The sequence below is a fragment of the Actinokineospora globicatena genome (assembly GCF_024171945.1).
In the GTDB taxonomy this organism is placed as follows: domain Bacteria; phylum Actinomycetota; class Actinomycetes; order Mycobacteriales; family Pseudonocardiaceae; genus Actinokineospora; species Actinokineospora globicatena.
Map to the genome: position 1 here is coordinate 691,479 of NZ_JAMTCR010000006.1, position 57,671 is coordinate 749,149.

At 70.5% G+C, this 57,671-nt stretch carries 48 protein-coding genes and 1 pseudogene (2 of these 49 cut by a window edge); 27 read left to right on the forward strand and 22 right to left on the reverse strand.

The features are described 5' to 3' along the window. Together LV79_RS30630 and LV79_RS34255 are read right to left on the reverse strand one after the other, a co-directional pair. Positions 1 to 1,666 carry the 5' portion of a diguanylate cyclase gene (locus LV79_RS30630; protein WP_253841765.1) on the reverse strand. 428 nt of this gene lie to the left of the window's left edge, so the window shows 1,666 of its 2,094 coding nt (coding positions 1–1,666); its start codon is at positions 1,664 to 1,666; its stop codon lies beyond the left edge, outside the window. Between the two features lie 215 nt (positions 1,667 to 1,881). Further along, positions 1,882 to 3,072: a glycoside hydrolase family 19 protein gene (locus LV79_RS34255; RefSeq protein ID WP_285470692.1), complete on the reverse strand. Its 1,191-nt coding sequence runs from the start codon at positions 3,070 to 3,072 to the stop codon at positions 1,882 to 1,884. A gap of 313 nt (positions 3,073 to 3,385) precedes the next feature. Between LV79_RS34255 and LV79_RS30645 the strand changes: the two genes are divergently transcribed. The 3 genes from LV79_RS30645 to LV79_RS30655 all read left to right on the forward strand — a co-directional run bounded on the left by LV79_RS30645 (position 3,386) and on the right by LV79_RS30655 (position 5,961). Beyond that, positions 3,386 to 4,054, forward strand: a complete 669-nt coding sequence (locus LV79_RS30645; RefSeq protein WP_253841766.1) for a thiaminase II/PqqC family protein — start codon at positions 3,386 to 3,388, stop codon at positions 4,052 to 4,054. 277 nt (positions 4,055 to 4,331) lie between these two features. Continuing rightward, positions 4,332 to 5,375 (forward strand): methyltransferase domain-containing protein, encoded by a 1,044-nt coding sequence (locus LV79_RS30650; protein WP_253841767.1) that lies wholly within the window; start codon positions 4,332 to 4,334, stop codon positions 5,373 to 5,375. 163 nt (positions 5,376 to 5,538) lie between these two features. Further along, positions 5,539 to 5,961, forward strand: coding sequence for a histone-like nucleoid-structuring protein Lsr2 (locus LV79_RS30655; RefSeq protein WP_253841768.1), 423 nt, complete (start codon positions 5,539 to 5,541; stop codon positions 5,959 to 5,961). A gap of 37 nt (positions 5,962 to 5,998) precedes the next feature. Here LV79_RS30655 and LV79_RS30660 read toward each other — a convergent pair. After that, a pseudogene (locus LV79_RS30660) lies at positions 5,999 to 7,181 on the reverse strand (RNA polymerase sigma factor). Between the two features lie 2 nt (positions 7,182 to 7,183). After that, positions 7,184 to 7,570, reverse strand: coding sequence for a YciI family protein (locus LV79_RS30665; protein ID WP_253841769.1), 387 nt, complete (start codon positions 7,568 to 7,570; stop codon positions 7,184 to 7,186). Between the two features lie 228 nt (positions 7,571 to 7,798). Between LV79_RS30665 and LV79_RS30670 the strand changes: the two genes are divergently transcribed. From LV79_RS30670 to LV79_RS30710, 9 genes are all read left to right on the forward strand, one after another. Next, positions 7,799 to 9,100, forward strand: a complete 1,302-nt coding sequence (locus tag LV79_RS30670; RefSeq protein ID WP_253841770.1) for a GlnX family signal transduction membrane protein — start codon at positions 7,799 to 7,801, stop codon at positions 9,098 to 9,100. After that, positions 9,097 to 10,128, forward strand: a complete 1,032-nt coding sequence (locus LV79_RS30675; protein ID WP_253841771.1) for a transporter substrate-binding domain-containing protein — start codon at positions 9,097 to 9,099, stop codon at positions 10,126 to 10,128. The genes LV79_RS30670 and LV79_RS30675 overlap by 4 nt, the downstream gene beginning before the upstream one ends. A gap of 424 nt (positions 10,129 to 10,552) precedes the next feature. Next, positions 10,553 to 11,248: a hypothetical protein gene (locus LV79_RS30680; RefSeq protein ID WP_253841773.1), complete on the forward strand. Its 696-nt coding sequence runs from the start codon at positions 10,553 to 10,555 to the stop codon at positions 11,246 to 11,248. Positions 11,249 to 11,511: 263 nt separating this feature from the next. After that, complete coding sequence (locus LV79_RS30685) at positions 11,512 to 13,533, forward strand: serine/threonine-protein kinase (RefSeq protein WP_253841774.1); 2,022 nt, start codon at positions 11,512 to 11,514, stop codon at positions 13,531 to 13,533. Between the two features lie 4 nt (positions 13,534 to 13,537). Then, a complete protein-coding gene (locus LV79_RS30690; protein ID WP_253841775.1) occupies positions 13,538 to 14,434 on the forward strand; it encodes a PP2C family protein-serine/threonine phosphatase in 897 nt (298 codons plus the stop codon). Next, positions 14,431 to 15,711 carry a vWA domain-containing protein gene (locus tag LV79_RS30695; protein ID WP_253841776.1) on the forward strand — a complete coding sequence of 427 codons (1,281 nt, stop codon included), beginning with the start codon at positions 14,431 to 14,433 and terminating at the stop codon, positions 15,709 to 15,711. Before LV79_RS30690 ends, LV79_RS30695 begins: the two co-directional genes overlap by 4 nt. Before the next feature lie 5 nt (positions 15,712 to 15,716). After that, positions 15,717 to 16,340, forward strand: a complete 624-nt coding sequence (locus LV79_RS30700) for an FHA domain-containing protein (RefSeq protein WP_253841777.1) — start codon at positions 15,717 to 15,719, stop codon at positions 16,338 to 16,340. Positions 16,341 to 16,347: 7 nt separating this feature from the next. Then, positions 16,348 to 19,173 carry an NACHT domain-containing protein gene (locus tag LV79_RS30705; protein ID WP_253841778.1) on the forward strand — a complete coding sequence of 942 codons (2,826 nt, stop codon included), beginning with the start codon at positions 16,348 to 16,350 and terminating at the stop codon, positions 19,171 to 19,173. A gap of 47 nt (positions 19,174 to 19,220) precedes the next feature. After that, positions 19,221 to 20,060, forward strand: a complete 840-nt coding sequence (locus LV79_RS30710; protein ID WP_253841779.1) for a spermidine synthase — start codon at positions 19,221 to 19,223, stop codon at positions 20,058 to 20,060. Here LV79_RS30710 and LV79_RS30715 read toward each other — a convergent pair. The 4 genes from LV79_RS30715 to efeU form a co-directional block, all read right to left on the reverse strand. After that, positions 20,057 to 20,632: an NADPH-dependent FMN reductase gene (locus LV79_RS30715; protein WP_253841780.1), complete on the reverse strand. Its 576-nt coding sequence runs from the start codon at positions 20,630 to 20,632 to the stop codon at positions 20,057 to 20,059. The genes LV79_RS30710 and LV79_RS30715 overlap by 4 nt on opposite strands. Before the next feature lie 67 nt (positions 20,633 to 20,699). Then, the gene (gene efeB, locus LV79_RS30720; RefSeq protein WP_253841781.1) at positions 20,700 to 21,977 is read right to left on the reverse strand and encodes an iron uptake transporter deferrochelatase/peroxidase subunit; all 1,278 of its coding nucleotides are present in this window, start codon (positions 21,975 to 21,977) and stop codon (positions 20,700 to 20,702) included. Next, positions 21,974 to 23,113 carry an iron uptake system protein EfeO gene (gene efeO, locus LV79_RS30725; RefSeq protein ID WP_253841782.1) on the reverse strand — a complete coding sequence of 380 codons (1,140 nt, stop codon included), beginning with the start codon at positions 23,111 to 23,113 and terminating at the stop codon, positions 21,974 to 21,976. Before efeO ends, efeB begins: the two co-directional genes overlap by 4 nt. Beyond that, a complete protein-coding gene (gene efeU / locus LV79_RS30730; protein ID WP_253841783.1) occupies positions 23,110 to 23,955 on the reverse strand; it encodes an iron uptake transporter permease EfeU in 846 nt (281 codons plus the stop codon). Before efeU ends, efeO begins: the two co-directional genes overlap by 4 nt. 200 nt (positions 23,956 to 24,155) lie before the next feature. On the opposite strand from efeU, the gene LV79_RS30735 reads away from it, so the two are divergent. After that, the gene (locus tag LV79_RS30735; protein WP_253841784.1) at positions 24,156 to 25,700 is read left to right on the forward strand and encodes a serine/threonine-protein kinase; all 1,545 of its coding nucleotides are present in this window, start codon (positions 24,156 to 24,158) and stop codon (positions 25,698 to 25,700) included. Here LV79_RS30735 and LV79_RS30740 read toward each other — a convergent pair. From LV79_RS30740 to LV79_RS30775, 8 genes are all read right to left on the reverse strand, one after another. After that, entirely contained in the window at positions 25,697 to 26,677 is a 981-nt protein-coding gene (locus LV79_RS30740; protein WP_308208974.1) for a phosphotransferase family protein, read from the reverse strand. The two genes, LV79_RS30735 and LV79_RS30740, sit on opposite strands and share 4 nt — an antisense overlap. Before the next feature lie 138 nt (positions 26,678 to 26,815). Continuing rightward, positions 26,816 to 27,981, reverse strand: a protein-coding gene (locus LV79_RS30745) for an IS3 family transposase (protein WP_253841892.1) whose coding sequence is annotated in 2 segments (ribosomal slippage) — positions 26,816 to 27,732 and positions 27,732 to 27,981 — 1,167 coding nt in all. Because the reading frame shifts where the segments join, the coding sequence is not laid out codon by codon here. A 605-nt stretch (positions 27,982 to 28,586) separates the two neighbouring features. Beyond that, the gene (locus LV79_RS30750) at positions 28,587 to 29,147 is read right to left on the reverse strand and encodes a histidine phosphatase family protein (protein WP_253841785.1); all 561 of its coding nucleotides are present in this window, start codon (positions 29,145 to 29,147) and stop codon (positions 28,587 to 28,589) included. 21 nt (positions 29,148 to 29,168) lie between these two features. Further along, the gene (locus LV79_RS30755) at positions 29,169 to 29,480 is read right to left on the reverse strand and encodes an STAS domain-containing protein (RefSeq protein WP_253841786.1); all 312 of its coding nucleotides are present in this window, start codon (positions 29,478 to 29,480) and stop codon (positions 29,169 to 29,171) included. Positions 29,481 to 29,549: 69 nt separating this feature from the next. After that, the gene (locus tag LV79_RS30760; RefSeq protein WP_253841787.1) at positions 29,550 to 32,576 is read right to left on the reverse strand and encodes an alpha-amylase family glycosyl hydrolase; all 3,027 of its coding nucleotides are present in this window, start codon (positions 32,574 to 32,576) and stop codon (positions 29,550 to 29,552) included. Between the two features lie 216 nt (positions 32,577 to 32,792). Next, the gene (locus LV79_RS30765; protein ID WP_253841788.1) at positions 32,793 to 33,395 is read right to left on the reverse strand and encodes a hypothetical protein; all 603 of its coding nucleotides are present in this window, start codon (positions 33,393 to 33,395) and stop codon (positions 32,793 to 32,795) included. An 18-nt stretch (positions 33,396 to 33,413) separates the two neighbouring features. After that, complete coding sequence (locus tag LV79_RS30770; protein ID WP_253841789.1) at positions 33,414 to 33,764, reverse strand: fluoride efflux transporter FluC; 351 nt, start codon at positions 33,762 to 33,764, stop codon at positions 33,414 to 33,416. Continuing rightward, complete coding sequence (locus LV79_RS30775) at positions 33,761 to 34,135, reverse strand: fluoride efflux transporter FluC (protein ID WP_253841790.1); 375 nt, start codon at positions 34,133 to 34,135, stop codon at positions 33,761 to 33,763. The genes LV79_RS30770 and LV79_RS30775 overlap by 4 nt, the downstream gene beginning before the upstream one ends. Positions 34,136 to 34,605: 470 nt before the next feature. On the opposite strand from LV79_RS30775, the gene ngcE reads away from it, so the two are divergent. From ngcE to LV79_RS30800, 5 genes are read left to right on the forward strand one after another with little or no spacing between them, the layout of a single operon-like run. Continuing rightward, positions 34,606 to 36,030 (forward strand): N-acetylglucosamine/diacetylchitobiose ABC transporter substrate-binding protein, encoded by a 1,425-nt coding sequence (gene ngcE, locus LV79_RS30780; protein WP_253841791.1) that lies wholly within the window; start codon positions 34,606 to 34,608, stop codon positions 36,028 to 36,030. After that, the gene (locus LV79_RS30785) at positions 36,027 to 36,929 is read left to right on the forward strand and encodes a carbohydrate ABC transporter permease (RefSeq protein WP_253841792.1); all 903 of its coding nucleotides are present in this window, start codon (positions 36,027 to 36,029) and stop codon (positions 36,927 to 36,929) included. The genes ngcE and LV79_RS30785 overlap by 4 nt, the downstream gene beginning before the upstream one ends. After that, a complete protein-coding gene (locus tag LV79_RS30790) occupies positions 36,929 to 37,831 on the forward strand; it encodes a carbohydrate ABC transporter permease (protein ID WP_253841793.1) in 903 nt (300 codons plus the stop codon). The genes LV79_RS30785 and LV79_RS30790 overlap by 1 nt, the downstream gene beginning before the upstream one ends. After that, positions 37,828 to 39,084 (forward strand): 6-phospho-beta-glucosidase, encoded by a 1,257-nt coding sequence (locus LV79_RS30795; protein WP_253841794.1) that lies wholly within the window; start codon positions 37,828 to 37,830, stop codon positions 39,082 to 39,084. The genes LV79_RS30790 and LV79_RS30795 overlap by 4 nt, the downstream gene beginning before the upstream one ends. After that, positions 39,081 to 40,043 (forward strand): N-acetylglucosamine kinase, encoded by a 963-nt coding sequence (locus LV79_RS30800; protein WP_253841795.1) that lies wholly within the window; start codon positions 39,081 to 39,083, stop codon positions 40,041 to 40,043. Before LV79_RS30795 ends, LV79_RS30800 begins: the two co-directional genes overlap by 4 nt. Before the next feature lie 634 nt (positions 40,044 to 40,677). Here the strand turns inward: LV79_RS30800 and LV79_RS30805 are convergent. Further along, complete coding sequence (locus LV79_RS30805; protein ID WP_253841796.1) at positions 40,678 to 41,775, reverse strand: ABC transporter ATP-binding protein; 1,098 nt, start codon at positions 41,773 to 41,775, stop codon at positions 40,678 to 40,680. Between the two features lie 276 nt (positions 41,776 to 42,051). Here LV79_RS30805 and LV79_RS30810 point away from each other — a divergent pair, with 276 nt between their 5' ends. The 5 genes from LV79_RS30810 to LV79_RS30830 all read left to right on the forward strand — a co-directional run bounded on the left by LV79_RS30810 (position 42,052) and on the right by LV79_RS30830 (position 47,592). After that, entirely contained in the window at positions 42,052 to 43,341 is a 1,290-nt protein-coding gene (locus LV79_RS30810) for an ABC transporter substrate-binding protein (RefSeq protein ID WP_253841797.1), read from the forward strand. Between the two features lie 76 nt (positions 43,342 to 43,417). Beyond that, positions 43,418 to 44,359 carry a carbohydrate ABC transporter permease gene (locus tag LV79_RS30815; protein ID WP_253841798.1) on the forward strand — a complete coding sequence of 314 codons (942 nt, stop codon included), beginning with the start codon at positions 43,418 to 43,420 and terminating at the stop codon, positions 44,357 to 44,359. Beyond that, the gene (locus LV79_RS30820; RefSeq protein ID WP_253841799.1) at positions 44,356 to 45,174 is read left to right on the forward strand and encodes a carbohydrate ABC transporter permease; all 819 of its coding nucleotides are present in this window, start codon (positions 44,356 to 44,358) and stop codon (positions 45,172 to 45,174) included. Before LV79_RS30815 ends, LV79_RS30820 begins: the two co-directional genes overlap by 4 nt. A gap of 275 nt (positions 45,175 to 45,449) precedes the next feature. After that, positions 45,450 to 45,881: a MarR family winged helix-turn-helix transcriptional regulator gene (locus LV79_RS30825; RefSeq protein WP_253841893.1), complete on the forward strand. Its 432-nt coding sequence runs from the start codon at positions 45,450 to 45,452 to the stop codon at positions 45,879 to 45,881. A gap of 46 nt (positions 45,882 to 45,927) precedes the next feature. Beyond that, on the forward strand, positions 45,928 to 47,592 hold the full coding sequence (locus LV79_RS30830; protein ID WP_253841800.1) for a glutamate--tRNA ligase: 1,665 nt from the start codon (positions 45,928 to 45,930) through the stop codon (positions 47,590 to 47,592). Positions 47,593 to 47,774: 182 nt separating this feature from the next. Here LV79_RS30830 and LV79_RS30835 read toward each other — a convergent pair whose 3' ends face one another. Continuing rightward, positions 47,775 to 49,364, reverse strand: a complete 1,590-nt coding sequence (locus LV79_RS30835; RefSeq protein WP_253841801.1) for a glycoside hydrolase family 13 protein — start codon at positions 49,362 to 49,364, stop codon at positions 47,775 to 47,777. A gap of 411 nt (positions 49,365 to 49,775) precedes the next feature. On the opposite strand from LV79_RS30835, the gene LV79_RS30840 reads away from it, so the two are divergent. After that, positions 49,776 to 50,033, forward strand: coding sequence for a hypothetical protein (locus tag LV79_RS30840; protein WP_253841802.1), 258 nt, complete (start codon positions 49,776 to 49,778; stop codon positions 50,031 to 50,033). A gap of 202 nt (positions 50,034 to 50,235) precedes the next feature. On the opposite strand, the gene LV79_RS30845 is transcribed toward LV79_RS30840, so the two are convergent. Then, entirely contained in the window at positions 50,236 to 50,718 is a 483-nt protein-coding gene (locus LV79_RS30845; RefSeq protein ID WP_253841803.1) for an anthrone oxygenase family protein, read from the reverse strand. Positions 50,719 to 51,168: 450 nt separating this feature from the next. Continuing rightward, positions 51,169 to 52,569, reverse strand: a complete 1,401-nt coding sequence (locus LV79_RS30850) for a M14 family zinc carboxypeptidase (protein ID WP_253841804.1) — start codon at positions 52,567 to 52,569, stop codon at positions 51,169 to 51,171. Between the two features lie 404 nt (positions 52,570 to 52,973). Here LV79_RS30850 and LV79_RS30855 point away from each other — a divergent pair, with 404 nt between their 5' ends. Beyond that, positions 52,974 to 55,385, forward strand: a complete 2,412-nt coding sequence (locus tag LV79_RS30855; protein WP_253841805.1) for a chitinase C-terminal domain-containing protein — start codon at positions 52,974 to 52,976, stop codon at positions 55,383 to 55,385. A 151-nt stretch (positions 55,386 to 55,536) separates the two neighbouring features. Here LV79_RS30855 and LV79_RS30860 read toward each other — a convergent pair whose 3' ends face one another. Continuing rightward, positions 55,537 to 56,124, reverse strand: coding sequence for an NADPH-dependent F420 reductase (locus tag LV79_RS30860; protein ID WP_253841806.1), 588 nt, complete (start codon positions 56,122 to 56,124; stop codon positions 55,537 to 55,539). A 64-nt stretch (positions 56,125 to 56,188) separates the two neighbouring features. On the opposite strand from LV79_RS30860, the gene LV79_RS30865 reads away from it, so the two are divergent. Then, positions 56,189 to 56,518: a winged helix-turn-helix transcriptional regulator gene (locus tag LV79_RS30865; RefSeq protein ID WP_253841807.1), complete on the forward strand. Its 330-nt coding sequence runs from the start codon at positions 56,189 to 56,191 to the stop codon at positions 56,516 to 56,518. 234 nt (positions 56,519 to 56,752) lie between these two features. Continuing rightward, the gene (locus tag LV79_RS30870; RefSeq protein ID WP_253841808.1) at positions 56,753 to 57,307 is read left to right on the forward strand and encodes a snapalysin family zinc-dependent metalloprotease; all 555 of its coding nucleotides are present in this window, start codon (positions 56,753 to 56,755) and stop codon (positions 57,305 to 57,307) included. Positions 57,308 to 57,525: 218 nt separating this feature from the next. Here LV79_RS30870 and trxA read toward each other — a convergent pair whose 3' ends face one another. Then, positions 57,526 to 57,671, reverse strand: partial view of a thioredoxin gene (gene trxA / locus LV79_RS30875; protein WP_253841809.1) — the final stretch only. The gene runs 169 nt beyond the window's last position; only the last 146 of its 315 coding nucleotides appear in the window; its start codon lies beyond the right edge, outside the window; its stop codon occupies positions 57,526 to 57,528.

Here is a 57,671-nt window from a genome sequence, read left to right on the forward strand (position 1 = left end):
GCGGGACGGTGATCTTGCCGATGTCGTGCAGCCGCCCGGCCAGCTGCGCGATCCCGGCCGACGCGTCGTCGAGGCCGGACTCGACCGCGAGCAGCCGCGCCAACCTGGCCACCGCGCGGCTGCGCTGCCTGCCCGCCAACAGCGCGTCGACCTCGTCGGCGACCAGGTGCAGGTAGTCCAACCCGCCGCCGGTGCTGTCGGCGCGGCTGGGGGCGCGGCCGAACACGACCTGGTCGCGGCCCGCCGCCTTCGCCGCGTAGAGCGCGCGGTCCGCGATGGACACCAGGTCGTCCGGAGTGGTTCCGTGGGTGGGGAACACGGCCGTGCCGACCGAGACGGTCACCAGGATCTGCCGCTGCGCCGAGACCGGGATGGCGGTCCCCGACACCTCGTTCCGCAACCGCTCGGCGATGATCGGCAGCGTCTCGGCGGTGGCGCCGGGCAGGATCAGCGCGAACTCCTCGCCGCCGTAGCGGGCCAGCACCTCACCGGCGCGCACGGTGCCGCGCAGCCTGGCCGAGAGCTCCACCAGCACCTGGTCGCCTGCCGGGTGCCCGTCGCGGTCGTTGATGGTCTTGAAGTGGTCCACGTCGGCGATGAGCACCGCGACCGAGCCGCCGGTGCGCCGCGCCCTGGCGATCTCCAGCGGCAGCTGCGCCTCGAAGAACCGGCGGGTGTGCAGGCCAGTGAGCGCGTCGGTGATGGCCAGCCTGCGCTGGTCGGACACCAGCGCGGCGAGCCGGGCGATGGTGAGCGCGAACAGCAGCGCGCAGGTCCCGGCGACGACCGGCACGTCGCGCACGAGCCCACTGGCCCACTGCACGAACAGCACGGTCGGGGCGATCAGCGCCGCGGCGGAGAGCCCCGCGATGCGGAACGGGCTCAGCGGCGCGTCGGGCACCGGCGAGGGCTCGGCCATCGACCGCATCGTCGGGTGCAGCGCGCTGGCGCCCAGTGCCAGGTTGCCGGTCAGCCAGATCGCGTCCAGGAAGTTGCCCGCCTGGAAGGTGCCGTTGAGCTGCTGCACCACGTAGATCGTGTCCGCGGTCATGATCGCGGCGAGCCAGCCGATGAACAGCAGGAACGCGGGCGGGCGGGCACCGGGGCCCAGCAGCAGTCCCAACGCGACGGTCAGCAGCGCCAGGTCCATCACCGGGTAGCCCAGCGACACGACCTCCACCAGCAGCGGCGCGCCGAGCCTGGTCTGCGGGCCGATCACGTAGAGCCAGGACAGCATCGCCGCGACCACGGCCAGCGTGCCGGCGTCCAGCAGCCCGGCCAGCCCCCTGCCCGGGGTGCGGCGGCGGATCAGCAGCACGATGCCCGCCACCGCCAGCGGGTAGTGCGCCAGGTAGAACGGGTCGGCCAGCGACGGGTACGCGGTGATGTCCAGGGCGTAGTGCAGCAGGTAGAAGATGGCGTCGGCCAGCGCATACACCAGTTGGCTCGCCGCGATCAGCAGCCACGGCAGCATGGGTCTCGGCCGGTGCCAGGCCAACCCGACGATGACCGCGACGGCGGCCGAGGCGCTGACGAGGCAGTACAGCACGACCCGCAGCGGGAAGCCGCCCGCGGTGACCGGGGCGAGGTAGTAGAGCACGACCAGCACCGCGCCCGCCGCGAGGTAGAGCACCCACGGCCAGCGGGCCGCCGCGCCGGGCCTCACCTGCCTGACCCCCGCACCGGGTGCCCCGCCGCGGCGCGCGGCCCCCGGGCTGCGCGCCGAGAACGGACGGATGCGGCGTTGTCGACCACTCGGACAGAGTGGCATAGCGGGATTCCGCCCCGCGACACGACTCGACCGGTGATCGTCACGTTAGGCCGAACGTGTCGCCGGGGCCGGGGCAGGCGGCCCGCGTCCGACCCCGGCGACACGGTGGGTCAGCAGCTCAGGTTCGAGCCGGGGGTGGTGCCCAACAACTGGGTGAACCGCTGGTAGGCGTTGATCCGGCTCTGCACCTGCGCCGGGTTGCCGCCGTTGCACTCCAGGGCGCCGTTGATGCTGCGGATCGTCTCGCCGAACCCGCGCCCGTTGACGATGGCCTCGTGCGGGGTCATCGTGCCGGGGCCCTTCTGGGTGTTCCAGTACCAGAGCGCGGTCTTCCAGGCGACCGCCGGATCGCGCTCCACCAGGAACGGGTTGCCGAGCAGGTCGATGCCCAGCGCGTCACCGGCGGCCTTGTAGTTGAAGTTCCAACTGAGCTGGATCGGGCCGCGGCCGTAGTACGCCGCCTGACCGGCCGGGCAGCCGTAGGGCTGGGTGGCGTCGCAGTAGTGCGGGTAGTTCGCCTCGTTGATCTCCTTGATGTAGACCAACCCGCCGGTCTCGTGGTTGACGTTGGCCAGGAACGCCGCCGCCTCCTGGCGCTTGGTGGTGTCCGTGCCGGTGTTGGCGAACCCGGGGTAGGCGGCCAGCGCGTCGGTGAGGCCCTTGTAGGTGTAGAAGGTGTTCCGGCTCGGGAACATCTGGTTGAACTGGGCCTCGGACACCACGAAGTTGCCCGCGGGGGTGGACGTCGTGGTCGGGTTCGACGTCGTGGTGGGGTTGGTGCTGGTGGGGTTGGACGTCGTCGGGTTGGTGCCGCAGGTGAACGGGTCCCAGTACCAAGTGCTCACCACCGGGCTGTAGCCGGGGTTGTCGTGCTCGGCGATGTAGAACTTGCCGTCGGTGAACCGGACGACGTCACCGGTCTTGTACTGCTTGCCCTGGACCCAGTCCGGGTGCAGGCAGCCGTCCGGCCCGGTCGTCGGCGTGGTGGGGCGCGTGGTCGTGGTGGTGGTGGGCTTGGTCGTCGTCGTGGTCGGCCGGGTGGTGGTGGTCGGCGTGGTGCCGCCGCAGGCGCCCTGGTCGGCCCACACCTGGGCGGTGCCGGGGGTCTCGCCCTGGGTCCACCACTTCGCGGCGTAGTTGCGGCCGTTGTAGGCGGCGGTCTTGCCGCCGGTGTAGACAGTCGCGCTGCTCCACGCGGGCGCGCAGTCGGCGGCGGACGCGGTGACGGTCGGCACGAGGAACGCCACCCCGCCCACCGTCGCCGCGGCGATCAACGCCGCGATGATGCGGTTTCTCGACACGTGATCACTCCTTTGGGGCCCACCGGGGACGGGGTGGGCGTGCAGGGGACGGCCGGTGTCCACCGGGACGCGGATCCTGGCCGATTTTCAGCTAAGCCGATGGGCCAACCGGCGTCAAGGTCTAGACCATTGTTCTGGTCGTCCAGCCAATCCCGCTCTGGTCGTCCAGCCGATCCCGTCTTGGTCGTCCAGCTGATCCGCGCCCGGTGGTCCGCCTCGGTCGGCGTCCGCTGTGGAACCCGGCGCGGCGCGCGGGCGGCTGAAGATGATCTAGGGTGGGACCGGGTCGGGCAGGCGCGCAGGGAGGTCCGCTATGGGTGAGACGGGCAAGGAACTGTTGGAGCGGGTGCAGCGGGAGCTGTTGCCGGGCGAGCACGACAACCGGCTCGTCCCCGCGGTCGCCGCCGGGACCGCGCCGCTGGCCGCGCTCGCCGCGCTGGCCGCCGAGCAGCACCGGATCATCCCGAGCGACTGGCGCACCTTCCTCACCCTCGCCGCGCAGGCCGTCGACCCGGCCGCGCGCGAGGTGCTGAGCACGCTGGCCGGTGGCGAGGGGCTGGCGCTGGCCAAGCTCGGCGACTTCGCCCGCGCCTGCGGTCTCGACGACGACGCGATCCGCGACTACCAGCCGACACCTGGCTGCCAGGCGTACCCGGCCTACCTCGCCTGGCTCGCGCTCAACGGCAACCCGCGCGACGCGCTGCTGGCCATCCTGGCCAACTTCGCGGCGTGGGGCGGCTACTGCGCCACCATCTCGGCGGGTCTGCGCGAGCACTACGGCTTCGACGAGACCGGCACGGGCTTCTTCGACTTCTTCGCCACCCCGGTGCCGGAACTCGAGGAGCTCTACGCGGTGGCCATCCAGCAGGCCCTCGACGGCGGGTGGACCCCGGAGCGCGCCATCGGGTACGGGCGCCTGCTGCAGGGCTACGAGCTGATGTTCTGGAACACCCTTGCCGACATCCCGGGCGGTACGGCCTAACGCCGACCGCACAAGAACCAGCGAACGGCCCCCCATCCGCGGGGGCCGTTCGCCGTTGGCGCGTTTCCCCTGGCCACTGACGGATTCCGTCCGTTTCCCGCGCCGCCGCCGACATTCGTCCCAAGCCCCGCCGCCGATCGGTCGGTGACGGTCGGGGGCCCGGTGCTCCCATCGGGTGGTGGGTGCTCCGGCGGTGACACGCCGCCGACACGTACGCGATACGGATGCCAGGCGTGTCGTCGATCCGGTCGGCCGTGTCGAAGGGGGAACGATTTCCGTGCGTGTCAGTGTGCTCGACTTCCTGGTGTGCCCGTCGTGCTCGGGCAAGCTGCGCCTGGGCGGCACCACCGCCGACGCCGCCGAGGTGACCACCGGCGAACTGCTCTGCGTCGACTGCGGCCTGGACTACCCGGTCGCCGACGGGGTGCCCCGGTTGGTCTCCGCCCGTGAGCGCGACAGCCACGTCGCGGCCAGCTTCGGCTTCGAGTGGCAGACCTTCCACGACGGCGGGTTCGAGTCCGACACCGTCTTCGGCCGCACCATCGACGAGGACGTGGCCCAGTTCCACGACGTGTTCGACATCAAGGCCGCCGAGTCGGGCGAGGCCGGGCGGCGCGACCCGCTCGACGGCCTCGTGGTGGCCGACATCGGCTGCGGCAGCGGCAAGCTCACCGTGGAGCTCGCCCGCCGCCACCCCGGCGCGACCTTCCTGGCCGTCGACGTGAACCCGGCCATCACCGAGGTGGCCAAGGCGGCCGCGGACCTGCCGAACCTGCACGTGGTCCAGGGCAGCGTGTTCGCCCTGCCGGTGCGCGAGCAGAGCGTCGACCGGTTGTGGTGCAACGGTGTCATCCACCACACCGGCGCGACCGAGATCGCCTTCACCGGGCTGACCCGGTTGGTGGCCCAGGACGGCGAGCTGTTCGTCTGGGTCTACCAGCGCAAGGTGAGCCCGTTGGTGCTGGTGCGCGACCTGCTGCGCCCGCTCGGTCTGCACACCTGGTCGCACCGCACCGTCTACCGGATCTGCCGCGCGCTGTCGCTGCCGACCCTGATCGCGGTCCGGTTGCTCAACACGATCGCGGGACTGCCGGTCCTGCGGTCGCTGGTCGAGCGCAGCACCCACGCGCGCATCCTCACCCGGCGCAGGAATTACGACGAACTCGCGCTCACCTGGTTCGACGTGCTGTCCCCGCGCTACCGCGACACCTACACCGTGGAGCAGGTGGAGTCCTGGTACACCCACAGCGGCTTCGAGCCGGTGCGCCGCTACTGGTGGCCGGTCGGCGTCACCGGCAAGCGCACGAAGCCGCTGCGCTGAGGCCGTTCCCGACTCGTCCCCGGTGTCCGCCGCCGTGCTCTCGCGTCTACTTCGGAGTGCCCGGTGTGGACGGCGGTGGGCGGGTCGGTCCGCGCGCGGTGCTTCGGGCTGCTAACTTCCACAGCAACCCCCAGCGAACCAGTTTGCGCGATGAGGTGCCCGCATGGCTCAGAAGACCATCGTCCAGCTCTACGACGACCTCGACGGATCGAGCAGTGACGACATCCGTTCGGTCGAGTTCAGCCTGGACGGCGTGAACTACGAGATCGACCTGACCGAGGCCAACGCCGAGCGCCTGCGCGGCGAGTTGGCCGACTACGTGGCCGCGGCGCGGCGCACGGGTGGTCGCGTCAAGCGCGCCGCCGCCCCGGGCAAGCCCGCGGGCGAGGGGCGCAGCAAGGAGGAGACCAAGGCGCTGCGGGACTGGGCGCGGCGCAACGGCCACGAGATCTCCGAGCGCGGCCGCATCCCCTCCGCGGTCGTCGAGGCCTACGAGGCCGCGCACGCCGAGCCGGAGCCCGAGGCGCCGCCCGCCGCGAAGCCCCGCAGCCGGGCCAAGGCCCGCAAGGCCGCGTTCTCCGGCTGATCAGCGCACGGCCCAGCACGGTCGGCCCGGGTGGCGTTCACCGCACCCGGGCCGCTCTGCTGAGCAGGTACTCCCGTTCCGGCGCGCTGGTCGTCTGCCGTGCGGCGGTCAGGTACTGCTCCCGCGCGGTAGCGGGCTCGCCCGCCAACTCCCACAGGTGCGCGCGAACCGCGGCGAGCCGGTGGTTGGTCGCGAGGCGCTCGGCGATGCCATCGGTGACCGCCAGACCCGCCAGCGGGCCGTGCACCATCGCGGTGGCCACGGCGCGGTTGAGCGTCACGACCGGGTTGTCGGTCACCTGCTCCAACAAATGGTAAAGCGCGAGGATCTGCGTCCAATCGGTGTTCTCGGCGCTAGAGGCTTCAGCGTGAACGGCCGCGATCGCCGCTTGGAGCGCATAGGGTCCGAATACCCGTCCACGGGTCAGTGCTGTTTCCGCTAACGCCGTCCCCCGCGCTATTCGCTCCCGGTCCCACAGCCCGCGGTCCTGTTCGGCCAAGGGCACGAGTGCCCCTTCGGGTGACATCCGAGCGGTGGCCCTGGCGTCGGTGAGCAGCATCAGCGCCAGCAGCCCCGCCACCTCCGCGTCGTCGGGGCGCGCCCGGTGCACGTGCTCGGTGAGCCGGATCGCCTCGGCCGCCAGGTCCGCGCGTCCGGTGTGGCCCTCGGTGAACACCAGGTACAGCACCTGCAGCACGGCCGCGAGCGAGCCGGGCTCGGCGAACCCGGTCCCGGAGTCCAGGACCCGGCGCTTGGCCCGGGTGATCCGCTTGGCCATCGTCGGCTCGGGCACCAGGAACGCGCGGGCGATCTCGGCGGTGGTCAGGCCAGCCACCGCGCGCAGGGTCAACGGCACCTGGGCGTCCTGCGACAGCGCGGGGTGGCAGCACAGGAACAGCAGCGCCAGGGTGTCGTCGTGGTCGGGGACGACCGGGCCGCCGTCCACCACACCGCCGTCCTGCGCGCGTGTCGACTCGGCCGCGACCACCTCCTCGCGGCGCCTGCGGGCCGACTCGGCGCGCAGGCCGTCGATCAGCCTGCGCGCCGCGACCCGGACCAACCACGCCTTGGGGTCCGCCGGTGTGCCTTCCACCGGCCACTGGGCGTGCGCGGCGATGAGCCTCCTGCACGGCGTCCTCGGCGGCGTCGAAGTGCCCGTACCGGCGCACCACCGCGCCGAGCACCTGCGGCACCAGCGCCCGCACGAGGTCCGTGCGCACCGCTACAGCTCGCCGTTCTGGTTCATCAGCGGCCGCACCTCCACGGTGTCCCCGGTGGCCGCGACGACCCGTGCGGCGATCTCAGTGGCCCGTTCGGGGGTCGCGCAGTCGACGATGCCGTAGCTGACCAGCACGTCCTTCGACTCGGCGAACGGGCCGTCGGTGGCGACCGGCGCCCCGGCCGACGGGCGCACGGTGCGGCTGTGCGTCGGGTCGGCCAGGCCCTCGGTGGCGACGAACTCGCCCGAGGCCACCAGCTCCTGGCCGAGTTCGGCGAAGAACGCGCAGGCGGCGGCCACCTCGGCGGGCATCTGCCCGGTGGTCGTCCACTCCCGCGTGGCGGCCGCCCAGGCCTCGTGGTTGGTGTAGGCCAGCAGCATGTACTTCATGGTCGTGCTCCTCGGTCGCTCCGCCCGCCGCGCCGGTCGCGGTCGGTCACCCGGGACGTCGTAGCCGGGTCCACGCGATGGACACCGGATCCGAGGCTAGCGGGATCCCGCCGTCCGGCGGCCAAGCGTCCGATCGGGTGGCCCCGGTTGTGCTGCGATAACGGCGCCGCAGTGCGCGAGCGATTACGCGGAGGTAGCACCGGGGGCGACCGAGGGGGGCTGGCTGGGGTGTCAGGGCGGGCGGCCGTCGCCGCGCACTTCCGGCGGACCGAGGGGAAGCTGACCCTCATCGCGGGCGTCGTGCTCGCCGCCGCCGTGGTCGCGGGCCTGGTCGGGGTGCTGAGCATCGGGCAGCGCGCCGACCTGCTGACGGACCTGGCCGAGCGGCGCGGCTCGGTGAACGCCGCGGCCGGAGAGGTCTACCGCGCGCTCGCCGACGCTGACGCCACCTCGTTCTCCGTCGTGCTGGTCAACGGCGAGAAGGTCGCCGCGCAGCAGCAGGCGTTCCGCGATGACGTCGTCGCCGCGTCCGCCGCGCTCGATTACGCCACCAAGGCCGTCCCCGAGGTAACGCCAACTGACCGAGTTAACGAACTGACCAGCCAGGCCAGACGGGCCTACCTGGCGACTGGTGGGCTTACGACGTCCGAACGCCTGGCAGTGCTGTCTTCCCTGCTACCCGTCTACACCGGTCTGGTTGAGGCCGGTTGGGTCTACAGCAGCAGAGTGGACCCGGTCGGCACCTCTTATCTCAACGAGGCGTCTCTGCTGCTGAGAGACACCATGCTCGAACTGGCCAAGGACCTCCGTGACGCGAGTCCACCGGCTGGGGTGGACTCGTTCCCCTGGTTCGCGCTCGCGGTAGGTCTATCGATGGTCCTGCTCCTCGTGGCCGTCCAGCGCTACCTCGCCCGCCGCACCCGCAGGCGGTTCAACATCGGGCTGGTCCTGGCGACCGCGCTCACCCTCGTCGCCTTCGGGTGGTTGACCACCGCCTCGCTCGTCGCCGCGGGCAACGCCGCCGCCAGCGCCCGGCTCTCGGCGACCCGGCTGGTCCCGCTGACCGAGATCCGCGCCGAGGCGCGCAACCTCGACGGCGCCCAGGCCCGCGCGTTGATCTTCCCGCTCGTCGGCGACCTGGACGAGCTGACCTCGCGCGTGACCCGGATCCAGGACAAGCTCGCCGACGTGCGGGCGGGCCAGGACGACGCCGTCCCGCTCGACACCCTCGGTCAGCACGCGCTCGACGGCGCCGTGGTCCTCGTCGAGCAGTGGCCGGCCGCGATCAGCCGGGACTACTCCGCCAGCCGCCCCCGCTACGACGAGGTCGCCGCCACCATCACCGCCAACGAGGAGCTCAAGGACGAGTTGGACGGGGTGATCGCCACCGCGGGCCGCGCGGTCGACCAGTCCATCGTGGACGCCAGGTCGGCCCTGTCCGGCACCGACGTCGGGGTGGCCGTGCTGATGGCCGTTGCCGGTGCCGCCGCCGTCGCCGGGCTGTGGCCCCGGATCGCGGAGTACCGATGACCAAACCACCCGTGGCCCCTCGCGCCCGGCTCCTCGCGCTCGCGCTCGTGCTCGCGCTGGCCACCGCCGCCTGCGCGCCGGTGCCGCGCGATCCCGTGCCGAGACCGAGCGCGCCGCAGCCGCAGCCGCCCGCGGTGAGCGCCCCAGCCGCGAACCAGCGGAACGCGGCCTGCCAGGGCACCACGGCGTCCCTGAGGCCGGACGGCACGGAACTGGTCCGGCTGCCGCGCGGCGGGGTGATCGACGCCATCCGGCAGCGGGGGCTGCGGGTCGGCGTCAGCCAGACCGCGGCCAAGCTCAGCTCCCGCAACCTGCGCACGGGCGTGGTGGAGGGCCTGGAGGCGGACCTGGCGCTGGAGATCGCCAGGGCGATCTTCCCCGACCGCGACCCGGCCGAGGTGCCCAAGCTCATCGAGTACGTCGCGATGCCGACCAGGGACCGCTTCCTGGCCCTGGAGACCGACCAGAACGGCCGGTTCCCGCCCGCCACCAACGTGGCCAAGGTCCACCTGATCATCGCCGACGCCAGCGTGACCTGCGAGCGGGTCGACACCTTCGGCGTGCGGTTCTCCGTGCCGTACCTGGAGACCAGGCAGGCCCTGCTGACCTACCGCGGCACCGACGGGGTGTGGGACCCGCGCACCGGCGTGCAGGGCCGGACCGTCTGCTCCGGCGCGGGCACGGTCAACCTGGCCAGGATCACCGAGCGCGGCGGCATCGCGGTGCCGGTCGTGGACACCACGGACTGCCTGGTGCAGTTGCAGCGCCACCAGGTCGACGCGGTCTCCACCGACGACGTGATCCTGGAGGGGTTCCACGACCAGGACCCCAACACCGAGATCCACCCGTTCCCGCCCGACACCACCGACTTCGCCGCCGTGGCCGTGTCCCACCGCGACGACGACCTGGTGCGGCTGGTCAACGCCGTGCTGGAGCGGATGCGCGGCGAGCGGATGCGGGCGCTGTACGCCAAGTGGTTCGGCGACCGCCCGATGGTGATGCCGCCCGCCGACTACGAGGGTGGGTGACCTGATGGCCGAGCACTTACCAGATCCGAACCGGTCGCGGGCGGTCGTGATCGGCGTTGGTGGCTACACGACGCTGTCACCGCTGCCGAGCGCCACCGCCTCACTGGACAACCTGTGCGCGGTCTTGACCTCTCCCGATGGAGTTGGTCTGACGCATTGCACTGTCTTAGCGGACCCGGCTTCCGCGGCCGATGTCGTACGCGCGCTCGACCAAGCCGCGTCCGAAGCCGAAGATCTCTTGCTGGTGTACTGCGCGGGCCGTGTCTTGTCGGAAGAGGATGGTGCGCCGCATCTAGCCACTACCGCAACCGATAGCCGTTACCTCGCCACGACCGCACTACCGCTCGCCGAGATACGCCGGATCCTGCGGCGCAGTCAGGCTTCCCGACGCGTTGTCCTTCTCGACTGCGCTCCCGGACACGCGGTGGGCGACAGCCTCGACGTCGAGGGCGTGTTTGTGCTGTGCGCGCCGGATCACACACCGGCCCTGTTGGCGGCCTTGCGCGACGGGATAGCGGGGGAGGGGGCGGTGTTGACCCTGTCCGCGCTCGCCATGGCGACGGGCGCGAGTCGCGTGCACGACGGTGGCCTCGGCGCCGAAGTGATCTCGCTGAACCCGGTCGACCGGGTCCAGGCGGTGCTCGCGCGGCTCGCCGACACCGAGCACCTGCTGGGCCTGCTGGCCGCCGAGCACACCAAGACACTGGGCGGGCTCGCTGAGGTGCGCACCAAGATCTCCTCGGCCGACCGGCTGGGCGCCGACGTGTTCGACGCTCCGGCGGCCGCGGTGCGCGACTTGCGCGACGCGGCGGCTGTCGGGCACTGGTCGGTGGTGGCCGAGCGTGTCGACGCGGTGGACGCGATGATCAACGCCGCCTCCGAGTCGCTCGCCGTGACCAGGGCCCGGGCTACCGGCCTGCTGGAGCGCCGCGACGAACTGCGGGGGCGGCTCGGGGTGTACCTGGCGATGGCGGTCCGGGTCGGGCTGGCCGAGGACCCGGAACTGGCGGCCGCGCACCGCGACGCCCACCGGCTGCTGTGGACCGCGCCCTGTGACCTCGCGGAGGCCACCGTCGCGGTGACGACCTATCAGAACGCGGTCATACGGAGGCGCGGATGACGGCACGAACCCCCTGTGTTCGGCCGGGTTGCGGCGGCTCTTACCTGGACGACGGCTCTTGCGACGAGTGCGGCTTCCTCGGACCTAGCGGCTCCTTGGCAGCGTCAGCTCCCGCAGGACCGCCACCGACGCTGATGTCGGGTAAGCGTTTGCGGCCTGCCTTACGCGGAGAGGACACGGGTAGGGGAAACACCGGCAGGAGTACCGGAAGGGGGATCACGGCGCGTGGGGAGAGCGGTCGCGGTATGACTACCGGCGGCCGCATGCCGAGGCGGCCGGGCGGTAACCCGTTCGACGACGTCCCACTGCCGTCGTTCCCGATGCCCGACCCGGCCGACGCCGTGCTGCCCGACCCCAAGGTCCCCTACACCAGGCGCGTCTGCCCGGCCTGCGAGCAGCTCGTCGGCCAGCCGCGCGGCGACCGCCCCGGGGTGGACGAGGGGTTCTGCCCGCGCGACCGCACGCCGTTCTCCTACGTGCCGAACCTGGCCAAGGGCAGCCGGATCGAGCGCTACGAGGTGCTGGGTTGCCTCGCCTACGGCGGTCTCGGGTGGATCTACCTGGCCCGCGACCTGCACCTGGCCGAGGGCACCGCCGAGCGCTGGGTCGTCCTCAAGGGACTGATCAACTCGCACGACCAGGCCGCGGTCGCCGCCGCCGCGCGCGAGCTGCGGTTCCTGATCTCGGTGGACCACCCGAACATCGTGCAGATCAACGACTTCGTCGAGCACACCGACCAGCGCACCGGCGTGGTGGCGGGCTACATCGTCATGGAGTACCTGCCCGGCCGCACCCTGTTCGAGGTGCTGCAGCGCAGCCGCGACGACAACGGCGACCGCACGCCGCTGCCCGTGCGCGTGGTGCTCCGCTACGCCGACGAACTCTTGGCCGCTCTCGGCTACCTGCACCACAGGGGTCTTGTGTACTGCGACCTGAAGCCGCACAACGCCATGCAGGTCGAGCAGCGCGTGAAGCTCATCGACCTTGGAGCCGCCATCCTCGCCGATAGCGACAACGACGCCTACGGCACTGTCGGGTTCATGTCGCCCGAGGTGGAGAACGGCACCGATAGACCTACCGCGCACTCCGACCTCTACACATTGGGTCGCAGCATGGCCGTGTTGAGCTTCCCCTTCCCGGAGTTCAGCACCACCCACGTCCACGACTTGCCCGACGATCTCCCCTTCGACGGGGCCTACGAGTCCTTCGGGCGGCTCTTGCGCCGGGCAGCGCACCCCGATCCCGCGCACCGGTTCTCCACGGCCGAGGAGATGCGCGAACAGGTGCTCGGCGTCTTGGCCGAGGTCCGCGCCTACGAGTTGGACGAGTCGCGCGGGACGGTGTCGACCCTCTTCACCAGAGAGCGCAAGGTGTTCGGCACCGGCGCGGGGGTCGTGTCGGTCGACAAGGTCCCCTCCGTGACGTGGACCGAGGTGCCGGTAAGCCTGCCCAGCCCGTTGGTCGACCCCGCCGACCCCGCCGCGGGCTTCCTCGCCACCCTGGGCGCAATCACCCCGGACCGGCTGGTCGAGACGCTGCTCGGCGCGGCAGAACGCACCCCGGAACTGTTGCTGCGCCTGGTCGACGCGCACATCGTCGCCGGTGACGTCACCACCGCCCGCACCCTGCTCGACGAGTTCTCCACCGCGCTGCCGGGGGACTGGCGCACCGACTGGTACCTCGGTGTCGCCGCGTTCGCCGCCGAGGAACCGGTGGTGGCCGTCACCCACTTCGAAGCCGTCTACGGCGCGCTCCCGGGCGAGTTGGCCCCCAAGCTCGCGTTGGCTGCGGCGCTGGAATGGGACGGCGACACCGATCGCGCGCTAGACCTCTACGAGCGCGTGTGGAACACCGACCGCTCTTACGTCAGCGCCGCGTTCGGCCTCGCGCGCACTCTTACCGCGTTCAAGCACTACAACAACGCCGTTGACGTACTAGACGAGGTGCCGGAGAGCTCCACCCACCACCTCGCCGCCCAAGTCGCCGCGATCCGCACCAAGCTGGCCGACCCCGGCACGGTCCCCGAGGCGGTCGGCAGGCTCGACGGCCTGGGGCTCGACGCCGAACGGCTCGCCCGGCTCGACATCGAGGTCCACGGCGTCGCGCTGCTCGCGTTGGCCAGTGCCACCCCACCGCCGACCGACGAACTGGTGGATGAGGAATCCCGGCTCCGTGCCCGGTTGGAACGCTCCTACCGGGCGCTCGCGAAGCTCACCGCGGACCGCGACCTGCGGTCCAGGCTCGTGGACCGGGCCAACGAGGTCCGCCCGAAGACGCTGGTGTGAGGCCGTGACCGAACCCGAGGGCGCCGTGCCGTCCACCTGCGCGCACTGCGGTGCCGCGCTCGAACCGGCGTGGCGGTTCTGCGAGGACTGCGGCCGCGACCGGGCCACCCCGCCCACCGTCGACGCCACCCTCGCGTTCTCCGCCGCCGACCCCAGCCTGGACCTGGACCGGGTCGCCGCGATCACCGACCGGGGCCGCCGCCGCGAGCGCAACGAGGACGCCGTCGCCATCGGCGTGCTCGGTGACGTCGCCGCCGCCGTCGTCTGCGACGGGGTCGCCTCCGCGCCCGGCTCGGCGGCCGCCGCGCTCGCGGCCTCGGAAGCGGGCCTGCGGGAACTGCTCGCCGCCGTCGCCCGCGGTGACGAGCCGACCGCCGCCACCACAGCCGCCGCCACGGCCGCCGCGGACGCCGCCGCCGCCCTCGGTGACCCGGACGACGCCAACCCGCCCTGCTGCACCTACGTCTCCGCCCTGGTGACCGACGACGGCGTCACCGTCGGCTGGGTCGGCGACAGCCCCGCCTACTGGGCCGGGTCCACCGGCACCCGCAGGCTCACCGTCGACGACTCCGCCGCCGGGCGCCTGTTCGCCGAGGGCGTCGCCGTCGACGACCCGCGGATGGCCGAACCCGGCGCGCAGGCCCTGGAGCGCTGGCTCGGCGCCGACGCGGGCCCGATCACCCCCCGGGTCCGCCGGTTCAGCCCGACGGAGTCCGGGCTCGTCCTGCTCTGCAGCGACGGCCTCTCGCGCTACCTCGACGCGGGCGTGGTCGCGCCCGCCGACCACCTCGGCGCCCCGCTCGCGGTCGCCCGCACCCTGCTCGGCCGCGCGCTGGCCGCCGGTGGGCACGACAACGTCACCGTCGCCGCCATCGCCGCGGTGGGAGGAGCACCCGCATGAGCCTCACCTTCGAGGTCCACGTCGACCAGAACGAGTACCTGCCCTCGGGTGGGCGGGTCATGGACGCCGTCGTCTCGGTCACCCTCACCGGCGAGACCCTCGGCGCACCCGGCCTCGACCGGGGCCTGGCCAGGGTGGTGCTGCTCGACACCTCCGGCTCGATGTCGGGCAACAAGATCGCCCAGGCCAAGCTGGCGGTCGGCGCGGTGATCACGGCGCTGCCCGACGGGGTGCCGTTCGCCATCGTCGCGGGCACCGAGGTCGCCACCATGGTCTACCCGACAACCCCCACCCTGGCCGAGGCGTCGGCCACCACCCGCGCGGAGGCGCGGCGGGCCGTCGGGCGGCTGGTCGCGGGCGGCGGCACCGCCATCGGCAGCTGGCTGCGGCTGGCCCAGCAGCTGCTGGAGGGCACCACCGCGCCGATCCGGCACGCGGTCCTGCTCACCGACGGCCGCAACGAGCACGAGAGCACTGAGCAGTTCCACGACACCGTCATGGCCTGCGAGGGCAAGTTCACCTGCGACGCGCGCGGCATCGGCGACTCCGGCTGGCAGGCCCGCACCCTGGAGCGGGTCGCCGACACCCTGCACGGCACCGTGCGCGGCCTGCCCGACCCGACCGCGCTGGGCCAGGAGTTCCGGGAGATCACCGAGAAGCTCATGGGCACCGCCGCCGTCGACGTCACCCTCCGGCTGTGGACCCCCGCGCACGCCAGGCTGCGCTTCCTCAAGCAGGTCTTCCCGCGCATCGTCGACCTCACCGACCGCGGCGTCCCCGTCCCCGGCAGCCCCCGCGTCCGCGACTACCCGACCGGGCACTGGGCCGCCGAGACCCGCGACTTCCACCTGTCCATCGAGGTCGACGAGGGCGAGGTCGGCGAGGGCCTGGTGGTGGCCAGGGTCCGGATGAGCGTCGGCGACCAGGAGTCCCCCGAGCACCGGGTCCGGGCGTTCTGGACCGACGACCCGGTGCTCTCCACCCGGATCAGCCCGCAGGTCGCGCACTTCACCGGCCAGCAGCACATCGCCGAGCTCGTCCGCGACGGGCTCGACGCGCACCAGGCCGGTGACCTGCCGCTGGCCACCGACCGGCTGGGTCGGGCCATCGACCTGGCCAAGCGGGCGGGCAACGAGGAGACCGTCAAGCACCTGGCCAAGCTCATCGAGGACGACGGCGCAGGCACCACCCGGGTCCGCGACCGGATGGACGACGTGCTGCGCCAGATGGCCGACATCGAGTCCAAGCGCACCACCCGCGTCCGCCCGAAGGAGTGACGCCGATGCCCACCTGCCCGAAGGGCCACGACTCCGCCGACCCCGCCGAGTGCGACGTCTGCGGCCGCCCCATCGGCGCCCGCCCCGCGCCCGCCGCCGAACCGGAACCGGCGCGCACCTGGGACTGCCAGCACGGGCACCCCGGCCAGACCGGGCGCTTCTGCGAGGTCTGCGGCCACGACTCCCACCTGCCGCCGGGCGACCAGCAGCCACCGGCGCCCGCCGCCGCGGCCACCACCTGGTCGATCACCGCCACCGCCGACCGCGCCTACTACGACGAGACCAAGGCGGGCACCACCGACCTGCGCATCGACTTCCCCCGCTACCTCCCGCCGCGCCACTTCCCGCTCACCGGCGAGTCCCTGGTCATCGGCCGGGCCGACCCCACCCGCGGCATCCACCCCGACATCGACCTCACCGGCCCACCCGAGGACCGCGCCATCGGCCGCTCCCACGCCATGCTCGTCGCCCACGACACCGGCTGGTCCATCGTCGACCTGGACTCCACCAACCACACCTTCGTCAACGACATCCACACCCCCATCCCCCCGAACCACCCCACCCCGCTCTCCGCGGGCGACCACATCTACCTGGGCGCCTGGACCGTCCTCACCCTCCACCCCGACTAGGACCTCGGTGCGCCGCAACCCACCCATGACCTTCCAGGGCGCCCTGGCCGTCCTCGGCGTCCACGACCGCCCCTGGCTGACCCGCTTCGACACCCTCCTCGGCGGCGCCATCCTGTCCTCGGTCGGCATCCCACCCATCGCCGACCTGTGGGGGCTGGTGGACCAGAAGACCGAGGGCATCCGACTCATGCGCACGGGCCTGGACTGGGCGTCGGACAAGCTGCTGGGCACCAACGGACCGCACCGCCAGGACCTCCTGGTGGCGGCCCACACAATCCTGGTGATCAGCTCCTACTTCGAGGTACTGGACGACAAGGAGCTGTCGGACCGCCGGAAGATCGAGATAGCCACCGGCAACGACCTCACCGGCAGTTGGCTGACCCACCTCTACACAAGCCCGATCCCGGTGCCCTCCGCGACCATGCCATTCCGGCGACTGCTGGACGAGATCGGGAAATGGGCCGCGAGCCTCAACGACAACGCCCACGTCGTGACCGCCGTGACGCAGACCTACAAGAGCCAGTTCCTGCGGATGGCCGCACGGGTCCCGGAGTTCCAGACCTGGGCCAACATGGCCGAACAAGACGCGATCGGGTCCACACTGGACCGCCTGCACACCCTGCTGTCACACGGTTCCCTCGCGGCCCCCGGTGAACTCCGCTCAACCCTGGCCAACGCCAACAACGCCGAACTGGACGTCCCAGTAGCGGAAGGCGTGGCTCCCAAGTTCCCCACCGTGCGCGAAATCTTCGTGACCCCCCGGTTCTCCCTAGTGGAGAACGACGAGACGTGTCTGCTCGCCGATGACACCTGGTGGGCTCACCGCGATGTCCGATCAGACCTGAACCACGTGTTCGCGGTCCACTTCAGCACCCCGGCCGCGACAGAGCGACCCCTGCTCCTCCTCGGCCACCCAGGCGCGGGCAAGTCGCTGTTGACGAAGGTCCTGGCGGCGAGCCTGCCTGCCTCGAACTACACGGTCGTCCGCGTCCCACTGCGCCACGTCGATGCCAATGCCCAGGTCGACACCCAGATCCAGACCGCTCTCGACGCCCTCACCCACCACCGCGTGGCATGGCCGGACCTGGTGCGGCAGAACAGCGACACCATCCGCGTCGTCCTGCTCGACGGGCTCGACGAATTGCTCCAAGCGACCACCCACGACCGCACCGCGTACCTGGCCGACGTGCAGACCTTCCAGCGCCGCGAGGCCGCCATGGGTCATCCGGTCGCCGTCGTCGTCACCTCGCGAACCCTGGTCGCCGACCGGGTGACGGTGCCCCCGTCGGTGCCGGTGGTCAAGCTGGCGACCTTCGACGGCAACCAGGTCTTGGCGTGGACGGCGGTGTGGAACCGGGTCAACCAGCACACCGGCACCCGCCCGCTGCCGGTCCGGCTCACCGACAATGTGATCGCCCTCGCCGAGCAGCCGCTGCTGCTCATGATGTTGGCGGTGTACTACGCGGACTGGTCGGCACCCGAGCCGACGGCGGACATGTCGCTGACCGACTTGTACGAGCGGATGGTCAACCTGTTCGCCCGACGCGAGGCGGAGAAACGGGCCGATGGCGACGTGGACGCCCGGGTGCGGGAGTCGCTGCACAGGTTGTCGGTCGCCGCCCTCGGAATGCTCAACCGCGGCGCTCAGTCGATCACCGAGCTCGATCTGACCGCCGACCTGATCGCGCTCGGCGACACTGTGCAGACCGGGAAACGCCTGCTCGCGGAGTTCTTCTTCGTGCACGCACCCCAGGCCAACACGGACGTGGAGGTCCGTGCCTACGAGTTCCTGCACGCCACGTTTGGCGAGTACCTGGTGGCCCACCGCATCATCGAAGTCCTGCGCGACGTCGCCGACAGCGCCTTTGGCAGACGAACCCAGCACCGACCCGACGACGACCTGTTGTTCGCGCTGCTCTCCCACCAGCCGCTCTCGATCCAGCGCCCGGTGCTCGACTTCGCCGCCGCTCGCCTCGCCAAATTGCCAACCGACGAGCAAACGGCCGTGGCCAAGACCCTCGAACTCCTCCTGGCCGGCTACCACGAGAGGCGGGGTACGAGCAGGTACAACTACCGGCCGTTGCCCCAGCACACCGTTCGTGAGACGGCCGCGTACAGCGCCAACCTTGTCCTGCTGCGTGCGGCGTGTTCCGACCGTGAGTTCGACCTCAGGTTGGTGTGGCCAAGCGGGCCGAGGCCGCAGTGGCGTTCGCTGGTACAGCTGTGGGGCGCGGGACTTCGCGCCGAAGGTCTACGCACGATCAGTACCAGCCTGGTGATTCGCCGCCTCACCATCAGCGCCGCCCAGGTGCAACACCTGCCGCTGGACCTGCTGGTGTCCAGGCTGGTCGGAGACGCGGGCCAAGAGGAGAGGCTGTGGGTCGGGTATGCCCTCCAGCAGAAGGTGATCTGCCGGAGTGGGGAGCTCGCGCGAGAGTGGTTGCTCTCCATGAAGTCCTGGTTGATTTCCGCCGCTGTGTCGCCTTACATATTCAAGCCGTTTTTGGCTCGACCGCCCGAGTCTGTCAGCCGGAAACAGTTGCGACCCGTCATTGAATTGGCCATCCACGTGCTCCGTTCGCGCTTCGGTGATTGGAATGCCGGCTATACGCTCGCCTACCTCCGATGGCTGGGCGGGCTGGAGTCGAGCCCGGTCGACGCGTGGTCGACCTACTTGGACGACGACCTCCGCATGCGTCTGGCGGCGAAGTTGTGCGAGGTGTCCGACGATCCAGCGGCCGCCCGGCTCGTGGCCGAACTGCGGGCAGTCGGCAGGTCGAACACCGGGTGGGAGCCGGGTGTCTCAGGGCTTCAGGCGCCGTTCACGGTCTAGCCGCCCCTCTATGGCCCGCGCTGAGGGGCGCGTGGTGTGCTGTGCGGGTGACTGGTCCGAGGCAGGGGCGTTTCCCGGTGCGGTTCGGGACCGCTGAGGTGGTGCGGGATCTGGATCGGGGGAATGGGTGGTTGGTCAGCGTTGACGGGGTGGCGCAGTCCTACGTCGACCTGGACGATCCGACGCACCTGGAGTTCGACTACGTGCGGCGGATCGCGGACGTGGTGGATTGTTGGGGGAGTCCTGGTGGGGCGGTGGACGCGTTGCACCTGGGGGGTGGGGCGTGCACGGTGGCCAGGTACCTGTCGGTGGCGCGGGCGGGGTCGCGGCAGACGGTCATCGATGCTGATGGGGGCATGGTGGCGTTGGTGCGCGACCAGTTCGGCGTGGACGACATCCCCGGGTTGACCGTCCACGTGGGAGACGGGCGGGCCGGGTTGGCCGGGCGCGGGGACCGGTCCAGTGACGTGGTCGTGGTGGACGCCTTCGAGCGGGGGATGGTGTCGGCCGGGTTGTTCAGCGTGGAGGCGACCAGGGAGCTGTCCCGGGTCCTGCGCGCCGACGGCGTCTACCTGGCCAACCTCTCCGACGGCCCCGGTCTCCCGTTCGCCAGCCGGGTCGTGGCGACGCTGTCCGCGGTGTTCGGCAACGTCCTGCTGCTCGCCGAGCCGTCCGTCCTGCGGGGCAGGCGCTTCGGCAACATCGTCCTCGCCGCTTCCGCCGTCGACCTCCCCGCCGACGACATCGCCGCCCGGGCCGCGAACGCCGCGTTCCCCGCCCGCTGCGTCACCGACGCCGAACTCCGCGCCCTCGCAGGCCCGGCCCGGTTGCTCACCGACGCCGAGCCCATCACCCCGCCCACCCCGCCGAAGGACCCCTTCGCCTAGACCGACGCGTGGGCGCGGTCGCGCAACGGGGCCAAGGCGGTGCTCCAGGCGACCACCTGGTCCAGCAGGGTCGTCAGCGCGGGCACGTTGTAGTCGCCGGGCTTGAAGACGCTGAAGTTCTCGAACTCCGTCATCAGCGACAGCGCCACCTGCTGCCGCACGTCGGCCATCTGCAGCTCACCGGCTATCAGCCGCAGGTGCTCCACCGCCCGCGCCCCGCCGACCGAGCCGTAGGACACGAACCCGACGGCCTTGTTGTTCCACTCGGCGTAGAGGTAGTCGATGGCGTTCTTCAGCACCCCCGACGTGCTGTGGTTGTACTCCGGGGTGATGATCACGAAGCCGTCGAAGGAGGCGATCTTGGCCGCCCACGACCGGGTGTGCTCGTTCTGGTAGTCGCCCATCGACGGCGGCACGGGCTCGTCGAGGTGCGGCAGCGGGAAGTCGCGCAGGTCGACCAGCTCGTAGTCCGCGTCGGAGCGCTTGGCGGCGATGCCGTGCACCCACGAGGCCACCTGCTCGCCGTTGCGGTTGGGCCGGGTGCTGCCGAGGATGATGCCGATCCTGGTCACGGTCTGTCCCTTCACCGTCCACTTGGGCTTCCCAGCCACAGTACGACGGGGTAGTGCGGCGGGCGACTCAGCTGAAGAGCCGCTCACCCCAGAAACCGCCGTCGGCCAGGCCGGGTGGGCAGGCGAAGTGGCCGGACCCGGTGTGCTCGAGGTACTCCATCATCCGGTCCCGGGTGGACAACGCCCGCTGCATCGGCACGAACTGGGTGCGGCTGTCGCGGTTGAAGCACACGAAGAACAGCCCCGCGTCCAAGTGCCCGAACCCGTCGGAGCCGTCGGTGAAGTTGTAGCCGCGGCGCAGGATCCGCGCCCCGCCGAGGTTCTCCGACGCCAGCCGGATGTGCGAGTCGTCGGCGACCAGCGGCACCCCGCCCGCGCCGCGCACGTGCGGGTCCACCGCGTCGAACTCGTCGCGCTGGCCCAGCGGGGCGCCGCTGCCCTTGGCCCTGCCGACGATGTCCTCCTGCTCGACCAGCGACGTGCGGTCCCAGATCTCGATGTGCATCCGGATCCGCCGCGCCACCAGGTAGGTGCCGCCGACCATCCACTCCGGACCCTCGGTCACCCACACGTGCTGGGCCAGCGCCGCCGGGTCCTCCGCCTTGAGGTTGTTCGTGCCGTCCTTGAACCCGAACAGGTTGCGCGGCGTCACCTGGGTGGTGGACGTGGCGGAGGTGCGGCCGAAGCCCAGTTGCGACCAGCGCACCGACACCTTGCCGAACCCGATCCGCGCCAGGTTGCGGATGGCGTGCACCGCGACCTGCGGGTCGTTGCTGCACGCCTGCACGCAGATGTCGCCGCCGCTGCGGCGCGGGTCGAGGTCGTCGTGCGGGAAGCGCGGCAGGTCGATCAGCGCCTCCGGGCGCCGGGCGGCCAGGCCGAACCGGTCGTCGAACAGCGACGCGCCGAACCCGATGGTCAGCGTCAACGCCGAGGCGGGCAGGTCGAGCGCCTCCCCGGTGTCGGCTGGGGGCGCGTCGCGCGGCCCCCCGACGGCCCCGCCCTCGGCCGCCTCCTTGCCCGCCGTCATCCGCTCCGCGGCCGCCGTCCAGTCCCGCAGCAGCCGCACCAGGTCGGCGCGGTCACGCGTGGTCACGTCGAACGCCACGAAGTGCATGCGGTCCTGCGCCGGGGTGACGATCCCGGCCTGGTGCTGACCACGGAACGCCACCGGCGCCGAGGTGTCCGCCACGGGGGCGGGCTGCTCGCCGGAAGCAATCACCCCCGCCGCCGCACCCAACCCGGCGACCGCCACACCCGCGCCCGCCAGGCCGAACAGCCCACGCCGCGACACCCCACCCCGGCGCGCGGCCGGGGCGGGGACCTGCTGAGGCGCGTCGCTCACTTCTGCGCCACCACCTCGGCGACCTTGCTGATGGGCTCGCCCAGCGCGTCGACGGCGGCGGCGAAGTCCTTGATGTCGGACTCGCTCAGCTCGCTGTAGAGCTGGTAGCCGTCACCGCTGCGGTGCTTGTCCAGCAGCGCGGTCACCGCGTCGAAGCGCGTCTCCAGGGTCTTGGCCAGCTCGGGGTCCCGCTCGACGATGACCGGCCGCAGCGCGCTGACCGCCGCCGCCGACCCCTCCACGTTGGCCCGGAAGTCCCACAGGTCGGTGTGCGAGAAGATGTCCTCCTCGCCGGTGATCTTGCCGGTGGCGACCTCGTCGAGCAGCTCCTTGGCGCCGTTGGCCAGCTGCAGCGGGGTCAGCTCGACCGCCTTGGCCCTGGTCGCGATCTCGGTGACGTCGGTGAGCAGCCGCTCGGCGATGGCGACCGTGTCGGACTGCGGTCCGCTGACCCACAGGTCCTTCTCCAACCGGTGGAACCCGGTGAACTCCTGCCCAGGCTCCAGGTCGGCCTCACGGGCGTCGATCTTCGGGTCCAGGTCGCCGAAGCTCTCCGCGACCGGCTCGATGCGCTCCCAGTAGGTCCGCGCGACCGGGAACAGCCCCTTGGCCATCGCCACGTCGGCGGCCTTGATCGCGGCCACGAACTCCGTCGTCTTGGTGACCAGCGGCTCGACCTGGGCGTTGATGTAGTTCTGGTAGTTCTTCGTGGCCTCGGCCAGCTTGGTGTTCGTGTCGACCTGCCTGGTCGCCGACCCCTTGACGGTGAACTCGGCGCGGATGCCCTCGCCGCTCATCCCCGGCCTGCACGAGGTCTGGTACTTGCCGCCGTCGGGCACCTCGACGATCAGCCGCCTGGTCAGCCCGGGGGTGATGTTCTCGACCTCACCCATGATCCGGTCGCCCTCGCCGTAGAGGTAGAACTCGGTGACCCGGCTGCCCTTGTTGGTGACCTCGAAGGTGATCGTGCCCGCGTCCGAGTCCACCCGCGCCACGCCGCACGCGTCGTCCTTGGCCTCCACCGCGATCGGCCCGCCCGGCGCCGCCGCCGTGCCCCCGTTGTCCGAGGAGCAGGCGACCAGGGGCAGCAGGACGGCGAGGCCGGTCAGGCAGGCGCCGATGTCCTTGAATCTCACGGGGTCGCTCCTTGGGAGGGGACGGGGTCCGCGACCGTGCGCGCGGGCCAGAGGAAGGCGGTGAGGGTGATCGCCACGTAGGCCACCCAGGCGGCGGCCTGCACCACACTGGTGCGCGCCGAGTAGTTGAAGATCCCCTTGAGCAGCGCTCCGTACCAGGAGTCCTCGGGCATCGGCCCGGACAGGTCGAACGCGAGCGTGTTCAGACCGGGCAGCACCCCGGCCTCCTGCAGGTCGTGCAGGCCGTAGCCGAGGACGCCTGCGGCGACGAAGATGAGCAGGATCCCGGTCCAGGTGAAGAACCTGCTCAGGTTGATCCGCAGCGCGCCTCGGTACAGCGCCCAGCCGATCGCCACGGCGAGCGCGATGCCGATCACGAACCCGACCAGCGGCCCGCTGTTGTTGCCCGCGCTCTGCGCCGAGGCGTAGAAGAAGACGGCCGTTTCCAGCCCCTCCCTGCCGACCGAGAGGAAGGCCAGCACCACGATGGCCAGCGGGCCGATCGCCACCGCGTCGGACAGCTTCCCGCGCAGCTCGCCGCTGATCTTGCGGGCCGCGCCGCGCATCCAGAACACCATGGCGGTGACGAACGCGACCGCGATCAGCGACATGACGCCGCCGAAGGTCTCCTGCGCCTCGAAGTCCAGGCTGTTGCTGGTGAAGGTGATCAGCGCGCCGACCCCGACCGAGAGGGCCACGGCGACGCCGACCCCCAGCCAGACCCAGCGGATCGACCCGCGCCGGTCGGACTTGACCAGGTAGGCGAGCAGCACGCTGACCACCAGCGTCGCCTCGAGCCCCTCCCGCAATCCCACCAGCGCGCTGGCGAAGACGTATTCCATGTCACCTCCCGGGATTGTTGGCAAGCCTTGCCTCACGGAACCTAGGTAAGGCTTGCTTCACCTGTCCAGTGCGACGAGCGTGACACATCCCGTTCACCGGGGCGAAAAGTCCGGATCATCCCGCTGTGCACACCACCGGCGGCCGCCACCGCCCATAACGAATCGGTAGCCTGCCGGGGAGTGACGGGGGAGGGGACCGGGTGCGGGAACTGCTAGTCCACGATCCGCGACGCGTCGGTGACTATGCGTTGCTCGGCAGGCTCGGCCGGGGCGCCATGGGCACGGTCTACCTGGCGCGGTCGCCGGGTGGCCGGTTGGTCGCGGTGAAGGTCGCCAGGGGCGAGCTGGCGCAGGACCCGGAGTTCCGGCTCCGGTTCCGCCAGGAGATCGAGATGGCCCGCGCGGTCGGCGGGTTCTGGACCGCGGCCGTGGTGGGCGCCGACCCGGACGCCGACCGGCCGTGGCTGGCCACCGAGTACGTGCCGGGTCCGACGCTGACCGAGGCGGTGCGCGCGGGCGGCCCGCTGCCGGAACCCGCGCTGCGCGCGCTGCTGGCCGGGTTGGCCGAGGCGCTGGCCGCGATCCACACCGCCGGGCTGGTGCACCGCGACCTCAAGCCGTCCAACGTGCTGCTCGCCGAGGACGGTCCACGCGTGATCGACTTCGGGATCGCCAAGGCCGTGCGCAGCGTCGGGGTCACCGCCACGGGGGTGTTGTTCGGCACTCCGGGGTACTTGTCGCCGGAACAGATCTCGGGTGGGGTCGTCGGCCCGCCTTCCGATGTGTTCGCGTTGGGCGCGGTTCTCGTTTACGCGGCGACGGGCACCGGGCCTTTTGGCAATGGTGAAGTGGCGTCGTTGTTGTACCGAGCCGTGCACACCGGTCCGGATTTGGACGGGGTGCCGGGGGAGTTGCGGCCGGTGGTGTCGCGGTGCCTCAATTCCCGGGCCGAGGCGCGGCCGACCCCGGCGGACCTGCTGGCCGAGGTGGGGCACGGGTCGACCGGGCAGTGGTTGCCGCCCACGGTGCAGACCCTGGTGGAACGGCACCAGACGGAGTTCCTCAAGCCGGTCACGCCGCGCACGCCGACGCTGGTGCAGCGGGTGGAGGAGGCGGCGGGGGAGCGGTTACCGCGGCCGAGGAAGCCGGAACCTGTTGTCCCTAAGCCTGTTCCCGCTGTTCCTGCGGTGGCTGCTCCTGTCGTGCCCGCTGCGGCTCGTGCTAGGCCTGTGCCCGCTGCTGTTGACCATCTGCGGGTGCGGACCAGTCGGGGCATGCCGTTGCTGTGGTCGTTGGTCGCGGGCGTGGGTGTGGTCGCGGCGCTGGGGGTCACCGCGCGGGCGTCCAAGGCGGGCTACGACGGGGTGGCCGCGATCGGTCTTGTCCTCTCCGCGGTGCTTGCCCTGTCCGCCGCCCGGTCGTTGTGGCGCGCGGTGGTCGTGCGGCCCAGTTCGGTGGTCATCACCAGCACCGGGTTGGCCATCTCCTCGAAGCACGGCAACCACCACCTCACCTGGCTGGAGATCTCCCGTGTCCGGGTCGTTGGCGACAAGGGCAAGCCGTGGCTGGTCGTCTGGCCGCACCCCGACCGCCCCCTGGGTAAGCGCCACAGCCGCCGCCACGGCGGCTACCGCGTCCACCCGGTCGCCCACCACCACGGCAAGACCCGCCGCTCCCGCGACATCCTGGAACTCCGCTCCACCCTCGAACGCCACGCGGGCCGCGCCTACGACCCCACGCCCTAGGCTTGGAGGCGTTCTCGCAGCCAGGCGAGGGCGGGCGCGGCCTTGACCCGCTGGAACTCGCGCAGCCGGGGGATTCCCGGGGGCGGCGGCAACAACGCGGCGTGCACGAAGTACCCGGCAACGGCCGCCACCACCGCGTCGAGCGCCTCGGGCTCCGGCGTCCACCGCGCCCTGGCCATGATCTCGGCAGGCGACGGCCCACCCTGCGCCACGACACTGGGGACCATGAGGGCGAGGTCGACCCAAGGCGCCCCCAGGGCGGCGTGCGGCCAGTCGACCACGACCACACCGGCGTCGGTCAGGGTCAGGTTGTCCGCGCGGAGGTCGCCGTGCAGGAGGGTGTTGCCCGCGGCCGCCGCGGTCCAGCGCGATTCCCACTCGGCCAGCCGGTCGAGGTTCGCCTTGCTCCAGTCGTCGATCCGATCGGCCAGCGCGGGCTCCGCGGCGAGCGAGCGCCAACCGCTGAACATCTTGTCCGCCAACGGCTCGACGTCGATCGGACTCGGCGTCAGGGCATCAGCCAGGTCGGCCAACTCCTCCTGAACCCGCCACCACGTATCCGCCCGCCAAGGCAACGGCGGCGTCCGCCCCTCCACGTCCTCGAACACCAACGTCACCCAGTCACCGTCATCATCGGACCACAACAACCGCGGCACCGGCAGCCCCTCCGGCAACCTGCCAGCCACTGCGATCTCCCGCCGACAAAGCCGCGGCGCGACCGAGTTCACCCCACTCCCCACCGCCTTCACAAACACCCGCCGCCCCGACCCCAACCCCACCCGAACCGCCAACCCCGGCGAGAACCCACCCGCCTGACTGACTGCCGTTACCACCGGCTCCCCAAGTGCGCGCTCGATCCGAGCGCGCACATGCTGCGGTACCTCACCCCACGACATCCGCGTACCGCCGTCACCCTCCATCCCCGCACCCCACCATGCGTTACCTGGCCTTGGCGAGCCGGTTTTGGCTCGGGGCATCGGCGCCTGTTGAGCCGTGGTTGGGTTGTCCACATGGGTCTGGGTTGTCCACAGGGTCGACTTTCAGCCTCTCCGCCCTTGCGTCCCCCTGGGTAGGCTGGTCTGCCATGGATTTTTCGGACAGTGGTTAGTGGGGTTTCAGGCTGCTGGTGATGTTGCGTGGTAGAGGTTTTCGGCTTCGTTGGGGGTGATGTAGCCGAGGGTGGAGTGGAGTCGGGTGTGGTTGTAGAACAGCTCGATGTAGGTGGCGATTTCCTGGCGTGCTTGAGCGTGGGTGTGATAGGTGGTGCGGTGGACGAGTTCTTTTTTGAGTGTGGCGAAGAAGGATTCGGCGAGTGCGTTGTCCCAGCAGGCGCCGGTGCGTCCGAGTGATGGTGTGATGCGGTGTGCGCGTAGGTGTTCGCGGAACTCGGCGGAAGTGTACTGGGTGCCGCGGTCGGAATGGAAGATGGCGTCAGGGGCGAGTGTGGTGTGGGTGGCGGCCATGGTGATCGCGTCTCGGACAAGGCTGGTTTTGAGATGATCGGTGCAGGCCCAGCCGATGATTTTCCGGGTTGCGCAATCGATGACCGTGGCCAGGTAGAGCCACCCTTGGCCGGTGGGAATGTAGGTGATGTCGCCGACCATTTTGTGTCCGGGGCGGTCCGCGGTGAAATCGCGGTGGACGAGGTCCGGCGTGGCGTGGACGCCGGGTGCCGCGACGGTGGTGAGAGGCCGACGCCGACGCCCGGTCGGGGCCAGGCCCAGGTCGCGCATCGTCACTCGGACGAGTTCCGGTCCGCACCGCACGCCCCGGCGTGCCAACGCGGCGTGTACCCGACGGTATCCGTAGGTGCGTCGGGAGTCGGTGAATATCGACGTGATCGGCGCCGCGAGTGATTGTCGACGCTCCGTGGTGCATGGTGCCGGTCGTGCGCGCCAGTCATGAAAGCCGGATCGGGACACGCCCATCCACTCGCACATCGATGCCACCGGATATGAGCCTTTCTCGCCGTCGATGAACTCGTAGAGCTCGGTCACCGATAGTCGCGGGCGAAGAAGGCCGCGGCTTTTCCCAGGAACTCGTTCTTCATGCGAAGTTCGTGGTTCTCCCGTTCCAATTCCCGCAACCGAGCACGCTCGTCCACACTCAGTGGATCGACTGTCTTCGGGTTCTTCTTCCGGTGCGCCTCGACCCAGTTTCGCAGGGTCTGCTCGATCAGCCCCAACTGGCGCGCCGCTTCCGCGACCGACACGCCGGACTCGACCAATTTCACGGCCTCGTCCTTGAACTCCGGCGAGAAACGACGACGACGTTGACCCATGACATCTCCGATCATCCAAGACCCATTCTACTTGGGCCCGATGTCCGAGAAATCCATGGCACTCCAAGGCTGTGTATTCGGGGGACTTTGGGTCGGGTTGATCTTGCGGGAGGGCTGCGAGCTGGGGGGAATCCGGCTCACGTGCCTCCGCTGCGCTGCGGGGAACGCCTCGCCTGCGGCATCGGACAGGCGCGAGAAATGCGACGAGCTCGATGGGTCGAACTTGTTTTGTGCGGGGCCCCGAGACCACCCGTGGCAGGACCGCAAAGCCGAGGCCGAAAAGCATGGCCCTGTCCGCGCAACGACGCTACGGGTGGTCCTCCCCCACGCAAAACAAGTCCGCCCCATCGAGCACTTGGCACCAGCGTCTTCGTGGAGCGCATAGGGGCCAACGTTGTCGGCGGGGGCTAAAGGGCCAGCGTTGTCGGGGCGGGGCTGTCGGGGGATTGGTGAGTCGTCGGGGTGTGGTGGGACTGGGCGTGGGGACCCGGTGGAGCGCGTGGGGGCGGGGTTCTGGTGGTGGGGGCGCGGAGGGCGGGTCTTCAGCGGCCGTGGTGGTCGAACCGGGGGGATTGAAGGGGAGGTGTGGTGGAGAGAGCCGGGGGTTAGAGGCCGGGGCCGGTGACGGTGGTGCCTCGGGGGGTGAAGTGGAGGCGGTAGCGGGCTGGGGAGGGCATGGCGTTGCTGAAGGGCCAGTCGATGGTGGTTTGGCCTAGGCCTAGGAGGGCTCGGCTGATGAAGGTGCCGTGGGTGGCGACCAGGACCCGGTGGTGGCGTTGGGTGAGGGACCTCAGCGCGGTGGTGGCTCGGGTGGTGAGTTGGTGCAGGCTTTCGGCGTTGGGGCGGGATGTGTGCGGATTGGACCAGCTCTCGGCGTAGTGGTGGGCGTAGTCCGAGGTGGGGGCTAGGCCGGAGTCCCATTCGCGGAGGGTGGGGGTGGTGTGGATGGTCATGCCGAGGGCTCGGGCGGTGGGGATGAGGGTTTGCACCGCGCGCAGGTACGGGCTGGACGTGATCAGGGTGGGTTTGAAGCGGGCCAGGATGGCGACGAGGTGTTCGGCCTGGGCGGTGCCCGCGGCGGTCAGCGGGCGGTGGTGGTCGTCCGGGCCGTCGGGGGTGGGGGGTGCGGCGTGGGCGTGGCGGACCAGGACGATCTCGGTGCTCATCGGTCGAGCATCCACGAGGGGTCAGGGGCGGAACAGGTGGGCCAGGCCGGTGATCGACAGCATTCGGGCGACGTTGGGGTCGATGGCGCTCACCGAGAGCCTGCCGCCGAGGTTGGTGACGCGTTTGTACGCGGTCAGCAGCGCGGAGAGGCCGCTGGAGTCGCAGAAGGCGAGTTGGCCCAGGTCGAGGGTGAGGGTGGCGCCTTGGTCGAGCGGGAGGGCCGCGACGGTGGCGGTGAGTTCCGGGGCGGTGGCGTAGTCCAGTTCCCCGCTCAGCGCGAGCCCGCCGTCGTGCAGGCGGGTGATGTCGAGGGCGTGGGGATCGGTCTCCACCGGTGGGGCTCCTCAGCTAGGCTGCGACCCCCGAGGTACCCGTTTCGGGCAAACCCCACACCCGTGCGTTCACGTGGGCGGCACCACAGGTCCCGCCGAGCCGGACGTGAACCATGCTTCGTACCCGGTCGTGCCGACGTCCAGGTATTGGTCAGGGCCGGGATCCTTCTCGTCGCCACGGTGCACGATGTAGTTCAGCCCGCTCGCCCCCGCGACCAGCGGCACCGACCACAACGCCCCGAACGCGTCCTGACCGGTCGGTGGGCTGGAGCTCGCCCAATCCGGACTGGGGTGCTGCGAGCCGGTCCAGTGGTAGAGCGTCCACCCCGTGTAGTCGCCGTCGGGGCGGTGGTAGTGGATCACCGCGCGGTTCTCGGCCGACGCCAGGCTCGCGTGCAGGCGACTGTCCCCGTCCCGCAGCCACACGCCCGCGCCCGGTGGCGCCCCACCAGCCACAACAACCCCACCGACCACAACAGCCACATCCGGTGCCGCCGCCACCGTCGCGACAGCACCGAACGCGTCGCGGCCGCTCAACGGGACGTCCGGTCGACCGGCCACCCGCACCGCCGCCGCGCTGTAGTCGCCGGACGGCCGGGTGAAGTGGACCGTCACCGTGCCGGTCGCCTCCACCTCGGACCGGTACCGGACATCGGACCCCTGCCGCAGCCACACCTGCGGGGACGTCGGGTCGATCAGCCGGTCACCGCCGTCCTTCTCGTCGCCGCGGTGCACGATGATCCCGACCTCCCGCGCCCCCGGTCGCAACCGCACCCACGCGAACCGCCCGTACCCCGTCTCACCCGCGAACGGCTGCGGGCGCTCCCACGTCGTCGGCTCCACGACGTCGCCCCACGCGTGCAGCCCCCAGCCCGCGTAGTCCCCGGCGGGTCGGTTGTAGTGCACCACCAACCAGTCCGACCCGACCGGCTCCGGCGGCGCGGCGACCAACCGGACCGCGGCCCCGTCCGCTCCCAGCGGCCCAGACCCGTCCCGAGCCACCACCCGGAACTCGACCTCGGCGCCCACCCCGGCTCCTGGCAGCGCGGTCACGTCGGCGAACACCCGGTACGGCGCCGCGTCGTCAGTCCCCAACACCGTCCACTCCCGCGCTCCCTTGACCCGTGCCGCGAACGTCGCCTGCGCGAACGGCGCCGTGATGCCGTCGGCCCTCAGCTCGACCCGCTTGTCCAGCACCGTCCCCACGGCCGGCGCGACCAGGGTCGGCGCCACCCGAGCCGACGCCAGCCGGTCCGTCGCCCGCAACGCGACTGCCGACAGCGCGGGCACAGCCACCCGGACCTTCCCGTCCCGAACAGTCGCCCGCGCGCCCGCCTCGGGGAACTCGACCCGGTAGCCGCCAGCCGACACCGGAACGTCCACTGTGGTCGGAGACGATCCCGAGTTGACGACCACCACGTGTTCCCGTCGATCCCGCGCGGAGAACCGGCTGAACGCCAACGCGTCGCCCTGGACCAACCGCAACGCCTGCGCGCCATCGGCCCACACGTCGTCACCGTCCACAAAGGACGACAGTCGCGCGAGCTGCCGGTACAGCGGATGGTTCCGGTTGTAATTGTCTGAAGCCCCCGTCCGACCCGCGCCCACGAACGTCTCCGCCGCGTACTCCGGGGTGCGGCTGGCGAACATGTCCTGCCGCGCCAGCTTGTCCCCGCCGCGGCCCGCGAACCCCTGCTCGTCGCCGTAGTAGACGACCGGGTTCCCGCGCCACAGGTACATCAGCGTGTTGCCCAACCGCAAGCGGGACAGCAGTTCCTCGTCGCCGATACCCGGCCGCCGGTCCCGCAGCATCGACGCCAGCCGTCCCATGTCGTGGTTGCCGAGGAACGTGGGCAGGGCGGCGGCGTTGGAGTCGGCGTCGGTGTAGCGGTCGTCGGCGAGCAGCACGTCGGCCAGGTGCTGGGCGCCGCGACCCGAGAGCAGGTCAAGCGCGCCCGCCTGGAACGGGAAGTCGAGCGTGGCCTGCATCCGGCCGGTCGTCGTGTAGGAGGACGTCAACGCCGGGTCGTCGCTGTAGACCTCGCCGAAGACGAAGAAGTCGCGCTTGCCCCGGGACCTCGCGTACGCCTGCACGTGTGGCGCCAAGGCCTGCCAGAACTCCATGTTCACGTGCTTGACGGTGTCCACCCGGTACCCGTCGATGTCCAGCACGTCGATCCAGCTGGTGAAGATCTCCTGCATCCCGCGCACCACCCTCGGGTGCTCGGTCATCAGGTCGTCGAGCCCGATGAAGTCCCCGTACTCGCTCGACTCGCCCGCGAACGTCGAGTCGCCCCGGTTGTGGTAGAGCGCGGGATCGTTGAGCCAAGCGGGAGTCTTGGCGTTCGGGTCGGTCACCACCGGTGTGTACGGGAAGGTCGCGATCGTCGGGAAGTCCGGCTTTCCCGCGTACGCCTTGATGTCCACCGGATCGCCCTTGGCGTCGCGGTACGGGAACGCCCGCGTGTCCCGGTACGAGTGGGTGCCCTCGGCGTAGTCGATGACGTCCGCGGTGTGGTTGGCGACGATGTCGAAGAACACCTTCATGCCCAGCCGGTGCGCGTCCGTGATCACCGCTCGCATGTCCGCCGTGGTGCCGAAGTGCGGGTCCAACCGGGTGAAGTCGGTGGTCCAGTACCCGTGGTAGCCCGCGGAGACATCGGCACCGCTGCCCTGCACCCAACGGTTGGCGAACATCGGCGTCATCCAGATCGCGGTGGTTCCCATGCCGCGCAGGTAATCCAGCCTCGACCGCAGGCCCCTGAGGTCGCCGCCGTGGTAGAAACCCTTGTCCGCGGGGTCGAACCCGGTCGTGAGCCGATCGGTCGACGTCGAACCGCCCCGGTCGTTGCCCAGGTCCCCGTTGGCGAACCGGTCCGGCATCACGAAGTAGAACCGCTCCCCGGTCAGGTCCGGCCTGGGTGCCCGCAGCGCCAACCGCTCGTCCCGTGGTCGCACCCCCGGCGCGATGTCCACGACCTCACCGACCGCCAGCCGCTCACCCGGGGGCGCGGCGGCCCCCGCCACCGCGGGCGCCGTCAGGTTTCCGGCGACCAGCGCCAGGACAGCGATCCCGACAACCGAACCGCGACCCATGCCGACCTCCCTGGGGGTGAACGACAGGCCTCTGCACCACACCACGAGCGGGGCGCACTCCGATAGCGCCGTCCGGGAGACAGCCGACCGCGGCACCGATCGCGGACCGTGACCCGCTCGGGCGGTGGGCGGGGAAGCGGGTGGACCGAGCAGGGCAGGTGGGTGAGGACAGTGGCTGCATGCCACAGCGCCCAGTTGAGTCAGCGCCCACCTGGGTCAGGCCTCTCGGAGGCCGAGCCTGCGCAGTTCCAGCCGCGCCAGCACCCGCACCGCCTCCGGATCACCCGAGCGCCACCCGTCGCCGACCGGGCCCGCCGTCGCCAGCCGGGTGAACGGCTGCGTGGTCAACGCCCGCAGCGCCAGCATGTCGTGCCCGGGCGCGCCCAACCCGCGCAACCGCGCCGCCCCGGTCGCCTGCCTGACATACCGCACGCGCAGCGGCAGCCAGGTGACCAGTAGGAACAGCACCGGAACCACGATCAGCACCACCGTCAGCCAGAACGCCAGGTCCTGCACCGCCTCGATCTGGCGCCACCCGGCGTCCGAGATCCGAGCGGACGCCGCCGCCCCGCCGCGCAGGGCCTCGGCCACCGAGTCGCCCGCCAGCGGGATGCCGTCCGCCTTGTCGGCGGCGGTGTTGAACGTGCCCTGCAACGCCGTGCCCGCCTCCACCAGCCGATCCCCGGGGCCGCGCAGCGCGAGCACGGTCTCCCGCACGGTCAACGCCACCCACACCGCCAGCGCCGCGACGACTACAGCGGTCACGTCGGCGAGCGCCTGCCGGAGCACGCGGTCGGGGCGTTCGGCGTAGAGCTTCATCGGTCCTCCCAGCGGGGATCAGCCCGCGACGGCGTGCGCACCGGCCAGGCCGCACCAGAATGCCGCGAGACCCGCGATCAGCGACACCGCGATGTTGGCGAACGCCCGTCGACGATCACCCGACTCAGCCAGCACCAGGGTCTCGTAGGAGAAGGTGGAGTAGGTGGTCAGCGCGCCGCAGAACCCGGTACCCAGCAGCGGCAGCCAGTCGCCCCACCCGACCACGGCGCCGAGCACGAGGCTGCCCACCACGTTCACCACCACCGTCCCCCAGGGGAAACCCGACGGCCGGGGGATGGCCCGATCGACCAAGTAGCGCAGCGGCGCACCGACAGCGGCACCGATCGCCACCTGCAGTGCCCCGTTCACCGCGCACCCGCCAACCGCCGCGTGACGCGAGCACCGGCCGTGACCGCCATTAGCGCCAAGGCGAGGGTCCCGAGCAGGTAGGTGAACGCGAGCAGGACGTTCTCGTCGAGCATCCGCTGGAAATCCGCGCAATAGGACGAGAAGGTGGTGAACCCGCCCAGAACCCCTATCCCCAGGAACGGCCGCACTAGGGGGTGCGGGGTGCGCAGTTCGACCACCACGACCATGAGGCAGCCCATCGCCAGGCAGCCGACCACGTTGATGACCAGCGTCGACCACGGCGAGGGCCACGCCGTGCCCGCCCCGTAGCGGGCCAGCGCGCCGATCACGCCACCGGCGGAAACCACCGCCGCTGTTGCCTTGTCCCGCATTTCCCTCCATGGTCGAACTATCACGCCGATGTTATGGATCGGCGGAGTGTTGTGCCCACCGGACCCGATGTAGAGGATGCCGCCATGGAGTCGACCCGCCCGGTAAACACCGTCACACCGCGCGCCGGTGTGCGGTCCGGGGGCGGTCTGGCGGGGCGTCGCGGCGCGTCGTCCGGCCCGCTGGCGCCCCTTGCTCCGACGGTGTCCGATTCGTCCGCACGGGTGACGCACGACACGCAAACGCGTCACTCTGGCCTGCCCGGCGCGCCCCGTCAAGGGGTCCGCGCCGAGCCGTGACCGATTCGGTTCTTCATGATCACATTCGACATCAGTGCTGGCCAAGGCCGGTGTGGCCGGAGTATGGTCTAGACCAAATCACCCATCTGTCCGATTGCCGGGCCCCGGGAACCGCCTCGACCATGAGCGGGTCTCGCGAACCGGTCGCGTGACGGTCGAAGGAGTTTGCGCGTATGTCCGCCGCACTTCCGCAGAACCCCAGTCGTCGGTCGGTGCTCAAGGGGCTGGGGATGGCCGCGCTCGCGGCCGGTCCGCTCTCCGCGTGCGCGTTCGGTTCCTCTTCCGAGCCCAGCACCGGTGGTGCCACCGGTGAGAAGTCCGCCAACAACCCCTTCGGTGTCGTCGCCAACGCCCCGCTCGAGGTGGTCATCTTCAAGGGCGGCCTCGGTGACGCCTACGCCACCGACGTGCACGAGCCGCTCTACAAGAAGGCCTACCCGCAGGCCGAGATCAAGCACGTGCCCACCCAGCAGATCGCGCAGACGCTGCAGCCGCGCTTCGCGGGCGGCAACGTGCCCGACATGATCGCCAACTCCGGCAGCGACATGATGGACAACGGCGCGCTGCAGGGCGAGGGCCAGCTGCTCGACCTGACCGCGCTCTACAACGCCCCCGCCATCGGCGGCACCGGCACCGTCCGCGACAGCCTGCTGCCCGGCAGCATGGAGGCGGGCTTCATCGGCGGCAAGCCGTACATGATGAAGTACATCTACACCGTCTACGGCCTCTGGTACGACTCGGCGCTGTTCACCAAGAACAGCTGGGCCGCGCCGACCACCTTCGAGGAGTTCGACGCGCTGCTCGGCAAGATCAAGGCCGCCGGACTGCAGCCGTACGCGTACGCGGGCAAGAACGCCGCCTACTACCAGTACTGGATGATCGCGGTGACCGCGGGCAAGATCGGCGGCAACCAGGTCCTGATCGACATGGACAACCTCAAGGAGGGTGTCTGGACCTCCGACCCGGTCCGCCAGGCGGCCGAGGCGTGGGCGTCGATCGGCAAGAAGTACCTGGACCCCAGCTTCGAGGGCCTCACCCACACCGAGGTGCAGACCGCGCAGAACCAGGGCAAGGTCGGCATGTACCCGTCCGGCTCGTGGTTGGAGAACGAGCAGAAGGAGCAGACCCCGGCCGGGTTCCAGTACGCGCTGGCCCCGACCCCGAGCGTCAGCTCCTCGGACAAGCTGCCCTACGGCGCCATCCGCGCCGCGGCGGGCGAGTCCTACATCGTGCCGTCGAAGGCCAAGAACTCCGCCGGTGGCCTCGAGTACCTGCGCGTCATGCTCTCCAAGGAGGGCGCCCGCGGCTTCACCGAGAAGACCGGCATCATCACCGTCGTCAAGGGCTCCGCCGACGGCCTGAAGCTCTCGCCCGGCACGCAGTCGTCCAACGACGCGCTGAAGAAGGCCGGCGACAACATCATCACCTACAACCTGTTCGAGGACTGGTACAAGGAGTTCGAGACCGAGCTGCGCTCCAAGACCAACGCGCTGATGTTCGGCCGGATCAACGCCGAGCAGTTCTGCAAGGACATCCAGGCCAAGGCCGACGCGGTCAAGGCGGACTCCTCCATCACCAAGCAGTCCCGCACGTCATGAGGATGCCCCGCGGCGGCGCCAGGTTCGTCATCGGCTTCCTGGCGCTGCCGGTCCTCCTGTACGTGGTCTTCGTGATCGCGCCGTACCTGCAGGCGTTCTACCTCGCCTTCACCGATTGGCGCGGGGTGTCGTCCACCCCGCGCTTCTCCGGGTTCGACAACTTCACCCGGCTGCTGGCCGACCCGACGTTCTGGGCCGCGGTCGGCCACCACGTGGTGCTGCTGCTCGCGCTGCCGCTGACCACGCTGGCCATCGCGCTGTTCTTCGCGTTCCTGCTGAACATGGGCGCGGGCACCAAGGGCGTGCGCGGGTCGAAGTTCTACCAAGCGGTGTTCTTCTTCCCGCAGGTCCTCGCGGTCGCGGTGATCGGCGTGCTGTTCCAGGCGGTGTACCGGCCGGACCAGGGTGGTGTCCTCAATGGACTCCTGGACCTGGTCGGGGTCGCTCCCATCGGCTGGCTCACGCAACCGAAGCTGGCGCTGTGGTCGCTGATCGCGGTCCTGGTGTGGCAGGCGGTCGGGTTCTACGTCGTGCTGTTCGCCGCGGGCATGGCCAACATCCCCAAGGAGGTCGTGGAGGCCGCCGAGATCGACGGCTGCGGCCGGGCGCGGATGTTCTTCCAGATCACCCTGCCGCTGCTGTGGGACACCGTGCAGGTCGCCTGGGTGTACCTGGGCATCGCGGCGTTCGACGGGTTCGCGCTGGTGGCCACCCTCTCGGTGGACCGCGGCGGGCCGGACGGGTCGACCACGGTGCTGCCGCTGGAGATCTGGCGCACCGCGTTCACCTACTCCAAGTTCGGCTACGCCTCGGCGATGGGTGTCGCGTTGTTCGTGCTGAGCCTCACCTTCGCCGTGCTCACCCTGCGGGTGACCAGGCGGGAACGGATCGAGTACTGATGAGCAACCTCACCGTCGACCGCCCGGCCGAGCGCGCGGAGGCGGCCGGGGCGCGCCGGGCGGACAAGCGCGCCCCCAAGGTCTTCAACGGGCTCTCGCACCTGGCGCTGGCGATCTGGGCGGCCACGGTGATCCTGCCGATCCTGTGGACGTTCCTGGCCTCCTTCAAGACCAACACCCAGATCTTCAGCGAGCCGCTCGGCCTGCCCAGCTCGATCAAGTGGGACTCGTGGGGCCGGGCCTGGGAGAAGGCCAACGTCGGGCAGTACATGCTCAACAGCGTGTTCGTGGTGGCGCTGTCCACCGCGGGCACGATGCTGCTCGGCTCGATGGCGGCCTACGTGCTGGCCCGGTTCTCCTTCCGGGGCAACCGGTTCATCTACGTCATGTTCGTCTCGGGCATGGTGTTCCCGGTGTTCCTTGCCCTGGTGCCGCTGTTCTTCGTGGTGCGCAACCTGGGCCTGCTCGACACCCACACCGGGTTGATCCTGGTCTACATCGCGTACTCGCTGCCGTTCACGGTCTTCTTCCTGACCGCGTTCTTCCGCACGCTGCCCTCGCAGATCGCCGAGGCGGCGCTGATCGACGGCGCCTCGCACACCAGGACGTTCTTCCAGATCATGGTGCCGATGGCCAAGCCCGGCCTGATCAGCATCACCATCTTCAACGTGATCGGCCAGTGGAACCAGTACCTGCTGCCGATCGTGCTGCTCTCCGGCGACGTCGAGGACAAGTGGGTGCTGACCCAGGGCATCGCCAACATCTCCACCAACGCCGGCTACCAGGCCGACTGGCCGAGCCTGTTCGCCGCGCTCACCATGACCATCATCCCGGCGCTGGCGGTGTACCTCGTGTTCCAGCGGCAGATCCAGGCAGGCCTGACCTCGGGAGCCCTCAAGTGAAACTCGCTGTCGTCGGCGGCGGCTCGACCTACACCCCGGAGCTGGTGGACGGCATCGCCCGGCTGCACACCGAGCTGCCGGTCACCGAGCTGTCGCTGGTCGACCCGGACGTCAACCGGCTCGAGCTGGTCGCCGGGGTGTCGGCGCGGATCCTGGCCCGCGCCGGGCACCCCGCGCGGGTCACCACCAGCACCGAGCTGGAACTCGGGGTGGCGGGCGCGGACGCGGTGCTGGTGCAGCTGCGCGTCGGCGGGCAGGCCATGCGCCACCAGGACGAGACGGTGCCGCTGGAATGCGGGTGCGTCGGCCAGGAGACCGTCGGCGCGGGCGGGCTCGCCATGGCGCTGCGCACGGTGCCGGTCGTGCTGGACGTGGCCGAGCGGATCGCCTCGGTCGCACCGCGCGCGTGGATCGTCGACTTCACCAACCCGGTGGGCATCGTGACCCGCGCGCTGCTCGACGCCGGGCACCGCGCCATCGGCCTGTGCAACGTCGCCATCGGGTTCCAGCGCCGGTTCGCCGCGCTGCTCGACGTCGACCCCGGCCGGGTCGCGCTCGACCACGTCGGCCTCAACCACCTGACCTGGGTCCGCTCGGTCTACCTGCGCGGCGAGGACGTGCTGCCGCGCCTGCTCGACCAGCACGGCGACGTGATCGCCAAGCAGGTCGGGCTTCCCGAGCACGTGCTGCGCGGCTTGGGGATCGTGCCGTCGTACTACTTGCGCTACTTCTACGAGCACGACGCGGTGGTCGCCGAGCAGAGGGTGTCACCGTCGCGCGCGAGCACCGTTGCCGACGTCGAGGACAAGTTGCTCGCGCTGTACGCCGACCCGACCGTCGACACCAAGCCCGACCTGCTGACCAGCCGGGGCGGCGCGTTCTACTCGGAGGCGGCGGTCGCCCTCCTCGCCTCGTTGTTCGGCGAGGGCGGGGACGTGCACGTGGTGAACGTCCGCAACAACGGGACGCTGCCGTTCCTGCCGGACAACGCCGTCATCGAGGTCCCCGCGACGGTGACCAGCGCCGGTGCCCAGACGTGGCCGATCGCGCCGGTGTCACCGCTGCTGGCCGGGCTGATCGGGCACGTGTCGGCGTACGAGACCCTCGCGGTCCGCGCGGCCATCACCGGCGGCGTCGACCTGGTCACCGAGGCGCTGCTGGCGCACCCGCTGATCGGCCAGGCGTCGGTCGCGGAGAAGCTGGCCCAGCGGCTGGTCGAGGTCAACCGCCCGCACCTGCCCTGGGCGTCATGAGGACCCTCCTCGCGGTCGACGGCGGCAACAGCAAGACCGACATCGCACTGGTGCGCGAGGACGGCACCGTGGTGGCGCGCGGCCGCGGCCCCGGCTTCGAGCCGCAAACCGTCGGTGTCGCTGCCGCTGTCGACGTGGTCGTCCGCACCGCCGCTCAGATGGTGGGCTCGGGTCCACCCTTCGCCGACCACGTCGCGGCATACCTCGCGGGCGCCGACCTGCCCGAGGAGGAAGTCGCCCTCCGCGAGGAGTTCTTGCGCCGCGGCGTCGCCCCGTCGGTCGAGGTCGGCAACGACACCTTCGCCCTGCTGCGCGCCGGTTCCACCCGGGGTTGGGGCGTTGCCGTCGTGTGCGGGGCCGGGGTGAACGCCGCGGGCATCGGCCCCGACGGCCGGGTCGCCCGCTTCCCCGCCCTAGGCCGCCTCACCGGCGACTGGGGCGGCGGCCAACACCTGGGCGAGGAAGTCCTCTGGCACGCCGTCCGCGCCGAGGACGGCCGCGGCACCCCGACGGAACTCGTCTCCTTGGTCCGAGGCCACTTCCGCGCCTCATCCGCCACCGACGTAGCCCTCTCCGTCCACCGAGGCGACATCCCCCGCCACCACCTGGGCGAACTCACCCGCCCCCTGCTCACCCTGTCGGACCCCGTGGCCCTAGGCCTGGTCGCGCGCCTAGCCGAGGAAATCTGCCTCCTAGGCTGCGCCATCCTCACCCGCCTAGACCTCCTAGGCACCCCCGCCGACCTAATCCTCGGCGGCGGCGTCCTCACCGGAGGCGCCACCTCCCTGATGGCCGCCGTGGAGTCTGGCTACGCCGCCCGAGCCCCCTTCGCCCGCCTGCAGGTGGCCAGCCAGCCCCCGATCTTGGGCTCCATCCACCTAGGCCTCTCGCACCTCAACGCCACCCCCACCGCCCACACCCGAGCCACCACCACCCTCACCACCACAACCGTCGCCTAAGCGGGCCCCTCACCAAGCACCGCCCCACCACGCCCGACGCCAAGGCACCCCCGCTCCACCAAGTCCCCACGCCCAGTCCCAGCCCACCACCTGCGACTGGCCAGGACCCGAGCGCATTGCCCCAAGGCACCCGCCGACAACGCTGGCCTATAAGCGCCCGCCGACGACGTTGGCCGCCCCGCGCTCCACCCGAGTCGCTGGTGCCGGGCCGGCTCGATGGGGTGGACTTGTTTTGTGTGGGGGAGGACCACCCGTAGCGTCGGTAGCGGACAGGGCCATGCTTTTCGGCCCCTGCTTTGCGGTCCTGCCACGGGTGTCGTAGGGGCCCCGCGCAAAATAAGTTCGCCGCATCGAGCAAAGCTCGAAACTCGCGCCTGTTCGATGCCGCAGGCGAGCCGTCTACCGCAGCGAAGCGGAGGCCCGAGACCCGGACTTCCCCCAGCTCAACGCCACTCAGCCACGGCCGCCAAGATCAACCCGCACCAAAGACCCCCGAATACACAGCCTACCGAGGGGAACGCAAGCGCGGAGAGGCTGAAGTTCGACCCTGTGGACAACCCAGCCCCATGTGGACAACTTCCAACACCCCTAGCCGCCCTGCAAAGGCAACTCCCCAGCTCCCGAGCCGGCCCCCTCAAACCAGCCTGTCACCCGTTTCAGGGTGGAACAGGTGGAGCTCGTCCGAGTTGCGGACAGCAACGCGAATCGTGTCAGCGAGCGTCGGTGGCGTGCGGCCGTCCACGCGGAGGACCAGACGCGTGGGGTCTGGGTCTTGAGGGAGAGACCCGTGAACAAGGGCATCAGCGCCCAGTTCCTCCACGAGTTCCACCGTCAGGTCGAACCCCGGCGTATCAGCGCCCACCGGGGTCAACGACTCCGGTCGCACCCCCAAGGTCACCTCCGTCAGCTCCGCCTTCGCAATAGCCGTAAGCGCTTCGCGAGGAAGAGGCACAGGCAAGCCGCCCACCGTCACCCCATCAGCTGTCACGGCCGTAGAGCGCAAGTTCATCGACGGCGACCCGATGAACCCGGCCACAAAGGCGTTGTCCGGCCGGTCGTACAGCGCGCGCGGCGTGGCGCATTGCTGCAGCAGGCCGTCCTTGAGCACGGCGACCCGGTGGCCCATGGTCATGGCCTCCACCTGGTCGTGCGTCACGTAGATGGTGGTGGTGCCGAGGCGGCGTTGCAGGGCGGCGATGTTGGCGCGGGTCTCGACGCGCAGTTTCGCGTCCAAGTTGGACAGTGGCTCGTCCATGAGGAACACCGCCGGGTCGCGGACGATGGCGCGGCCCATGGCGACGCGTTGGCGTTGGCCGCCGGAGAGGGCTTTGGGTTTGCGGGCGAGGTAGGGCTCCAGGTCGAGCAGGCGCGCGGCCTCGGTGACCTTCTCGGCGATGGCGGCTTTCGTCAACCCCTGAAGTTTGAGCGCGAACCCCATATTCTGCGCGACCGTCATATGGGGGTAGAGCGCGTAGGACTGGAACACCATCGCGATATCGCGGCCCTTCGGCGGGATGGCGGTGACATCGCGGTCGCCGATCCAGACGCGGCCCTCGTCGACCTCCTCGAGGCCTGCCAGCATCCGCAGCGCGGTCGACTTCCCGGAGCCGGAAGGTCCCACCAGCACCAGGAACTCACCGTCGTCGATGGACAGGTCGAGCTCGTCCACCGCCCGCACCGGCGGGGAACCCGGGTACACCCGCGACGCCGCCTCGTAGCGCACCTCGGCCATCGATCACCCTTACGTCCGATTTCGCGAGATACCTCGCCTGGGCACACCGGAGCACCAGAGTGCCCCATCTCCGCGATCGGCACCAGGCGAGCTTCCCGCATTGCCGTAAAGCGTCATCCGAATGCCGCACCGTTTGGTAACAAAACGGTAACGACGTGCAGTTGTGCATTTCCCACCCGGCGGCGGGCGAGAACAGTGCGAGAGCACAACGGGGCGTTTCCGGTCACCGCGTGCTCGGCGGTTTCCGGTCCCCCGCAACGCTTTCAGGAGGCTCCCGTGATCCTGCCCCGCCGAATCGCCCTCGTCACCGCGGCCACCGCGGCGCTCGTCCTCGGCGCGAGCGCGTGCGGGTCCGGCACCGGCAGCCAGGCGCCACCGGGGCCAGCGGCGCTCGAGGGGGTCGGCCCGATCACCCTGGTCACCGGCAAGGACACCTCCGGCAACCTGCAGAACCAGGTCGACGAGTGGAACGCCGCGCACGCCGACCAGAAGGTCACGGTGATCGAGCTCCCCGAGGACGCCGACGCCCAGCGCCAGCAGATGGTGCAGAACGCCAGGACCCAGTCCGACGCCTACGGGGTGCTCAACCTCGATGTCGTGTGGACCGCCGAGTTCGCGGCCAACCAGTGGGTGGTCCCGTTGCCGGAGGCCGACTTCCCGCTCACCGAGCTGCTGCCCGCCACCGTCGAGACCGGCAAGTACTTCAAGCGCCTCTACGCGGTCCCGATCACCTCCGACGGCGGGCTTCTGTACTACCGCAAGGACTTGCTCGACGCCGCGGGGCTCAAGCCGCCCACCACCTGGGCCGAGCTCAAGGACGCCTGCGCCAAGGTGCTGCCCAGCAGCCCCGGGACCGCCTGCTACGCCGGGCAGTTCGAGAAGTACGAGGGGCTGACCGTCAACTTCAGCGAGGCCGTCAACTCCGCGGGCGGCACCGTGGTCGGCGACGACGGCAGGCCGACGCTCAACACCGACGCCGCCACCGAGGGGCTGAAGTTCCTGGTGGACGCGGTGAAGTCCGGCGAGATCCCGCAGAAGGCGCGCACCTTCAAGGAAGAAGAGGGCAGGCGCGCGTTCCAGGCCGGTGAGCTGCTGTTCCACCGGCAGTGGCCCTACCAGTACGCCAAGGCGGGCGCCACCGACGGCTCCTCCGCGGTCGCGGGCAAGTTCGCCGTCGCCCCGCTGCCCGGTGCCAAGGGGCCAGGCGCTTCCGCGCTCGGCGGCCACAACTACGCCGTCAGCGCCTACACCAAGAACAAGAAGACCGCCGTGGACTTCATCAAGTACTCGGTGAGCGAGGACCAGCAGCGCAAGAACCTGGAGAAGTCCTCGCAGGCCCCGACCTGGGCCGCGCTCTACGACGAGGCCGACCTGGTGGCGAAGTTCCCGTACCTGACGGTGCTGAAGAAGAGCATCGAGAACGCGGTGAAGCGCCCCTCGGTGGTCAAGTACCAGGAGGTGTCGCGCGCCATCCAGGAGGCGGCCTACAGCGCGATGAGCGGCGGCAGCACACCGGAGGACGCGCTGAAGTCGTTGCAGGGCAAGCTCGAGTCCCTCACCCAGTGAGCCAGGTCGGCGACGGGGTACCCCCAGGCCCCGTCGCCGACCACCCCGGAGGTGCGTTGTGGTCACCCTCGCCCCGGTGGAGCCCGTCGGGCCCGCCCCGGCCGGACCCGGTCGCCGGTCGGGCACCGGCAGGCTCGCCGCGCTGCTGGTCTCGCCGACGCTGCTCGTGCTCGGCCTCGTCGTGGCCTACCCGATCCTGTCCGCCGTGCGGCTCGCGTTCTTCCAGCGCGACGACGGCATCGACCCGGAAACGGGGCTGCGCAAGCAAGGCGATGTGTTCGTCGGGTTCGACAACTTCACCGACATGTTCACCGGCGACACCGCGGACCGGTTCCTCAACGCGCTGGCCAACACCACCAGCTTCACCGTCGCCGCCGTGTCGGTCGAGGTCGTCCTCGGTGTGCTGATGGCGCTGCTGATGCACCGCGCGTTCCGGGGCCGCGCCCTGGTGCGCGCGGCGATCCTGGTGCCGTGGGCGGTGCCGACCGCGATCGCGGGTCTGCTGTGGCGCTGGGTGTTCCAGGCCGACGGCGTCGCCAACGACCTGCTGCCCGGCCCGCCGGTGCTGTGGACGACCGACGGCGCGCAGGCCTGGTTCGCCGTCGTCATCGCCGACACCTGGAAGACGGCGCCGTTCATCGGGTTGCTGGTGCTCGCCGGGTTGCAGGTCATCTCGGCGGAGATCTACGAGGCCGCCCGGCTCGACGGCGCGGGCCCGGTGCGCACGTTCTTCGCGATCACGCTGCCGCTGGTGAAGCCGACCCTGCTGGTCGCGGTGCTGTTCCGGGTGCTGGACACGCTGCGGATGTTCGACCTGCCCTACACCCTGATCGGGCCGGGCAAGGACGCCACGGACACGGTGACCGTGCTGGCCTTCGAGGAAGCGGTGAAGTTCGGCAAGTACGGCCCGGCGTCGGCGTACGCGGTGGTGCTGTTCCTGTACGTGGCCGTGGTGGCGTTCGTGTTCGTCCGGCTGCTCGGCGCGGACGTGTTCGGCACCAGGAAGGGGTCCCGATGAGCGTGCTCCGATGGCGCTACCTGGGGATCGGCGCGATCGTGCTCTACTGCCTGGCGCCGTTCTACTGGATGGTCGTGTCCAGCCTGCGCCGCACCAGCGACATCTTCGACTCCGGCCCGGTCCCCGCGCCGATGTCGCTGGAGTCCTACCGCGCGGCCTTCGCCGAGGGCAACGGGTTCCTGCGGGCGCTGCTCAACAGCTTCGTCGTCGCCGGGGCGACCACGGTGCTGGCCCTGGTCGTGGCGACCGTCGCCGCCTACGCGCTGGCCAGGCTGGAGTTCCGCGGCAAGAACCTGGTGCTCGCGCTGATCATCGCCACCAGCATGTTCCCCGGCATCTCGCTGCTGATCCCGCTGCTGGAGCTGTTCTCCGGCATCGGCTGGATCAACACCTACCAGGCGATGATCGTCCCGTCGATCGGCTGCGTGCTGCCGCTGGCGGTCTGGAACCTGACCGCGTTCTTCCGCCAGATGCCGCACGAGCTGGAGGAGGCCGCCCAGATCGACGGCTGCACCCCCGCGGGCGCCTTCCGCCGCGTCATCCTCCCGCTGGCCGCACCCGGCGTGTTCACCACCGCGATCATCACCTTCATCGCCGCCTGGAACGAGTTCATCATCGCCCTGTCGGTGGTCAACCGCACCGAGCTCAAGACCGCCCCGGTGATCACCAGCCAGTTCACCGGCACCACCTCCTTCGACTCCCCCTTCGGCACCCAGATGGCCGCGGGCGTCATCGTCACCATCCCCCTGGTGATCCTCGTCCTCCTCTTCCAACGCCGCATCGTCGCAGGCCTCACCGCAGGCGGCGTCAAGTAACCCGGTTGTCCACAGCGCAACCCTTTGCCGGTCCACTCCGCACGCCATCCCCGGTAAGCTGGCTATCGGGGGCTGCTCAGTCGCGTTCGGACCAGTTGTCCACACCCCCTCCGCCGCTCGCCCCGTCCGCCCGCCGTTCCCCGATAGACTGGAAAACGGGGGCTGCTCAGGTCGGTTCGATCTTGGAGTGGGGCGGACCCGGCACCGGCAAGTAGGCTGCCGCCGTGAGTGATCCGCAGGCGATCGGGACCCGGCTCCGGCACGTGCTGGAGTTGATGGAGGCCGACATCGCCCGGGTGTACACCGAGGCGGGGTTGGGGTGGTACCGGCCGCGGTTCAGCGCCTACGTGCGGTTGCTCGCCGCCAGGGGGCCGCACTCCATCCGGGAACTGGCGACCGCCGTCGGGGTCACGCACTCCGCCGCCAGCCAGACCGTGGCCCAGATGCGGCGCGACGGGCTGGTGACCCTCGAACCCGGGGCCGACGCCCGCCAGCGCATCGTGCGGCTCACCCCGCGCGCCGAGGAGCTGCTCCCGTTCCTCGACGCCGAGTGGCAGGCCACCGCGACGGCCGCCACGGCCCTGGAGGCCGAGCTGCCCTACCCGCTCGGCACGCTGCTGACCGCGTTGGAGGCCGCGTTGGAGCGCAAGCCGCTGCGCGCGCGCATCGCCGAGACATGGCCGGGCGCGCCGGGGCCCACCGGCTAGTCTGGGGTCCCCAGTGCTGATACCCGGAAGCGAGACTGACCCACCCATGTCCGACCGCGCGGCCATCGACGCCCTGTTCCCCGCCGACCTGCCCGACCCGGAGCACTGGGAGCGCCGGTACCCGGCCCGCGAGCTGCCCGAGGGCGCCAAGGTCACCCGGTTCGGGCCGTCGCCGACCGGGTTCGTGCACATCGGTGGTGTCTACGTGTCTACCATCGACAAGGACATCTCGGCCCGTTCGGGTGGCGTGTACATCGTCCGGGTGGAGGACACCGACCAGTCGCGTGAGGTCGAGGGCGCGCTGGCGCAGTTCACCCGGGCGTTCGACTACTTCGACCTGCGCCCCGACGAGGGTGACGACGCAGCGGGCGGCGACACCGGCGCGTACGGTCCGTACCACCAGTCCGCCCGCGAGTCGATCTACCTCACCTACGTGCGGGAGCTGCTGCGCGAGGGCAAGGCGTACCTCTGCTTCGCCACCAAGGACGAGCTGGCCGACATCTCGGCCAAGCAGCAGGCCACCAAGCTGCCCACCGGCTACTACGGCAGGTGGGCGCTCTGGCGCGACGCCGACCCGGCCGCGGTGGCCGCCAAGCTCGCTGAGGGCGTGCCCTACGTCGTGCGGTTCCGGGTGCCCGACGACGGCCCGAGCAGGGTCCGGTTCACCGACGAGATCCGCGGCGAGCTCGAGGCCGAGGCCAACCGCAACGACGCGGTGATCCTCAAGTCGTCCGACACCTCGCCGCGGCTGCCCACCTACCACTTCGCGCACGCCGTCGACGACCACCTGATGCGGGTCAACCAGGTCATCCGCGGCGAGGAGTGGATCTCCTCGGTGCCGCTGCACCTGCAGCTGTTCGCCGCGCTGGGCTTCGAGCCGGTCCCGTACGCGCACATCGCGCCGCTGATGAAGCAGATCCCCGGCGGCAAGCGCAAGCTCTCCAAGCGCAAGGACCCCGAGGCGGGCGTCGACTTCTACATCGAGGCGGGCTACCCGGCCGCGGCGATCCTGTACTACCTGCGCGGCCTGGCCAACGGCCGCCTCGCCGAGGTCCCGCTCGCCGAGGCGCTGGCCACCCCGATCAGCCTCGCCCAGTGCGGGGTCGCGGGTCCGCTGGTCGACCTGGTCAAGCTCGAGGACATCAGCGCCGACCACGTCTCGACGCTGACCAGCGACCAGGTCTACGACGCGGTCCGCGCCTGGGCCGAGCAGTACGACAAGGAACTCAGCACCGTGCTCGACGCCGAGCGAGACCTGGCACTGCGCGCGATCGCGGTCGAGCGCGAGGGCGTGGAGAACCCGCGCAAGGACCTCCGCAAGTGGTCGGACTTCCGCGCCGCCTACGGGTTCTTCTTCCCCGCCCTGTTCACCCCCCTGGCGGGCCCGACCGACGACCGCGTCACCCCGCTCGGCGTCGCCACCGACGTGGTCACCGCCTTCGCCACCGACCTCGCCGACGGCTACACCCACGCGGCCGAGCAGCCGGACTGGTTCAACCAGGTGCGCGAACTCGCCACCAAGCACGGCTTTGCCCCCAGCCCCAAGGACTTCAAGAAGAACCCCGAAGCCTTCCCGGGTTCCATCCGCGAGGCCTCACAGCTGGTCCGCGTCGCCCTGACCGGCTCCACCCGCAGCCCGGACCTGCACGCCATCAGCCAGGCCCTGGGCGCGGACGAGGTCCTGCGCAGGCTCCGCGCCCTCGCGGGCTAGCCGTCCGACTCGCGGTGCCGGGTGGTGTCCCGGCACCCCGAGTCGACCAAGGAATCGTCCACCGCGCGACGATGTCCTGGGTTAGCAACAATCTCGCGCTGGTCGACCTGTGCGCCGTCGGTCAAGCTCCTGGTGTGGGCGGGCTCGCGGTGCCGGGTGGCGTCCCGGCACCGCGAGTTCTACTAAGGAATTGCCCACCAGGCGGCAGTGTCCTGGGGTAGAAGTAGTTTCGCACCGTCTACTTCGCACTGTTCGGACGTGAGGAGCAGCGGTCCACAGAGGATCTCCGTGTCCGGGCCGAAGTTCACCGCGCAGCCGAGGCCGCCCCGGTGGAACGTGAGGACGCCGGGCGCCGACTCGAGCCATTCCAGTTCGGCGGCTTGGTCGAAGTCCCGCCGTAGCCGTAGCGCTGTGCGGTAGAGCTCGAGCACAGACGCCGGGTCGTCGGTTTGGGCTGCTACCGACAGATCCGACCACCCCGACGGCTGCGGCAGCCACGGTGTCGTGCCGTCCGGGGCGAAGCCGAGTGCGGTTCCGGAGCGGGTCCACGGGATCGGGACCCGGCACCCGTCGCGGCCGCGTTCGGTGTGGTTGGAGCGGCGCCAGATGGGGTCCTGGAGTACCGAGTCCGGCAGGTCGAGCACCTCCGGCAGGCCCAACTCCTCGCCCTGGTACAGGTACACCGACCCCGGCAACGCGAGGGTCAGCAACGTCGCCGCGCGGGCCCTCCGGACGCCGACCGGGCCGTCTCCGTAGCGGGTCACCACGCGTTGGACGTCGTGGTTGGACAGGACCCAGGTCGCGGGCGCGCCGACGGGGGTCGTCGCCGCAAGGGTGCCTGTGATGACCGCGCGCAGGTCGGCGGCCGACCAGTCGGCGCGCAGGTAGTGGAAGTTGAACGCCTGGTGCAGCTCGTCCGATCGGACGTAGCGGGCGGTGCGGGCGGCGTCGCGCGTCCAAGCCTCGGCCACCGCCACCCGCGGCGGGGAGTACGAGTCGAGCACCGCGCGCCACGAGCGGTAGATCTCGTGCACGCCCTCCTGGTCGAAGTACGGCAGCCGCTGGGTGTCGGCGACGCCGTGTTGGTCGTTGTCCCCGGCGTCGGGCAGGCCGTCGGCCTTGACCAGGCCGTGCGCCACGTCGATCCGGAACCCGTCGACCCCGAGGTCCAGCCAGAACCGCAGCACGTCGACGTACTCGGTCCGCACCTCGGGATTGGACCAGTCCACATCGGGTTGGCTGGAGTCGAACAGGTGCAGGTACCACTCGCCGTCGGGGACCCTGGTCCAGGCCGGACCGCCGAACACCGATTCCCAGTCGTTGGGAGGACCGTCGCCGCGCCCCGGCCGGAACAGGTACCTGGCCCGCTCGGGGGACCCGGGCGGGGCCGTCAGTGCCTGCTGGAACCACGGGTGCGCCGCCGAGGTGTGGTTGGGCACGATGTCGACGATCACCCGCAACCCCAGCGCGTGCGCGTCGGCCACCAGGCCGCGCGCGTCGTCGAGGGTGCCGAACGCCGGGTCGACGTCGCGGTAGTCGGCGACGTCGTAGCCGCCGTCGGCCATGGGGGAGGGGTAGAACGGGGTGATCCACAGCGCGTCGACGCCGAGGTGGGCCAGGTGGCCCAGTCGGGACCGGATGCCGGGCAGGTCGCCGATCCCGTCGCCGTCGCTGTCGGCGAAGCTGCGAACGTAGACCTGGTAGATCACCGCGTGCCGCCACCAGTGGGCGCCGGGGTCCCCGGTCACTGCTGTGCTCGAGTCGGGGCTCATGCTCCAAGCTACCACCGGGTACTGGCGGTGTGACGCGGGTCATGGCTATAGTCGACAACTTCCTTTAGCGCCGTCGCCGCGCTCGTCGACCCCGATCGGTGAGTTCTCCTCAATGATCGGATCCGACCTTCCACACCGGATTGTTCACCCACGCTAATATATCGTCCATGTAATGGTCAGGTGTTATGGGGTTGCACAGCGAAAGCGCACCTGCAACTTGCAGATTTGGATTTATTATTTAGCCGGGTGATACCCCGTTCGGCCGTGTTATGGCGGTAGGGTGGCGGTATCGCGACCGGTCGCCCGAAAAAAGATCGAGCCAATTCACCCGATCGTGATCACCCTGTGGCGTTCGGGTGGCATTCTTGAGGTGTGACCGCCACTGGGCGGTACCGCGAGGGGGTGGGGGATATGCGCGAGAATGCCTTCGAGGACGCGGCCGGGTGTTTCGAGTCGACCGGCTACCCGCGGTCGATCAACGACCCGGTCATCGTCGACCGGGCGGACGCCGCTGAAGCGCTGCTGCGATTCTTCCTCTCCAACGCCGACGCCAACGACCACGACGCCAACGACTACCTCGTCGAGGAGTTCTGCAGGCGTTCGCGCGACTCGCGCACGACCGCCGCGCCGATCCCGGTGCAGATGGTCCCGCTGGTCGAGTGCGACTGAAACCGCGATAGCGGCCTTATCCGACTATTCAGCGTATTGGCGACCAGCGGCGGATGGCCGGGCGTCGAACCCGCGACAAGGGAAGCGGCCGGGCCGCGCCCGAGGACGAACCCACTGGTTCCCTCGGCGGCTTGGCGGTGATCACCACGCGGCGCGATAGTTCAGTGCGTCGAGCAACCGGCGCCGCGCGCCCGAACGTGGGTCACCCGACCACGAACGCCACGGCCGCCCCTGTCGAGGCGACCGTTCGGACGTGGTTCCACGCCGTCCACCGCCGCAGGTAGCCGGGCCAGTACTCGGCTGCCTCGGCGGTGCCCGGCTCCAGGGCGTCGAGCTCGGTGTTCCACGGGACGTTGCGGACCCCGGTCACCACGAACACCCCCAGCAGGTACAGGGCGGCGCCGAGCACCCGGGGCCACGGGCCCGCGATCGCCAGCCAGACGCCCAGCACGCCGGTGCCCAGGAACAGCACCAGGAACAGCGGGGTGATGATGACCCGGTTGATCGACCGCATGGTGGCCACCCCGACCTCGGCGGGCAGCGGGGCCAGCGCCCGCATCACCACGACGGAGAAGGTGAAGAACAGCCCGGCGACCATGCCCGCCATGACCGCCGCGACGACCCCGACGACGTCGGTCGCGCCGAGAGCAGTGGCGCCGAGGGCGGCGAGCTGCGGGGAGTCCACGTCGGACAGGCTAGCGGTTGTTCTACGCCTGGAGGAAATCGACCGGCAGCGCGCGGCGGGCGGCGGAGGTGGGGCTGTCAAGGCCTGCGGGCTGGAGTGGACCGGTCCACCCGGGCATACACCGAATGCGGTGCGGGGGTTTTCAGGGTCTGGTCGCGCCCCTGCATGACGCGACCAGACCCGGCGCTCGGGTCTCAGCGAGGGCACGGACCCGCGAACGCGTTCCCGCCGTTCGGGCGCCCTCCCGGGGGGAACGGGTACACCATAGAGCGTCCGGCGGCGGTAGCGGCAGCCGGTTGGGGGAGAAAACCGGGAAAAAAAATCGCGAGGGCCGGGCGCGTGAGGGTGCGCCCGGCCCTCGCCGGGACCCCGGTGCGAACGCAGGCATCGCCCGCACCGGGGTGGGGGAGCCGCCGCCCCTGTCTCGACCGCGCGCCCCCGGTGTGGCTGTCAGCCGGAGTACGGCTTGGCCGCCTTGCTCGCCGCGTACAGCAGCATGCCCTTGACCTTCGGCCAGTACAGGCTCGTCTGGCACGAGTAGGCGGGGGTGAACCCGGAGCAGGTGCCGCTCGGGTTGCCGATCTCCCACACGAAGCTGGACACGCCCAGGTCGTCGTAGACCCAGTCGTCGGTCGCGCCACCGGCGTTGTAGAGGATCTCGCCGGGTTGCCCGTAGCGCCAGCCACCGGCCAGCGAGGCCATCTGCCTGGCGATGGCGCGCAGGCTCGCGTCGTTGCCCGACTTCACCGAGGAGTTGAAGCCCCACGGGAACAGCACCATGTTGGAGTAGCTGTGCATGCTGATGACCATGCCGGTGGTGTCGGCGGGCGCGGCCGCGGTGGTGCCGGTGGCCCGGCGGTCGCGGTAGAGCGAACGCCACAGCGACTGCAGCGCCTTGGTCTCGACCTCCGAGTTGGCGCTGGGGCCGCGGTAGGTCTCCGAGCACGGCGAGGTGCTGCTGCCCACGCCGTAGCCCGAGCTGGTGTTGCGGTTGAGGTCGATGCCGACCTGGCTCGACCCGCCGGTGGTGCCGCAGCCGGTGCCGTTGGTGTTGTTGGCGTTCTTGCGCTGCAGGTACGGGTACGACCCGCCGCGCTGGACGATGTCGACGCCGTCGGGGTTGGCGATCGGGACGACCCACACCTCGGTGGTGTTGAGCAGGGTCGTCACCTGGGTGTCGGTGCCGTAGCCGTCGGTGAGGTGATCGATCCAGCGGTAGGCGACGTCACCGGTGGTGATCTCGCGGGCGTGCAACTGGCCCATGACGAACAACCGGGGCTTCGGCGCGGCTGTGGAGAGCGCGCAGTCACCCGCGTTCTTCTTGGTGATGCAGATGGCCTTGAGGTCGTAGCCGCCGGAGCCCCGGCTCTTGCGCCACGAGTCGCCGTAGTCGACGACGGTCGCCAGCGCGGCGTGGTCGCGCGCCACCTGGTCGAGGTGGGCGTACTGCGCGTTGACCGTGCGGTACCCGCCCGCGTAGGTCTCTTCGGCCACGGCGGCGTCGAGCGAGGCCGCTTGGCCGCTGCGCGCGGGAGGCGCCCAGTTCACCGGCGGCAGCACCTGGTCGACGGACGCGCGGTGGCCCGCGGCGCGCAGCCGGGTGCCCACGTCGGCTGAACCCATGACGAACAGGTCACCGCCTTGGCGCTCTTCGAGCACGTCGAAGCCTTCGCGCAGCAACGCCTCCGCGCGGTCCACGCCACCGGTGACCCGGTAGACGTAGCTCGCGCTGGGCTGTTGCGGGGTGGGGGAGGGGGCGGCTGACGCCCCCGGGAACGCCCCGGCGAGCATCGCGGCCGCGGCACCGGCCGCGACCGTCATCGCCAGAGCGGAACGTCGGGTGAGGGACACCCGTGCACCTCCTCGCGTCGCGAACCCGGTCCCCGATCGGCAGGGTGGGGCCGGGTACCGCAGTGGTTCGCGCGCCGCGGTGCACCGCGCGCGATGGGATCTCACCGAGGGTGCCCTATGACCGCTCCGGCGCGCCCATCTCAACTATGCATAGCGAACACCTAATGTCTGAACTGGGAAAATGGGATCACCTCAGCGGTTCCGACGGGCGTTCACCGTCCACGTCGGACTATCAGACGCCCCCGAGGGGTGGATGATTCACTCGATCATCCGATGTCCGGTGGGTGACGACCATGGGAACTGGGAAGGAAATAATTGGTCTAGACCGGTTGAGTTATGTGGTTTAGACCACTTACGCTCATGCACATCCCTGCATCCCTGCTCGTGTCCCCAGGAGGTGAAGCGTGGTCAGAAAGAGCCTCCCCTTGCTCCTCTTGCTGGCTCTGCTCTCCGGTATCACCCTCGCGGTCGCCGCGGCACCCAGCAACACCGCCGCGGCCGCCGACAACTCCGACTGCCGCCCGGACGGGTTGGCCACGACCGCGAACCTCGCGGTGCCCTACTGCCTCGCCTACGACACCGACGGCCGCGAGAAGATGGGTGCCGACCACCCGCGCCGCGTGATCGGCTACTTCACCAGCTGGCGCACCGGCAAGAACGGCCAGCCCGCGTACCTGGCCAGCAACATCCCGTGGAGCAAGATCACCCACATCAACTACGCGTTCGCCCACATCGACGGCGCGGGCAAGGTCTCGGTCGGCCCCGACTCGGCCGACAACCCCGCCACCGGCATGACCTGGCCGGGCGTCGCGGGCGCCGAGATGGACCCGTCGCTGCCCTACAAGGGGCACTTCAACCTCCTGAACAAGTACAAGAAGCAGTACCCCAACGTGAAGACGCTGATCTCGGTCGGCGGTTGGGCGGAGACCGGCGGTTACATCGGCGCTGACGGCAAGCGCGTCGCCGACGGCGGCTTCTACTCGATGACCGACTCCGCCGCGAAGATCAACACCTTCGCCGACTCGGCGGTGGACTTCATCCGCAAGTACGGCTTCAACGGCGTGGACATCGACTACGAGTACGCCACCTCGATGTCGAACTCGGGCAACCCCGACGACTTCACCGTCTCCAACCCGCGCCGCGCCAAGCTGATGGCCGGGTACGTGACGCTGATGAAGACGCTGCGCGAGAAGCTCGACGCGGCCGCCGTCGCCGACAACAAGTACTACACGCTCTCGGTCGCCGCGCCCTCCTCCGGCTACATGCTGCGCGGCATGGACACCTACCAGGTCACCCAGTACCTGGACTACCTGAACATGATGACCTACGACCTGCACGGCGCGTGGAACAACTTCGTCGGCCCGAACGCCGCGCTCTACGACGACGGCAAGGACGCGGAGCTCCAGTTCTGGCAGTACTACACGACCTCGCAGTACGCGGGGCTCGGTTATCTGAACAGCGACTGGTCCTACCACTACTTCCGCGGCGCCATGGGTGCGGGGCGGATCAACCTCGGTGTCCCGTACTACACCCGGGGTTGGCAGAATGTCACCGGTGGCACCAACGGGTTGTGGGGTTCGGCGCCACTGCCGGACCAGACCAAGTGCCCACCGGGCACCGGCGGCACGGTCGGCTCGAAGACCTCGTGCGGCAACGGCGCGGTCGGCATCGACAACCTCTGGCACGACGAGGACACCAAGGGCAGTGAGGTCCCGGCGGGCTCCAACCCGCTGTGGCACACCAAGAACCTCGCCGAGGGCAAGGTCGGCAGCTACGGCCCCGCCTACGGCCTCGACCCGACCAACAAGCCCGAGGACCGGCTGACCGGCACCTACGCCCGCAACTACGACTCGACCCTGGTCGCGCCGTGGCTGTGGAACGCGCAGAAGAAGGTCTTCCTGTCCACTGAGGACGAGCAGTCGCTCGGCACCAAGGCGCAGTACGTCGTCGACCGCGGCCTCGGCGGCATCATGATCTGGGAGCTGGCGGGCGACTACGCCTACGACCAGACCAAGGGCGAGTGGTTCATGGGCAACACGCTGACCACGCTGCTCTACGACAAGTTCAAGACGGCCTCGCCCTACGGCAACACCAAGGCCAAGATCACCATGCCCAGCGACGTGCTGGACGTGAAGTTCACCCTCGGCGGCTTCCCGGTCGGCGACGCGAACTACCCGATCACGCCCAAGGCGAAGGTCACCAACTCCTCGACCACGACCCTGCCCGGCGGCACCGAGATCCAGTTCGACTACGGGACCTCGGCCCCGCCGACCATCGGGCAGCAGTCCGGCTGGAGCCTGTCGGTGGTCTCCACCGGCCACACCGGCAACAACATCGGTGGCCTCAAGGGCGACCTGCACCGCTTCTCGCTGAAGCTGCCGTCCTGGCAGAGCCTGGCGCCGGGCGCCAGCGCCGAGGTGCAGCTGTCCTACTACCTGCCGGTGGCGACCCCGTCGAACATCACCATCACCTTCGGCGGCAAGTCCTACACCGCGGCGCAGGAGTACCTGCGCGGCACCGGTGGCACCACGCCCCCGTCGTCCACCACCGCCCCGCCGTCCAGCTCGACCCCGCCGTCGAGTTCGACCCCGCCGTCCAGCTCAACGCCGCCGTCGAGTTCCACGCCGCCGTCGTCGAGCACCACCAAGCCGCCGACGTGCACCGCGGCTGCCTGGGACGCGGCGAAGGTCTACGCGGCGGGCGGGACGACCGTGTCCTACAACGGTCGCCAGTACAAGAACAAGTGGTGGACCCAGGGCGACCGCCCCGACCTGAGCGGTCAGTGGGGGGTGTGGCAGGACCTCGGTGCCTGCTGACCCACCTGAGGTAGCCGGGTCCGCCACGCGGGCGGACCCGGTGTGAGAGCAACGCGGGACGATCGCCGGTGTACCCGGCCCGGCGGTCGCCCCGCGGTCCACTCGGACCGGCCCTGGGAACCCTGCCCCAGGGCCGGTCTTTCTTTTCCGGCTACGTGCTGGGAACCGCCGAGTTCGGGTTCACGCCCGCGAAGGCGAGGCCGATGACGAACCCGGCGACCTCCTCCAGCTGCCGGGCGCGGCTGAGCGGACCGAGGACGGCCGGGGTGGCCCCGGTCTCGCGGACCAGCCCGGCGACGGCGGTGAGCGCGGCCTGGTCGTCGCCGCAGAGCGGGACCACCGTGCCGGTCGCGTCGGCCCAGTGGGCGGCGGGGAACAGGTGGAACGCCTTGACCACGTGGGCGCCGCTGCTCTCGGCGACGGACTCGGCCGCCGAGGTGCTGGGCAGCAGGACGCCGATGCCGTGCTCGACGGCGTTCGTGGGGTCGATGAGCGCCTTGCCGCGCAGCGCGTCCCCAGCGGCCGCCAGGACGTCCGGCACGCCTTCCCAGCGCACGGCGAGCAGGGCGACGTCCGCGTTCGTGACGGCCTCGCGGAACGTCGCGGCGGTGGCACCCAGCCGGTCGGCCAGGGCGCGGGTGTTGGCGGGGGAGCGGCCCGCGATGGTCAGGTCGTGGTGTGCCCAACGGGCGCCGAGGGCGGCGGCGACCGCCCCGGTGCCGAGGATTGCGATTCGCATGCCGCGACGGTAGGCAGTTCGACGCGCACCGAACGGTAGGCGTCGGAGGCGGCACACTGGGGGAATGTGCGAGACGTGGGTGGCGGACTGCCGGTTGCGAGCGGGGACGGACCTGTTCGCGCACCGCTGGGACACGGTGCTGCTGGCCGCGCTGCGCCCCGGTCCGCTGCGCCGGGTGGACCTGCGGGCGTCGGTCGGCGGGCTCAGCGACAAGGTCCTCACCGAGTCGCTGCGCCGCCTGCTCGACCGGGGGCTCGTCGAGCGCCGCCGCTACGCCGAGGCCCCGCCGCGGGTCACCTACGAACTGAGCGCACTGGGCGTGACCCTGGTCGACGGGCCGTTGCGCGCATTGGGGGACTGGGTGGTCGAACACGGTGACGCACTGCTCGGCTGAGAATTTCTCTTGTACAGCGGACAATAGTCCCGTTACATCTGGGAAATCCCCACTTGGGCGGATTCCGAGCCCCGGATGGGCCACGCCACCTGCGACTATGTGAACGAGACCGGCGTAATAAGGCTGCTTTATGTCTTCGGTCTATATCTGGCCGTGATGGGTGTTCCTACACTCGGGAAGCCGAGTGTTCGAGAGAACACTTAAACCCTGCATCACAAACGCCAGGAGAGCCCTATGTCCCTGCGTGGATACACGCGCGTCCTCATCGCCGGTGCCGCACTGGTGCTCGGTCTCACCGGTGCGACCGCCACCGCCGCTGCCGCCCCGGCGGCGCCGCAGGCAGCGCCCACCGTCGCGGCCCGCACCGTCTACTACAGCGCCACCGGTTACAGCTCCCAGGCCGACCAGGCCGCCCAGATCTGGAACTCCCGGGTCCCGAACCTGCGCCTGGTCCGCGGCGGCAACGCCACCATCCGCATCTCGGCCACCAACGGCGGCGGTTCCCGCGCCTACCCGTGCGGCCTGGGCTGCGGCACCATCTACATCGACAACCGCGACGTCGCCGCGGGCAACGACGCCCTGCGCATCGTCGCCCACGAGATCGGGCACGCCCTCGGCCTGCCCGACAACTACAACGGCGTCTGCTCCCAGCTGATGTCCGGTGGCAGCGCGGGCACCTCGTGCCGCAACCCGTACCCGAACGCGACCGAGTCGAACCGGGTCAACCAGCTCTTCGCGGGCCGCGCGCAGCTCGCCCCGCTCAGCGAGACCCGGGTCTACGCAGGCTGACCCACCCCTGCGGTCTGTCCCCCCGGCGGTCCCGCGCCGCGTTGACCGCACCACACCGAGGCCCTGGCGGGCGTCCCACCCGCCAGGGCCTCGGTCTGTTGTGGACTGGAGGGTTGGCTGCCGACGACGGATGCACGACCTTGGTCGGCGGCCATCGGTTCAGCGTTGCCATCCCGCACTCGCGGCGTGATCCTCGGGCCGCTCTCGCCAGAAGGACCTTAGGCGGCGAGCGCCTTGTCGAGTTCGTCCTGGAGCCGGGACTTGGAGCGGGCGCCCACCCAGGTGGCCACGGGCTTGCCGTCCACGAAGAGCATCAGGGTCGGCAGCGACATGACCTGGTAGTCGCGGGCCACGCCGGGGTTTT

Coding starts and splice junctions, on each gene's coding strand:
- LV79_RS30750 (WP_253841785.1), bottom strand. CDS start 29,147: ATGAGCACCGAGATCGTCCTGGTCCGCCACGCCCACGCCGCACCCCCC.
- LV79_RS30805 (WP_253841796.1), bottom strand. CDS start 41,775: ATGGCCGAGGTGCGCTACGAGGCGGCGTCGCGGGTGTACCCGGGTTCC.
- LV79_RS30655 (WP_253841768.1), top strand. CDS start 5,539: ATGGCTCAGAAGACCATCGTCCAGCTCTACGACGACCTCGACGGATCG.
- LV79_RS30775 (WP_253841790.1), bottom strand. CDS start 34,135: ATGCGGGACAAGGCAACAGCGGCGGTGGTTTCCGCCGGTGGCGTGATC.
- ngcE (WP_253841791.1), top strand. CDS start 34,606: ATGTCCGCCGCACTTCCGCAGAACCCCAGTCGTCGGTCGGTGCTCAAG.
- LV79_RS30820 (WP_253841799.1), top strand. CDS start 44,356: ATGAGCGTGCTCCGATGGCGCTACCTGGGGATCGGCGCGATCGTGCTC.
- LV79_RS30665 (WP_253841769.1), bottom strand. CDS start 7,570: ATGAAGTACATGCTGCTGGCCTACACCAACCACGAGGCCTGGGCGGCC.
- LV79_RS30800 (WP_253841795.1), top strand. CDS start 39,081: ATGAGGACCCTCCTCGCGGTCGACGGCGGCAACAGCAAGACCGACATC.
- efeU (WP_253841783.1), bottom strand. CDS start 23,955: ATGGAATACGTCTTCGCCAGCGCGCTGGTGGGATTGCGGGAGGGGCTC.
- LV79_RS30840 (WP_253841802.1), top strand. CDS start 49,776: ATGCGCGAGAATGCCTTCGAGGACGCGGCCGGGTGTTTCGAGTCGACC.
- LV79_RS30790 (WP_253841793.1), top strand. CDS start 36,929: ATGAGCAACCTCACCGTCGACCGCCCGGCCGAGCGCGCGGAGGCGGCC.
- LV79_RS30675 (WP_253841771.1), top strand. CDS start 9,097: ATGACCAAACCACCCGTGGCCCCTCGCGCCCGGCTCCTCGCGCTCGCG.
- LV79_RS30740 (WP_308208974.1), bottom strand. CDS start 26,677: ATGCCCCGAGCCAAAACCGGCTCGCCAAGGCCAGGTAACGCATGGTGG.
- LV79_RS30825 (WP_253841893.1), top strand. CDS start 45,450: ATGGAGGCCGACATCGCCCGGGTGTACACCGAGGCGGGGTTGGGGTGG.
- LV79_RS30785 (WP_253841792.1), top strand. CDS start 36,027: ATGAGGATGCCCCGCGGCGGCGCCAGGTTCGTCATCGGCTTCCTGGCG.
- LV79_RS30860 (WP_253841806.1), bottom strand. CDS start 56,124: ATGCGAATCGCAATCCTCGGCACCGGGGCGGTCGCCGCCGCCCTCGGC.
- LV79_RS30865 (WP_253841807.1), top strand. CDS start 56,189: ATGTGCGAGACGTGGGTGGCGGACTGCCGGTTGCGAGCGGGGACGGAC.
- LV79_RS30700 (WP_253841777.1), top strand. CDS start 15,717: ATGCCCACCTGCCCGAAGGGCCACGACTCCGCCGACCCCGCCGAGTGC.
- LV79_RS30765 (WP_253841788.1), bottom strand. CDS start 33,395: ATGAAGCTCTACGCCGAACGCCCCGACCGCGTGCTCCGGCAGGCGCTC.
- LV79_RS30835 (WP_253841801.1), bottom strand. CDS start 49,364: ATGAGCCCCGACTCGAGCACAGCAGTGACCGGGGACCCCGGCGCCCAC.
- LV79_RS30695 (WP_253841776.1), top strand. CDS start 14,431: ATGAGCCTCACCTTCGAGGTCCACGTCGACCAGAACGAGTACCTGCCC.
- LV79_RS30685 (WP_253841774.1), top strand. CDS start 11,512: ATGCCGAGGCGGCCGGGCGGTAACCCGTTCGACGACGTCCCACTGCCG.
- LV79_RS30830 (WP_253841800.1), top strand. CDS start 45,928: ATGTCCGACCGCGCGGCCATCGACGCCCTGTTCCCCGCCGACCTGCCC.
- LV79_RS30870 (WP_253841808.1), top strand. CDS start 56,753: ATGTCCCTGCGTGGATACACGCGCGTCCTCATCGCCGGTGCCGCACTG.
- LV79_RS30645 (WP_253841766.1), top strand. CDS start 3,386: ATGGGTGAGACGGGCAAGGAACTGTTGGAGCGGGTGCAGCGGGAGCTG.
- LV79_RS30760 (WP_253841787.1), bottom strand. CDS start 32,576: ATGGGTCGCGGTTCGGTTGTCGGGATCGCTGTCCTGGCGCTGGTCGCC.